The sequence below is a fragment of the Microcystis aeruginosa LEGE 91341 genome (genome assembly GCF_015206885.1).
Classification (GTDB): Bacteria; Cyanobacteriota; Cyanobacteriia; order Cyanobacteriales; family Microcystaceae; genus Microcystis; species Microcystis aeruginosa_H.
In genome coordinates this window covers 1-57,671 of the sequence record NZ_JADEXY010000007.1, presented here as the reverse complement: position 1 = coordinate 57,671, position 57,671 = coordinate 1, and the positions used below count along the sequence as shown (strand labels likewise).

The following is a 57,671-nucleotide window of genomic DNA, read 5'->3' as shown; positions in this document are numbered from 1 at the left end:
TATTCACCCGACGGAATTTCTCGGTTATACGGATTTGCAAGCAACCGCAACAGTAACGGCGGTTTTAGTCGCTGGTAAAACGGTGGAATCGGCCGCAGCAGGGACTGAGGTGCAGGTAGTTCTCGATCAAACTCCTTTTTATGCCGAATCGGGTGGACAAATCGGTGATAAGGGTTATTTAACCGGCGATAATCTGCTTATCCGCGTTGAGGATGTGCAGAAAGAATCGGGGATTTTTATCCATTTTGGTCGGATTGAGCGGGGAGTTGTCACCACCGGCGATACAATTAATGCACAGATTGACCGTTCCTGTCGTCGTCGCGCCCAAGCTAATCATACCGCGACCCATCTGCTACAATCGGCCCTGAAAAAGCTTGTCGATGCTGGGATTTCCCAAGCAGGTTCCCTCGTCAGTTTTGAGCGCCTCCGTTTTGATTTTAACTGTCCTCGTCCCCTGACTGGTGCTGAATTGCAACAGGTGGAAGAACAGATTAACACTTGGATTGCCGAAGCGCATGACACCGAGATAGCGGTGATGGGATTGGAAGAAGCGAAGCAAAAGGGAGCTATTGCTATGTTTGGCGAGAAATACGGCTCAGAAGTGCGAGTTATCGATATTCCTAGCGTTTCTATGGAATTATGCGGGGGAACTCACGTTAAAAATACCGCCGAGATCGGTTTATTTAAAATCATCTCTGAGACGGGAATCGCTGCAGGAATTCGTCGCATCGAAGCGGTGGCCGGCCCCGCCGTGTTAGCCTATTTGAATGAACGGGATCAGGTGGTACGGGATTTGTGCGATCGCTTTAAGGTCAAACCTCTGGAAATTCCCGATCGCATTACGGCCCTACAATCGGAGTTAAAGGGGACACAAAAGCAGTTAGAAGCGGTTAAACAGGAGTTAGCACTAAATAAATCGGATGCTTTGCTATCTCAAGCTGAATCTATCGGCGAATTTAAGCTTTTAGTCGCTTCTTTGGGCGATATTGATGCTAATGCTTTGATGGCTGCAGCCGAAAGACTACAGCAAAAATTAGGGGAAGGGGCGATAATTTTGGCCTCGACTCCCGCGGCTGATAAAGTGAGTTTAGTGGCCGCTTTTAGTCCCCGGGTGATTAAAGATAAGGGTTTACAAGCGGGTAAATTTATCGGTGCGATCGCTAAAATCTGCTCCGGTGGTGGTGGTGGTCGTCCCAATTTAGCTCAAGCTGGGGGACGGGATGCTAGTAAGTTAAGCGAAGCTTTAGCTAAGGCCAAAAGTCAGTTAACTAGCAGTTTACAATAGTTTTAAGGGTGGGCATTTTGTCCACCTTTAAAAAATTAGTTATCCTCTCGGTGCGATTGGTAAAAATAATATGGAACTACTGATCAAGAATTTGGGATCAATTAGAAATAATAATCAAGCTATAGATTTAACCAAAAAGTTTTATACTTTTATTGGTTACAATAATAGTGGCAAAACCCTAGTTTCTCAGCTTTTGTGGACAATTTTTAATGATGACAATATTAGAAAGTTTTCCGAAAATACCCAAATTGATTCTTTAGTAATTGACTCTAAAAAACCTATTAAGATTAATCAAGAATTAATCGATGAGATTCTCAATAAATTTAGCCGATTTATTGAAAAAGAAGTTGTTAATACTTATAATCTTGATGCCAGTATTAAAGAAACGATTATTAGTTCCAATAAATTAATTTTTCAAGCAAATATCCAAGAATTTAAAGAGACGAAATTTAAAACAACTTTTTTGGTTCGTGTTGCAGGAAATAATGATCTGGAGTATTTACAGATTAGCAAGGGCAAAGGTAGCCTAACAATAAATATAAAAGAACCTAATATACCCGAAAAAGTATTTGATCAAATACCCAGAGACTTTTTTGAGAGAGCTAAACCATACAAGGAATCAGTAATTATTCCGTCAATAATAAGAGTGCTTTTGTCTAAGACAGAAGATACTTTTTTTATCCCCGCTAGTCGTAGCTTTTTTCCTGTTTTCTACCAGTACATTTATGAGATAGAGAGAAATACAAGAAGTGAGTATAATCGTCGTTTGCAAGAATTAATAGAAAATATTGATGATGATGGTGATACTAATAAAAATATATTCAAACGTCTTCAAGAACAATTACCCAAAAGGTCTTATACAGAACCAATGAATAAAGTGATTGAGTCGCTTTATTCTCTCAATACCAAGAAAGAAATTAATTCAGTTTATAATTCTCTGATTGAAAAAATGATCGGATTAATGGGAGGAGAAATCACGATTTCTAGTCTAGAAGCGATCGCACCTATTCAATTTTCTTTTAAATTCGATGAAAGCAAAGATTTACCTATGTATCTAGCTTCATCTTCAGTTAATCAGTTGACTATCTTGTATCTTTATCTCAAATATTGGGCCAAGGAAAAAAACAATTTTTTGATGATAGATGAACCAGAAGTTAATTTGCATCCCGAAAATCAAATTCGCTTAATGGATATTTTAGTTCAATTTGTCACCGAGCATGATAATCGGGTTTTGATCACTACCCATAGCCCAATTTTAACCGATATTCTCAACAATTATGTTTATCTTCATACCTTAAAAAGTTATGATGTTGATGTCACAAAAATCATTGAAGATAATCAATTAAAAAATTTAAATCCTGAAATTTCAATTGCTAAAGAAGACTTAGGGGTTTACTTTTTCACGGGTGATAAAATTATTGATTATGGAACCAGTGAATATGGTATTTATTTTCGTAACTTTAAAGAAGTTATCAACTCCGTGCAGAAATCTGGAGAAATTTTAACCAATCATATCTATTTAGCAGAGAATGAGTAAGTCTAACTCAAAAAAAGAAATATTTTCCCTTAGACAAGAGTTTCATCAAGCTTTAGAAAAACAGGGTTTTATTGAAGAAATATCCCCTACTCAGGATGAGTATATTGAAATTCAAGAAACAAAAAAGAGCGATTTAAAGAAAGTAGTTATTAATCACTTACAGTTATCGTCTAAAAATGACAAAAATATATCTACAGAAGTAGATAAAATCTGGGTGATCGATTTAGAAAAAGAGTTACCCAGTATCTATACTTCCGGCAAAACCCCTGAAAAAGCTATAGTAGTTTTACAGAGAAAAGTCGATGATGCTGGTAAAATTCTCAATTATATTATCATCTGCAAATTTGTTTAATTGAACTTAAAGCATCCCTACAGGCAAAAAAAGACAAAGAAAGCACATTAAAGCAGATTGCTGGTAAATTTCAAAGCGGGATGAATAGAATCTATATGCTTCTAACTCTCAATAATCATGCTAATCCCCAGAAAAACTATCACAATGCACAAATACTTGTGCATTTCAGAGGAATTATTTTTTATAATCGCAACGAAATTAGTGATATTGCCAAAGAAAATGAGCCAGACTATAATTTGAGCGAGAGTACCTTATATAAAATTCTCTCTCAATCTACAGAATCAAATTTATTAACCCTAGAAACCCTATTAGAAGAACGAGATAAAATCGTTGTTAAGTTTATCAAAAATCCCAATCAAAATCATATCACCATAAAACTGGAAGATTTACTCTGAATAAATGCTGCTTATCTGCAATCTTGATACTAAATCTGGTTATTAAAAACTGATTATTTATTCACCCCTTTTGCCTTTTCCCTCTTGCTTTTTACCTGTTCTTATAAGTAGCCTATGCTCAACGGATTTAGTATTATCTTGACGAGATGGATTGACTTCAATGGGTGACAAACGTGAGATTTCGGCGTGAACTCAGCCAAACCGCCGAATGGTCTTCACCTGACATTAAAAATAAAACTCCTCACTTTTACCCCTGTTCTCTTGAACGCAGTGTGTCAACCTATTTTACCGCCCAGTCTTGATGATCGTTCAGGTCAGACATTCAGCCCGTACCTAATCATGGATGGTTGGCAGTGATCTCGCTTTCTCTTTTTAGGTTACACCTCGGAGCCTTCCGTTTCCAGCTTCAATCTCAGAGTTGTGGTTTCTGAAATTGGGGGTGGCCATCGCCGTTACTCTCACCTTTGTAATAAGTTGTTAAAATTTATTATAAAGTAGATTAACCTTGAGTCCCCTCGCCTGGTTTGGTGTCTATTTGATACAAAACGTCGGGACAAATAAACAGTTATAAGGTTAGTCATTATTTGACCTTTGCATTAGGCTCCGAGGGGCTGACAACCTGACTAGGCAGTTATTTCAGCTATTACAACCCTGTTTGATGCCTAAACATTTCGCACTGATAAGAAACGCTGTCATTGACTTGTAAAACTTTAAAATTGCCACCTTTGTAGGGAATATGACTAGACAAACCGCTAATCTCGGACAAACAGGAATTTCCGTCAGTGCCTTGGGCATCGGGACTTGGGCATGGGGAGATAAACTATTCTGGAACTATGGCAAGGAATACGGAGCTATTCAGGTAGAAGCGGCCTTTCAAGCGGCAGTAGAGGCAGGAATCACCTTTTTTGACACTGCCGAAGTCTATGGACTAGGGGAATCGGAACGACTCTTAGGAAAATTTACGCAAGAGAGCGATATTCCCATCGATATTGCCAGTAAGTTTGCCCCCGTACCGTGGCGATTTGGGGCGAATTCGGTTCATAATGCCATTACCGAGAGCTTAAACCGTCTAAAAACCGATAAAATGGCTCTTTACCAAGTACATTGGCCCTTCACCTTCCTGATTAGCCAAGAAACCCTAATGAATGCCCTAGCGGAAGAAGTAAAACGCGGCCGCATTGGTTCCGTGGGTGTAAGTAATTATTCCGCCGAGCAAATGCGTCAAGCAAGCCAGATTTTGGCGAAAAAAGAGGTTCCCTTAGCGGTCAATCAGGTGCAGTATTCGCTTTTATATCGCAAAATAGAAACTAAGGCAATTTTAGCCACGGCCAAGGAATTAGGTGTCACCATCCTCGCCTACAGCCCCCTCGCTCAAGGACTACTGACGGGTAAATATAGCCCAGAAAGCCAGAATTTGCCCGATGGAGCCAGAAAAGTTGACTCCCGGTTCAAAAAAGAAGGTTTGGAGAAAATAGCCCCAATTTTAAGGGTACTGCAAGAATTGGGCGCAAAATACCAAAAAACCCCCGCACAAGTCGCCCTCAATTGGTTAATCGCCCAAGGGGATGTAATTCCCATCCCGGGGGCCAAAACCGCAGCCCAAGTGATCGAAAATGCCGGGGCCTTAGGATGGAGTTTAGAAGCGCAAGAGGTGACGCAATTAGAACAGATGAGCCGACCTTGGCTGTAAAAATCAAAACTTTTGATTTTTGATCACCATTCTGGAAAAAGTCTCTAACTTTTTGGTGATCAAGATTAAAACAAGCTACAATCTTTAGATACTGCTGTACTACTTAAGAAAACTGGGGACAAAATTAATGGCGACAATGACAAATAATCCCGATCGAGATAAGGCATTAGGTTTAGTCTTAAATCAAATCGAGCGCAACTTTGGCAAAGGTTCGATTATGCGTTTAGGAGACGCCACCCGGATGCGGGTGGAAACCGTGCCTAGTGGTGCTTTAACCCTAGATATGGCTTTGGGTGGCGGTTTACCGAAAGGCCGCATCGTCGAAATTTACGGGCCGGAAAGTTCTGGCAAAACCACTTTAGCCCTCCATGCGATCGCAGAAGTGCAGAAAGCTGGGGGAGTGGCGGCCTTTGTCGATGCGGAACACGCTTTAGATCCCACCTATTCGGAAGTTTTAGGGGTAGATATCAATAATTTACTGGTAGCACAACCGGATACGGGGGAGGCAGCCCTAGAAATAGTTGACCAGTTAGTGCGTTCTTCGGCCGTGGATATCGTCGTCATCGACTCGGTGGCCGCTTTAGTGCCGAGGGCGGAAATTGAAGGGGAAATGGGGGATAATCAGGTGGGTTTGCAGGCCCGTTTGATGAGTAAAGCCCTGCGAAAAATTGCCGGTAATATTGGTAAATCCGGTTGTGTGGTCATTTTCCTCAATCAACTGCGGCAAAAAATCGGTGTCACCTACGGCAATCCTGAAGTGACCACCGGGGGAAACGCCTTAAAATTTTATGCCTCGGTACGTTTAGATATCCGTCGCATTCAAACTTTAAAAAAAGGCACGGAAGGAGAATACGGAATTCGGGCTAAAGTTAAGGTGGCTAAAAATAAAGTCGCACCTCCTTTCCGGATTGCTGAATTTGATATTATCTTCGGTAAAGGCATTTCCCAAGTGGGTTGTATGCTGGATATCGCCGAACAAACTAACGTGGTTACTCGTAAAGGGGCATGGTATAGCTATAATGGCGAAAATATTGCCCAAGGTCGCGATAATGCCGTTAAATATCTTGAAGAAAAGCCAGAAGTAGCGGCGGAAATTGAGAAGTTATTGCGGGATAAATTAGACATGGGTTCGGTTCCTTTCCCCACGGAACCTGCCGATGAGGACGATGAGGACGATCAGGAACCAGAAATCTAAAAGAAGACGGTTTTAAGTCTTGGTTATCCCCCAGTTTCGGGGGATTTTTTTGTTTCAGAATCGGTAGATTTAGCGGCTTCTAACCATGATTGTAACCCTTTTTTAGTCGGTGTTCCTCTAGGGGTAAAAGTCCATAGATCTCGTTTATGTTGGGGTCCGTAGCTGATATGAATCGGGCGATTAATTCCGTAAAAATAGAGAGAATCAAAGGGTAATTTTGCGGTTAAAATCCAATCTATCAGGCGATCGCTCGTTAAATTGATAATCCGAAAATCACAGGCTGCCCCCAATCGCTGACAATAATATTGACCTTTTTGATTAATTTCGTGAGCGCAATGTTGATCACGACTGGGATCGATTCTACCGTTTTTTAAGCCGGTGATTGGGTCTTTTTTTTGGAGAAATTTTCTCAGATCATTAGAACAAAATCCGTAGGTTAATTGGAATCTTTCTCGACCAAAATTATCAATAATTGGATCGATAATAAAGTGAGCGAGATTTTGCCAAGCGGTTATCGTTTCAGGATTTTTTGGATAGGGGTCGATTTGTGCTGCGTACTTTTGATAGGTTTGGGAACAGGTAGATAATTCTTCAAGGGTTAAATATTTACCAATTAACATAATCAGTTATCAGTTTTTTAGCTATATCCTATCACCCGATTTAGCTATTTTGCCAAAGCGGCTTTTTGGCGACCATAATAAACAGCGATAAAAGCGCTGACATACATCCATAAACTATAGACAACTGCGGGAATGGCTAGATCGGGATTCTTTAATAAACCGGCAGTGATGGCAATAGCTAAAGTGCCGCTTTGAATACCCACTTCAATTGCGATACAAATTCTTTGGGGAATAGTTAATTGAAATAAACGACCACTGAAAAAACCAATTAGGGAAGCAATCGTATTTAAAATAATCACTGCCAGACCAGTTTGAGCGATAAATAAAGGTAAACGTTCCCATTCTTTCAGGATTAATAAGAAGATAATAACTGCTAGAAAAATTACGGCCAAACGATTAGTTATCGGTTCCAGACTTTTGGCCAGTAAAGGGAAGTAATGGCGGATAGTCATACCGATAACCAGGGGTAAAAGTATAATCAAAAATATCTGCGCCATAGTGGAACCAATGGGTAGGGATATGGCGGCACTTTCACCCATAAAATGCTGGATAGTAAAACTGGCTAAAAAAGGTATTGTGAAAATGGTGATGATGCTGCTAAAAGCGGTTAAAGTAACAGAAAGAGCCACATCTCCCTTAGCTAAATAGGTTAAAACATTGGAGGAAGGACCGCCGGGGCAAATCGCGACAATCATTAAACCGACGGCAATTTCTGGACGGAGAGGCAAAAGAGAAGCAATAATAAAACCGACGATCGGTAGAATAATAATTTGATTGACTAAACCGATCAGGACTGCCTTGGGATAACGAGTGATACGCTGAAAATCGGCGGGAATTAATCCTAATCCCATGCCTAACATTAAAACGCCTAGGGCAACGGGTAAGAGGATATTAGTAAAAAAGTTGGCCTGCATGGGATAAAAGCCGAGAAGATGAGCTTATTTTCCCATAAATTGACTAATTTATTCTTGTCCCTGGTTCCCGATTTTGCCGACTAAAAAACCCTCAGTGTGCAGAGGGGGTTAAATTGTAGGAGAAATCCAACCCCAGGGATTTTAGTCTGGTTTCTCTTCCCCCTCTGGGATGATATCCCCGTCTCACTTCAGTTGCTTGGTGGCAACCATGGGATCACAGCTAGGGAACTGCCGATGCGACTACCACTTTTGACATCAGCAATGCCTAGGAAATGTTGTCGCAGGACTCCCATCAAGAATAACGAGGGCAAATTTTCCTCCTAAATCCCACAATCCTTGAATTCCCTACCATTGACAAATTGCTGGGGCGATCAAGGTGGTGGATTTTCGGTGAACGATAGGTGAGTTTTTGCAGAGTTTTCCCTTCTCGATCGAGGGGCAGTTTTCTGTCATCTAAGTTGTGTGTAAACATAGCAACCCTCCAGAACCCTACAGTTCTATTGTACCTTTATCCCTGGTTCGAGTGCGGGAGAATGTAATAATCTGTATTATTCGTCAGAGAAAACTCAACCGTTGTTTGTTTTAAATGTAGTCGCAAGTGTGAGCGGGTTAATATTCCTTAGCTTGTTTACCGATTCCCTCAGCAGGATTACCAGTTGACTCTTTGCTTTTCTGTACGATCTAGTTCGAGGATTTGTCTGGGGTAAAGTAATTGATAAAGTAGCTCATTTCCCCGATATCACTCTCTTTGATAATCCCGATTGATTGCCCTTAATTAAGTTAAGGAAAAAAGGGTTAAATCCTCTAGAATAATTATCCAGAGAATTACTCATTTTTGAGTGAAAGACTGGCTCCCTTGCTGCCAGTGGAGAATAGGAAATTTATCAATAGTCATTAGTCATCGATTAGCTCTTTGTCCACTGGCAGATGCCATTGTTGTTCTCGAAAACGGTAAAATTAGCGAAGTAAGAACCCATGGGGAACTGATGAGCAAACGAGGACAATATGGTTCTTCTGGTTTCTGTGTGGAAACGAGGTCTATACTGATAGTTTATTTAACAAAATAGTTCTAAAAGTCTTTCCCAGTAAACATTTCACGATTTCATAAGCAAAAATTATCACACAAAGTCGAGAAGAGCCACAATATCACCCTAATAGTTATCAATCTAAAAAACCCGGTGTGCAAGGGAGGTTAAATTGTGGGAGAAATCCAACCTTGGCGATTTTTGTCCGGTTTCCCTGGCCGCTCCGGAGTGAGAGAATAGTCAAACTTAGTTTTTTTGTCCCGATTAAGAGTATTTTCTGAGATAGATCATTGTGATCTAGGGATAAAAAACCGTAATTTTGCCCGATATAACCTTTTATTTGCCCCTATGACTGTCAAAATCGCTCTTAACCCCAATCAAATCCAAAATCTCGATCTATCATCCTTAGAGACTATTATTCAAGATTATCAGTCACGATCAGCGATCGCCGAACTGGAACAAGCTCTACAATTAGAGATAGATTATCCTCGCGCGGAGGGTGATATGCGAGAATTATCGGAGATACCGGAAGTCAGGCTGTGGTTTTTGCGTTTAGATGCGGTTTATCCCTGGTTAATCTTTATTCTTGACCCAAAACAGGGAGAAATCGCTCGTTATGCTGCTATGTTGGTTCCCCATCAATTCCATCGCGGGGAAGGAATTCAATATAATCCCGAAGCTTTGGAGATTTTTGTGATGCAAAAACTCTTTATTTTGTCTGATTGGCTGAAAAGTCAGCAAATTCCTGCTTTATCTCGCTTAAAATTTTTTGCTCAACAGTTTGGTTACGATATCGACGAGGAATTTCTCTCTAGTCTCTAAAGACTCCCTGGGCTGACTAGATAAGGTATTTTAAATATATGGCAAGCTACTGTCTCGCCCAATTTAGCGCCACCAATACCCCTATCAGAGAATCATGGATACAAAATCCTTTAAACGCACCCTACAGCAATCGGATAACTATAACCGCAAGGGATTCGGTCACAAAGAGGAAGTAATGGATGCGATGACCAATGAGTATCAAAGCGACCTGATCCAAAAAATTCGTGAAAATAATTATCGTTTAGAACGGGGTGACGTGACGATCTATCTCGCTCAAGCTTTTGGGTTTTGTTGGGGGGTAGAACGCGCTGTTGCTATGGCCTACGAAACTCGTCAACATTTTCCCCAGGAACGTCTCTGGATTACTAACGAAATTATTCACAATCCCTCGGTTAATCAGCGTCTGCGCTCCATGGCCGTGGGTTTTATTCCGGTGGAAAATGGCCAAAAAGACTTTACTGTGGTGGAATCGGGGGATGTGGTGATTTTACCCGCTTTTGGGGCCAGTGTCTCAGAAATGCAAATACTTAACGATAAGGGTTGCATGATTGTGGATACCACTTGTCCCTGGGTTTCTAAGGTGTGGAATTCTGTGGAAAAGCACAAAAAAAGCGCCCATACTTCGATTATTCACGGGAAATATAATCACGAAGAAACGATCGCCACTAGCTCTTTTGCCGGCACTTATCTAATTGTTTTAAATTTGGCTCAAGCTAATTATGTCGCTAATTATATTCTCCACGGTGGCGATAAAAACGAGTTTTTAGAGAAGTTTAAAAATGCTCATTCCCAGGGGTTCGATCCCGATCGCGATCTAGATTATATCGGTATTGCCAATCAAACCACGATGCTGAAAAGTGAAACGGAGGAAATTGGCAAACTCTTCGAGCATACTATGTTGAGAAAGTACGGACCGATCGATTTTAAAGATCATTTCATGAGTTTTAATACCATCTGTGATGCCACTCAAGAGCGTCAAGATGCCATGTTTGAACTGGTGAAAGAACCGCTTTCTTTAATGGTGGTAATTGGGGGCTATAATTCCTCTAATACCACTCACCTACAGGAAATAGCGATCGAGCGTGCCATTCCCTCCTATCATATCGATAGTGCCGAGCGCATTCTCCCCGGTAATCGCATCGAACATAAACCTTTAGGTGGCGATTTAATTATCACCGATAACTGGTTAAATGAGGGAAAAATTATCGTCGGAGTGACTTCCGGCGCTTCCACTCCCGATAAGGTGGTAGAAGAGGTAATCGAGAAAATTTTTGCGCTCAAATCTTCTTTAGTCCCTGGTTAATTAGCCTAGGTGTGTTAGCCTTTGGCAATGGCTGCATCTCATATCACAAATAGAAGATGCAGCCGATATTTTTATCAGTGGGATTGCTCAGAAACTAACAACCGCAATCTTGACATTGACGTTAGAACCGTTGGATTCTTCTCGTTGGGTGTATCTCACATTTGCAAAAATACCGACAATCAGCAATTATCAGTGACTCTTAAATTATTACAGATATATCATACTAAATCCGTTGAGTAACGCACAGAAAACGGGTTTCTCGGAGAAACCCGTTTTCTACTCATGCAAAAGGCAAAACGGAGAATAAATAATCAGTTTTTAATAACTGGATTTAGTATCAGCAGCTGTCTTGGGGGGTAGAACCCCCCAAAAGCTTGGATTGAGTGATAAAATCGAAAGTAACGCCCGACTTTAGCAGAGAGTTTCCCCCTAAAAATCGCAACTTAGTAGATTTACAAAAATGAGATGCAGCCTTCTCGTTTCTGTCTGGAAGGAAGAGCCAATATTTTCCTAAAAACGGCGGGTTTTATCGATTCCGTAGAGGATTCCCGTCACCACAGAAGACAGAATTAATAACAAAATTAATCCTCCGGGTAAAAAGGATAATATTCCCATGCCGCGTAATACATAAACTAACACAGTCACCAATAGGAAACCGAAAAAAAGAGACTTTAAATAGCTAGAATTGGAGCGCATTTACTTAGATTAACAGTTCCTCTTGAGTTAAGTTTAACTTTTCGGCAATCATTGCCAGGATTTTTTCTTCCCTTTTTCCGTTACTTATAGATTCCAGTAAACGGCTATTTAGAATGATTTTTTCACCGTTCGATAGGGTTAAAATAATCCGTCGGTAATTAGACCCTAAAAAGCCTTTGTAGTCTTCTACTTTTGCCTCAACAATTCTCTCTAGAAGATAATCACTTTCACTTCTAAAAGTTAAATGTTGTCGCTTATGGGTTAGGGTAGCGGTAACCTGATTAAAGATATAACTCTCCCAATAGCTGGCATCATAAAGTAACAATAGACCAGACAATAAGCATAACATACCCCAAAGATAATAGCGATAATTATGGTGGTGTTCTAGCAGTACTGACAAGGTATCTAGGGGACTTTTTGCAATAATTTCCTGAGTTTGATATCTATTCACAAAACTCTCAAATCGGGTTTTAAAATCACTAGCTGACTGCACATCCCGAAAATTCTCGATGTAGAGATGGTTATTTCTTCCAACCAATAAAACCGTGTTATTAACAGTTTTTTTCTGCTCAACACTGATAAAAACTTCCTGATAGACAGCCGTAGCTTTAATGTGAGTTAAAGAAAAATTTTCCCGACTAGAAACAGGAAAATTATACTCTTGGACATATTGACAATCTATCCTTTTTGTGCCTAACCGAATGCAGTCGAGATAAGCGCGCTGGAAAAAAACTACATAGGCTAAAAACAGCAAAGGAAACCCAGCCAGAAAAAAACCCAGAAAAGGACGATATTTAGGAGCCTTATTTTCTAATAAGAGTGTAGTCAGCGTTTTTTGCTTAACTCGCATGGGAAACCCTACAGGTACTTTGTTCTAATTGTACTACAGCTTTTTTCAGCATCCTTCTCAGGATCGATTTATTTAATCTGCTGATCGGGAAAATTGTAATGATTATTCACGAAAATCTGACATCGGTCTCTAGACTGCCTCTATCTTGACCTTTTTTGTCTGGGTTTGGCACGGTAAAACTCTGTTTATCGAGTTTTTGTAAAGCTTTGGCGGTTTTTTGTTTTTTGTTTGTATTTATATTAAATATATAAATAAAGCTTTTTTTATAAGTTTTTATCAATTTCAGAGACTTTATAAGCTCTAAAAAATTATTTATCTAGTTTTTAAGCTTTTATTCTCACTCTAGCTATAGTAGGTAAAAATTGAGCCTCTTGCCAAGAGGTGGGGAGATGGTCAATAATTGCGATCGAAGCACTGATAAACAAACTCACCATTCAAACGTACATTTAGGAGAACTTCCATGCCTTTAACACTCGCGGTCTACGGAAAAGGTGGCATCGGTAAATCGACAACAAGCTGTAATATTTCGGCTGCTTTAGCCAAAAGAGGCAAAAAAGTCCTACAAATAGGCTGTGACCCCAAGCATGATAGCACTTTCACCCTGACAGGCTTTCTTATTCCCACAATCATTGATACCCTACAAGAAAAAGATTTTCACTACGAAGACATCTGGCCCGAAGACGTTATCTATGAAGGTTACGGTGGTGTCAAATGCGTGGAAGCGGGGGGTCCCCCGGCCGGCGCTGGTTGTGGCGGTTACGTCGTCGGGGAAACGGTGAAATTATTAAAAGAATTGAACGCTTTTGATGAATTTGACGTGATTTTGTTTGATGTTTTGGGGGATGTGGTCTGTGGAGGATTTGCCGCACCCTTAAATTACGCCGATTACTGCATAATTGTCACAGATAACGGCTTTGATGCTCTTTTTGCCGCCAATCGCATCGCCGCTTCCGTCCGGGAAAAAGCTCGCACCCATCCCCTGCGACTAGCAGGATTAATTGGTAATCGCACCTCAAAACGCGATTTAATTAATAAATATGTGGATCATGTTCCCATGCCAGTGTTAGAAGTTTTACCCTTAATTGAAGATATTCGTGTGTCCAGAGTTAAAGGTCAAACTCTCTTTGAAATGGCCGACAAGGATCCGATGTTAAGTTACGTTTGTGACTATTATCTCAACATTGCCGATCAGATTTTAGCCAAACCAGAAGGAGTTATTCCTAAAGAATCTGCCGACCGGGAGTTATTCACTTTATTATCGGATTTCTATCTTAATGCTGATAAACCCAAAGTTAACGCCGAGGCGGAATTAGATCTAATGATGGTTTAGATTATTTTCTAGGGTGGGTTAGGGACATCGTAACCCACCAATAACCACCAATAAACTCTTTTTCTGAGTGGGTTACGGCGCATAATTAACTTATTAGTTAATAGCCTAACTCATCGTCACCTAACTCACCCTACCCACGAATTTTATCGAGGACTCGATGATGATCATTTTTCCCTCTTATTGGGAACTCTAATAGAGAGAACATCATTATTCAGCCAAGGAGACAAAATGAGCAACTTTGAGGAATTAAAAGCAGCACTTAAAGATAAATGGTTGGATTACTACCAAATTAATCAAGCTTGGATTAAGGTTTTTACGACTGCTACTAATTCTTGGATAAACACTCCTGATGGGGGAAAACGTCCTTCTTCTCATCTAATTCTGGGAGTAGCTACTGCTTTAGAAACACAATTATTTATGTGGATGAGTCCTTTTTGTGTTCTCAGCAACGATAGTAATAAACTTGTCGATGCTTTAGGTTTAAATTTTGGCCCTGAGATAGAACTCGAAAAACGAGAAGAAGAAAGAGCAAAAATCCAAGAAGCTGAAGCCATTCCTTTACTGCCTGAAACCAATCCACATACTGAATACCTAAACCAATTCCGCAATTAAGGAGAACCAAAAAACATGACCGCCACTCAAGAACCGAGCGCTTTACAATTTGATTGTGAAACCGGCAACTATCACACCTTTTGTCCGATTAGCTGTGTTGCTTGGTTATACCAAAAAGTCGAAGATAGTTTCTTCCTTGTTATCGGCACAAAAACCTGTGGTTACTTCCTGCAAAATGCTATGGGGGTGATGATTTTTGCCGAACCACGTTATGCCATGGCTGAATTAGAAGAAGGGGATATTTCCGCTCAACTAAAAGACTACGAAGAATTAAAACGCCTCTGCTTACAAATTAAACGAGATAGAAACCCTAGCGTTATCGTTTTTATTGGTACTTGTACCACCGAAATTATCAAAATGGACTTAGAAGGATTAGCACCGAAACTAGAGTCAGAAATCGGTATTCCTATCGTGACAGCACGCGCTAATGGTTTAGATTATGCTTTTACCCAAGGAGAAGATACTGTCCTCGCTTCCATGGTGCATAAATGTCCCGAAAAAGTTAAGCATGAAGATGAAAAAGAAGAACGGAATGCTATCCAGAAACTCTTAACTTTTGGACGTAAAAAAGAAGAAATTAAACAGGAAGAATCGGAATATAAAGACCATCCTCCTTTAGTTTTATTTGGTTCTGTTCCCGACCCAATTGTGACCAATTTAACCCTAGAATTGAAAAAACAAGGAGTTAAAATTGATGGTTGGTTGCCGGCCAAACGCTTTACCGAATTACCGGTAATTGAAGAAGGTTATTATGTCGCTGGTGTCAATCCTTTTCTATCACGAACTGCCACCACTTTAATGCGTCGTCGTAAGTGTAAATTAATTGGCGCACCCTTTCCCATCGGTCCGGATGGAACCCGTGCTTGGATAGAAAAAATCTGTTCAGTTTTGGGAGTACAACCCCAAGGATTAGAAGAAAGAGAGGCAAAAATTTGGGAAAGTTTAGAGGATTATCTGCAACTTGTGCGCGGTAAATCGGTCTTCTTTATGGGGGATAATTTACTAGAAATTTCTCTGGCACGTTTCCTAATTCGCTGTGGGATGACTTGTGATGAAATCGGTATTCCCTACATGGATAAACGCTACCAAGCGGCCGAATTAGCATTACTAGAAAAAACCTGTAATGATATGGGTGTTCCCATACCGAAAATTATCGAAAAACCTGATAACTATAATCAGATTCAGCGCATTTACGAGTTAAAACCCGATTTAGTGATTACAGGAATGGCCCATGCAAATCCCTTAGAAGCGCGGGGAATTAACACTAAATGGTCGGTAGAATTTACTTTTGCTCAAATTCATGGTTTTACCAATGCGCGAGATATTTTAGAGTTAGCTACTCGTCCCCTGCGTCGCAACAATAACCTCAAGGAATTGGGTTGGGACAAGTTAGTTAAAGAGTCAGCAAAAGTGTAAATTTGTTTTCAAAAGGCTACAATCATCAGGTAAGGAAAATCAATTCCTTACCTTTTTCAGTGATTGTTTGCTGATTCTGAGGACAATTCTTGTTCAAATGCTCAACAAGTGCATAAAATAAAAGTATCGTCTCCTTTATTCCTTAGAGACTGTTAGGGTTAATATGCAATGCTCATCGGATTTAGTGTCGGCAATTATCGCTCTTTTAAAGATGTAGTCACTCTCAGCATGGTAGCGGTGGAGGATGCCTGTAGTAATGATGAGCTTGATAAAAATAATGTTTTTAAGGTTAATCAACAATTTAGTTTACTGAAAAGTGCCGCTATTTATGGAGCAAATGCCAGTGGTAAGAGTAATTTAATTCTGGCATTCAATTTTATGCGACGGTTTGTCATGAATTCTGCAAAATTACAAATCACTGACAAAATAGATGTGGAAGACTTTAGATTAAGTACCGAAACTGTTGATAAACCATCCTTTTTTGAAATAGTTTTTCAGCTAAAAAACAAAACTTATAGATATGGATTTGAAGCAACTCAAAAGCGAGTAGTTTCCGAATGGTTATTTTGTACGCCCAGAAGTCGTGAAACTAAAATTTTTAATCGGCAAGGCGATAAAATAGAATATAGCAAAAATATTGAACAAGGTAATATACTAAGAGGATTGACAAAAAAAAATACTCTCTTTTTATCACTAGCGGCTCAATTTAATGATTCTCTAGCGGTGGAAATTGTCTCTTGGTTTAGTCACTTAGGTGTTGTGTCTGGGTTAAATGTGGAATTATTAAAAGCGATTACGCTTGAGTATCTTTCTGATAGACAAGATTTGATTTATGATGTGACTAAGTTAATTAAAAAATTAGATTTAAGTATTGACAATCTGAACCTAGAAACAGAAACGAGAAAAATTTCCTTAGATAGTTTCCCGCAAGATTTACAGGATGTTGTCAGAAATATCATCAGTGACTCTAGCGGTGAAATAAAGTCCGCTACCATAAAAACCTATCATCCAAAGTATGACTCAACAGGTAAAATGATTGAGTTAGAAATTTTTGATATGGACAAACATGAATCTGATGGAACTAAAAAGATTTTTGCTCTGTCAGCACCGATTTTAGACACTTTGCAAAGAGGGGAAGTTTTAGTAATTGATGAATTGGATGCCAGACTTCATCCTCTAATGACTAGAAATATAATCGAATTATTTAATTCTCAGAAAACTAATCCCAAAAATGCTCAACTTATTTTTACTACTCACGATATTAATTTACTTAGTTATAAATTTTTAAGGAGGGATCAAATTTGGTTTACCGAAAAAAATCATCAAGGAGCAACAGATTTATATTCTTTGGTGGAATTTGCTGATATTAATAATAATAATCCCTTTGAAAAAGATTATATTCAAGGTCGTTATGGAGCAATACCTTTTATTGGTGATTTAAGTACAATTATTGGTAATTAGTATGAGTAACAACAGGAATACTTCTGATTATTTGCGTCGCCAAACTAAGACTAGAAAAACAAGAAAAAGATTTTTAATTGTTTGCGAGGGAGAAAAAACTGAAGTTAACTATTTTAAGGCTTTTGATGTTCCTAAGAAAATTGAAGTTACGGTGCGAGGTGAAGGTAAAAATAGCTTGAGTTTAGTCGAAAAAGCTATTAAGATTATAGATAATCTAAAACAAGATGACTCATTCGATCAAATCTGGTGTGTTTTTGATAAAGATAACTGTTCTAAAGAGCAATTTAATCAAGCGGAAAGACTGGCTAAACAAAAAAACATCAAGATTGCCTATTCTAATGAAGCTTTTGAAATTTGGTTTATTTTACACTTTCAATATCTGGATATTGCCACATCCCGAAGTAAATACCAAAAAATTTTAAATACCCAGATGAAAAAGTATGGATTATTAAACAAGAAAGAAAAATATGCAAAAAATCGAGAGGATATGTACGAAAAATTAAAGCCATACCAGACAACAGCAATCACTAATACAGCAAAACTTATTCAAGATAGAGATGAAGCAAAAAAACATCCTTTTGATGCCAATCCCTCAACCACAGTACAGAAATTAGTGCAAGAACTTAACATCAATAGTCGTCCTTAAGCTTGATTCTCTTCTGTCAATAATTAAATATTTAATTTCAATTTAAACCTCAAGTTGTTATAATAACCAAAAGCCTATTTAACCAAAGTAACTGCTCTTAATTTAATTTAAATGTCCAATATCTTATCTCACCAAAAACCCTATCATCTCAACTTTAGCAGTGAGGATTTAGGCACAGTAAAACCGACTATCACCCTATTATCGGGGGAACCAGAACGCTCACGCTATATTGCTGAAAATTATTTACAAAATGCACGTTTACTATCGGATTATCGCGGATTAAATAGTTATCTTGGCTATCTAGATAATTCTACCCCAATCCTTCTGGCTACCAGTGGCATGGGTGCGCCATCTTTGAGTATTGTGGTTAATGAATTAATACAGGTGGGAATTAAAACTATTATTCGTATTGGTACTTGTGGCGCAATTCAAAATAGAATAAAAATTGGTGATATTATTATCTCCCAAGCGGCTTTATGTAGGCAAGGTGCAGCTAATGATATTGCTCCTCCGGAATATCCCGCAGTGGCGGATCCTTTTTTGACAGTTGCTCTAGTCAAATCGGCTCAATTTTTGGGAGTAAATTATCATTTAGGTATTACCGCTTCTGTGGATAGTTTTTATGAAGGACAGGAAAGAATTGTGTCTTCTGCTAACCCTTATCTTCAGCGCCATTTAGAGGGAATTACGGAAGAATATCGACGTTTAAATATTCTCAATTATGAAATGGAAGCGGGGACTTTATTGAAAATGGCGGGGGTTTATGGATTTACTGCCGCTTGTATTTGTGCTGTGATTGCCGAAAGAAGCAAAGAGGAAGGGATTAGTTTAGAAAGCAAACAACAGGCCATCGAAAAAGCGATTCAGGTGGCAATATTGACTGTTACTAACCTCTCCCTATCCTCAATTGATTAATGTTCAGAAATCATTTTCATTAAGACTTCCTCTTTTTCCTGACTTTGGGGATAACAGGAGATAAGTTTAGCGCGTAATTCCTGGATTGATTTAATCACATTATCGGCTAATTCTTGGTCGCCATTGCGCCAGCCAAGGGGTGCTAGATGGCCGCGATTGGCTAAGGGAACTACTGGTTTTAAGAGTTGTTGACTTAGTTCTTTAATGAACCAGGCTACCGTATCTTTAGCCTGTAGATCCTTAGCAAATGCGATAATTTCCAAGAGTCGAAATAGCTTACTATTGCTAATTAAACAACGGGTTTCCTGCACGTTTGGTTGTACGTCTAAACCCAAACTCTGCACTAATTTAGCTAGGGCAGCTATGGGAATTGCGCTATCTATGCCAGCAATTACAGGAGCCAGTAAAAGTGAGGGTTGATTTTTCAAAGATACGGTATGAATATCGGTATTATTCAGCGATTTTTGAATATCTTCGGCTTGATTTTTCCCGACACAACCACTCAAAACCTGTTCTAGTTCTGTGTTTTCCACATCACTTAAAACCTCTAAAAGGGAGATATATTTACACCCTAAACTATGGCCCATCCAAAAATAATTAGGATTACCAGCAGTGGGATCCTCTAAGTACAAATTAAGGTTATCTTCATAGCCTAAAAACTTAGCTTCTTCATAAATAGCCTTTCTCAATCCAATCAAATCTTTGACCATTTCTATGGAAACATTCCAATGGCGAAAAGTAAAACGATAGGGAATAGCAATAATAGTATAGCCCCGTTCAAAGACTTGTTTGAGTAGATAACGATAGAACAGATTGGGAAAAGTGCCGAAGAAAGCACCACCGATAAAATAGACAACCCCAATAGGTTTAGGATTGATAGCAGCCCAGTTAAATTGCAGGGGAATAAACTTAAATTCTGCTGTCATTGTTTTTCGGTATGTAATTGTTAATTTGGCAATTAGGGAAACAATCTTATAATGATTAAAAATCTCGGCGGTCAAAATAATTGATCACCTTATCTAAGTATGGTACATTAATTTGATCAAAAAAGTTTATTTTGTTGCGAATATGTAATGATTTTTGACAAAAGTAAATTCTCATCCCCAAAAATTCGCTTCTTCTTAGTCTTCTAAGCTAATCTCGACTGGATTAACTTGCGATCGGTAAAGTCAAAACCGTTAGCGACGAGACGATTATAAAGTTGTAGACAAGCTAAAGCGAGGGATTGTCCTCACGACATCCTTAACCGCTTTTTTGCTTTGCTGGGATTAGGAGCTAATAAGCTGAGATAATGGGAAAAAATTGGTTTTGGCTTTAAGGATCATATTATGTCAGATGCAACTCGTTTAACACCAGAAAAAATTGATCAGTACCGTATTGAATTTGCCGACAATGAGAACGCTTTAATTGCACTTGATATTATTGAGGAATGGGAGGTAGATTTAGCAGATGCTCCTGAATCTATTGCCCCTCGTAACAGTATTAAAGGAGTAGAAGATAATGATGATTTTCGTTAGTTTGCTATTGTTCTTAATAAATGTCGTGATTTCATTTGTCAACCGAAGTATGAAAATTTGCGAGAAAAATATTTACCCGCACTTATGCCTACTTTAACAAATATTATTGTAGGATATTTGATGTGTCTTCTGGGTTTTCTCTCAATAACGGAGGGACAGAGGTGGTTAGCTGAACGTTGGAAAAAACTGATAGTTTTATCGACGTAAGAAGCAGAAAAATCAGCTAAATTAACAGGATGTACTCTCAGACAATTTCAAGAGAGATAGGCTTTTAGTGGTTTGTTAACAAGCTGTATCAATCTCTTCATAATAAATATGAGCAGAAGATTAAAGATTAATTATTGTGACTAACTCTTTTAGTTAGAGAAAGATAAACTTGAGAATCTTCAGTCAAATTTATTGACTCAAAATCAGCTGTACTTAATTTAAATGAAACCGCCCTACGGGATCGCCGTTGAGGTTGATAGTCCCACTTTAATAAATGATGCGAAATTAATCTCACACTAGCGAGTAAGCGATCGCGCTCCCGTTTCGACAAATCCCGCACCTGTTCGACTAAATTCTCAATATCTAACTCGGAAAACCGACCGGAGGCTAATAAATCGGCCATTTGTTCGGCCCAAAGTCCAAAGTCTTACTCATAGGATGCCGTCATCGATTTATCTCCTTCTCAGCTCAATTAACATTATAGCGTTTCCTAAGCTAGTGAGGTACGCTTATTTTTCTTCCCTTTTGCCTAAAACCCATAACTTTTGTACCTCATCAGACTGAAAAACGCTATATATTAAACCTCCTGCGTAATTAATTTTTGATGGTTCAAAAACGGCAAAAATAAGGATTAAATGGCATAAACTCTGTAAATAGACCATTTAATTGATTATTACTCATTGATAGCCGAGAAATCGGTGTTTTTTCAATGATCGCCGAAAAATTAACGGGTTTTGCGTCTTCGGATGACATTATTAGAGTAACGAGAAGGTTTTGTCCGGGGTTCTTTTCCCCCTCCTAATTCTCGACTAACTTGCTGAAAAATATCCCGTCGCAGCACAGGATATTCCCCTATCCACTGGTCGAGTTGGGGAAGATGGACATCAGAAAGCTGATTGATATCCCCTAAATCGGGGTCTCGAGACATTAACAAAGCTTCGGCCACCATCCCGGGACGGATCGATTTATGGATGCGTTTGAGGGGAGCGCGAACGATCGCCGAAAAGCCAGTTTGATCACCGATTTCTAGATTAATACAGCGCTGGCGATTTTCGATAATCTCTAATTCCCCGCGTTTATTTACCCTTTCTTCTTCCCCGATTAATTCCTCGGTTACAAAAGCATCGAAAACGCGACCGCGCCAAAACCCCCCGTAGGGAAGACGACGATAGGTATTATTGCGAACACTGGCCCAATAGACCGGACCCCAGAGCCAATATAAACCGGCGATAATGTCGAAAATCAGTTTAATCGTTAAACCACCAGGGCCGAATAAATTACCGATTAACCAAGCTGCGGTGAGAGCGATGATAGAAATAAATAAACGGCGCAGAAAATCAGACCATTTACCCCAATAGTGGGCGTACTGGGGGCCTGTGGCGATAATTGGGACAATTTGCTCGATCGATTGACGGGTAAGGGGAACCAACATTATCAGTTATCGATTATCAGTTATCAGTTATAGTGTGCCTAATTGACTCGTGAATGGGTAGGCTCGAGAAGAGGACGTTTACCTTTCATTTAGGCTCGCTGTATCAGTTATGACAGCATTTCTCATAACTAGATGAAGTGTAACCTAATTTGGTATCGACTACCGACTTCCGAAAAGGAAAACTTTGTACCTCATCACTAAGATAAATGCTATAGTTTTTGGTAATTGTCTATCTGTTGGTCGCCATTCATCCCATCGCTAAAAACTCAGGAATTCTGGCGAAATTTCATTTAAAAATTAAATCCCTCAAGAAGTCCAATGAAACAATCTATAATAAAATCAATGCTGTTTTGTTCCCAAAGACTGCCACCATGACTTCTTCCCCAGTTAAATCCTTAACTTCTCAGACTGTAACCACTCAACATTTACCCCCTTTAGAAAATGGGGATCGCTTAATTTGTCCCGAATTCGAGTGCCGTTATCAAGCTATGCCAGGATTAAAAAAAGCCGAACTGATCGAAGGAGTTGTGTATATGGCATCGCCATTAAGGTTTAAATTTCATGCTGAACCCCACGGACGTTTAATCACTTGGTTGGGAGTTTATCAAGCGGCTACACCCCAAGTACAAATGGGTATTGAGCCAACAGTCCGCTTGGATATCGACAACGAACTACAGCCGGATGGGGTGTTATTAATTAGTCAAGAAAGCGGGGGGAAATCAACCCTAAGTGCAGAGGGATACCTAGAAGGATCGCCGGAATTAGTGGTAGAAATTGCCGCTAGTAGTGCCGCCATAGATTTAGGGGATAAAAAACGTGCTTATCGGCGCGGTGGCATTCAAGAATACCTTGTTTGGCAAGTATTTGATCAAAAAATTGATTGGTTTAGTTTAGAAAATGGCGATTATATTTCTTTGTTACCCAACCAAGAAGGAGTGATTTGCTCTCTAGTATTTCCGGGTTTGTGGTTAGATATTTCAGCTTGCAGTGAGCTTGTCGAATCTGCCATGCTCAACGGCAATATGTCACGGGTGTTGGACATCTTAAAGGCTGGAATTAACTCGGTAGAACATCAAGAATTTGTCCAAAAGTTAACCGCAGCGCAGTCAGGGGAAGCTAAATGAAACCTCCAGCTATTCTCATTTTAGGAGAAACCAGCATTCCCGTGGCTCGTCAAGTGCAAATGGTCCTACAGGAAGCAGTGATTTATGGGTTAATAAATCGTACCCAGTCGGCTGATTTTACCTATACTAATTTTGGCGAAACGGTGCGAGAATTTTTCCAGACGGGAACGCCAATTATTGGCATTTGTGCGGCGGGTATTTTAATTCGCACTTTAGCACCTTTATTAACTAATAAATGGCAAGAACCGCCTGTATTAGCAATCGCAGAAGATGGCAGCGCCGTAGTGCCTTTGTTGGGGGGTTTACAAGGGGTTAATGATCTCGCTCGTCAAATTGCCTCAGTTTGGCAAATTTCCCCCGCAATTACTACCACTGGTGATATTAGATTTAAAACTACTTTATTATCGCCACCACAGGGTTATCAGTTAGTTAATCCCGATGATGCTAAGAAGTTTCTGTCCGATTTATTGGCAGGTGAAAAAGTAAAATTAATCGGTGAAGCGGACTGGTTAAAAAATAGTAGTTTACCAATTTCATCAACAGCAAAATTGAGCATTGAGATTATAGATAAAAATAACTTAAACTTGGCAAAACCTAGCAATACCTGTTTAGTTTATCTCTGTGAGGAAAGCCAGCCAATTAAGGAAAAATCCAGTTTTTCATCAGGGGATTTTGCCCAGGAAAGTCAAGGTAAATTAGCCATAGTCGGAACTGGACCGGGTGCGCTAAATTGGATGTCGCCGGAAGTTCGAGAAGTGTTAGAAAAAGCCACGGATTGGGTGGGTTATAAAACCTATTTGGATTTGGTAGAATACTTGAGAAACCCAGAAATTGTCCGCCATGAATCGGATAATCGGGTGGAACTCGATCGCGCGGAAATTGCCCTAGATTTAGCGGCTAAGGGGCGATCGGTTGTCTTAGTTTCCTCCGGAGATCCTGGAATTTATGCCATGGCTGCGGCCGTGTTTGAGGTATTAGAAAAAAAAGCAAAACAGGAATGGCAGCAGGTGGCCATTCAGGTCTGTCCGGGGATTTCGGCCATGCAGGCGGCGGCTGCCAGGGTTGGCGCACCTTTAGGCCATGATTTTTGTGCGATTTCCCTATCAGACATTCTCAAATCTTGGCAGGTGATTTCTCAGCGTATTGAGTTAGCAGCCCGGGCAGATTTAGCGATCGCATTTTATAATCCTGTGTCTCAAGAGCGCACTTGGCAATTAGAGAAGGCAAAAGAGATTTTATTACAATGGCGATCGCCGCAAACTCCCGTGGTATTAGCGCGTAATTTAGGACGAAAAGGGGAAACAGTGACGGTGAAATTCCTAGAGGATATGACTATTAACGACGCGGATATGCGAACCATAATTTTGATCGGATCTAGTAAAACTCGCCTGATTGAGCAGGGTAAAACCAAGCAGTGGGTTTATACTCCACGGCACTATTAGGTAGTCGTGCAAAATTAATTTCTTGGTTGGGATAGGCAATCGGCAAGAGATATTTACAGACACCTCGTTGCCATGTCTCCCTTGTAACGCAGGGAAGGAAGGGAGACGCTCACTTTTCCCATTGCAAGATGGAACCTTGGCACGAGACAAGAGAATCCGGCAATTAATTCTCCTGTTGAGGGGGAGTCTGCCGAGAAGCGTCCCATCGAAACGACCTAGTATATAGTAAAGACTTTCAGGGTGTTTTGCTTGACGACTCAAATAGAATTGCTATCAGAACAATAAAAGCTTAACTTTCTTTGCGCGATGCTAAATAACAAACTACAACTTCTGTTAACTAGGGTAGGCCTATGGGCCGTTGCTGGTCTGCTCGGCGGTTTGATCGGTTCTCTGGCCGCGGTACTGCTGACTGAGGCAATTAAGCAAACCCTGAGGATTGCCTCTGGCCTAGGCACTGTCTGGCTACTGCTGCTGCCTCTGGTGGGCGTTACCTTAGCAGTGCTAGTCCTGTTTGGACTGGGTAGAGGCCAACCCGTACAGACCTTAGCTCCCCGCGAGGCCACTGCCTCTGGCCGCTGGGGTTCTCTCATGGCCTGGTACTCCTTCCCCCATGACATTGCTCGCGCCGATCTGACCGGTGACGTGGTGAACGCATCTGGGTCCGAAGAGCGCTTCCCCTGGAATCTAGCCCCCTTGCGCGCCCTAGCCATCCTCTCCACTGTTGGGCTGGGTGCGCCCATGGGAACAGAATCACCGGCGGCTCATATTGGCGTGGCAACGGGAACCTGGTTGGGTAGCATAAATCCAGCCCTGCGTCAACTGGTGCGGCCCCTGGCCATCGGTGGCGGTGCGGCCAGTGTTTCTGCCCTGATGGGAATCCCTCTGGTGGGCAGCCTCTTTATGTTTGAGTTGAGTCAGCGACGTCAGGTTCCGATCACCCCGGAGCGGGCAGCGGCGATGTTAGCTGGGGGACTGGTGGGATGGGGGGTCAACGTTGCCTTTAAGCTGCAACTGATCCGGCTGGTGGTGCCGCAGGTTGCCCCGACTGACTTCTGGGATGCGGTGGGTGCCACTTTATTGATCGGAGCGATCGCTGGCATGATTACAGCCCTCACCGGTGAGGCGATCTACTGGGCTAGAGGCTTGCGGGACAAGCCCGCCACTCGTCTCCTGATCGGTGGCCTGATGATGCTGTTCTTGGCGATCGTGATCGGACGGGTGGCGACTCCGGCAGCGGCTTTTGGGCCGGGGGGAGCCGCTATCCTCTGGGCCGAAAACACTGAAACAACTGCTTACCATCTGTTAGCGGTAGCTCTGCTCCGGGCTGCCTTCACCACCGCTGCGGTTTTAGCCGGGGGCTGTGGTGGCGTGTTTGTCCCTTTTCTGGCGATCGGCGACCTCAGTGGCCGGGTGTTCGCCACCACCTTTGAGATTTCGGGGGATCTGGCCGGTGCGGCGGGAGCAGCGGCCGGTATTGCGGGCGGCTATCGCCTACCGTTGACCGCCGTGGCGATGGTGCTGGGGGTGGGGGGTCCGGGGGCAGCCCAGCTAACCTGCCTTGCCACAGTGGTGGTTGCTGCCCTTTCGGGATTAGTGGCCGCACGGGTAGCCAATCAATTCTCCAGTTCTCTCCGGGCAATGTTCCGCTAGAAGCTACGGTCAGGGGAATTACCGTGATATCCAGAGGGGGCAAGTTCTTTGCGCCCCTAATGTTGGGATTGTTGTCTAACGCAATCTACCAGATCAGCGATCGCATTAAATAGGTTTTATTTACCTCAATAACTCTGTTGCTTCTGTTAAGACTTGAGTAATTTCAGGTTTGTGACAACTAATTACATCGTTTGGTAAATGCTTGTGATGGGGAAAAGTAGAGAGATTGGGAAAGTGAGGGGTACTATCATAACGAAAAACTAGGTTATTTTTTTCATCTTGGAAATGGTAACGATAATCTAGGAATTCTAAGTAATTGTCTGTGATTATTATAGCTTCGTTTATTTCTAATAAATGGGTCTGCTTGAAACGCAGCCTAATTATTAAGTTGGCTCTTTGTGATGTCAGTATTTCTTCTTGATAACGTTCTACATAGGCATTTTCACACTGCACAATTGCTTGCTCTACTTGATTGAGGTAATCAGATAAAAGTTTAAGCAGCATGATTTAATCTTTGTTCTAATTCTTGACGCAAAGCAAGGTAATGACGATAATCGTTTGCCCATTCTATAAATATTATATCATCTGACAACGTTCCCTGATTGTATTCGTTATAAAAATCTTCGGAATCCATTTTATGTTGATTTTCATAGACGCTAAGTCGCTTGGCAACAGCAATCAAAGCATCTAAAGATGATGTATATTGAATGGTCTGTTTACGCATTTTTCTTTTACTCCAAAATAATGATATTTTGATTATAAACGATCGCGCTCAAACAGAAACATAAATTGTAGGGTGCGCCATTCGATAGCGTAACGCACCAATTTAATAATGAAGTTGATGTGTTACGGCGGATTGTTAATTTGAGTTTTTTATCAGAAATTATCGCCGCCTAACGCACCCTACAAGAGCGGCGATCGCACTCAATAAGTCATTGGGCGGACAAATTTAATATTTTTCCTTGGGTTGACTCTAAAATTGAATCTCGGATAAAAGAACTAGCATTGGTAATCTCTAGGCCAATTAATTCTCCTAAATCATTAAGTTCAGCGGTAATATTTGGATTAATTTCTACACTTTTAGCTTCTGGTTCATCAGAAATAGTTAAATGAAGAATGTCTTCTTGTTCAAAGTATCTCATTTTAGGGTTACTCATGGATAGTATATCTCCCAGTTGTTAGGCGAAATCGAATTTGTTGGCGTGTTGTCGCATGAATGGTGACAGGAGTTATAAAATTATCATCGTATTCATAAGGAATAATTACTAAACGATTATCATGCTTGCCTACGGCAATAAGACGACCCGTTTCAGTATCGTAGTACCTTTCTCCAGAGTATTTGAGAATCTCTTCTATTTTAGCAAGTTCAAATCCTCTCAGTTTGGCTCGATATTGTAAGTAATCCGACCAGATAATATTCGGCATTATGAGCAGACTTTGCTAATTATCTGTTATCTATTTTAATCTAAATTCTCCTTCCCAAACCCCTAACACCCTAATCCACTGAATATTCCGTGTTTGGTGGTGCGTTCCCCATCATCAAACGAATGGAGTAACAAGGGTTGCATCAGGGAACGCACCCTACAAGATCGGCGATCACTGCTTGAAACGCAACCTAATTCTTAAGTTGGCTCTTTGTGATGTCAGTATTTCTTCTTGATAAAGTTCTACATAGGCATTTTCACACTGCACAATTGCTTGCTCTACTTGATTGAGGTAATCAGATAAAAGTTTAAGCAGCATGATTTAATTTTTGTTCTAATTCTTGACGCAAAGCAAGGTAATGACGATAATCGTTTGACCATTCTATAAATATTATATCATCTGAAAATGTTCCCCGATTGTATTCCTTATAAAAATCTTCGGAATCCATTTTATGTTGGTTTTCATAGACGCTAAGTCGCTTGGCAACAGCAATCAAAGCATCTAAAGATGATGTATATTGAATGGTCTGTTTACGCATTTTTTTTACTCCAAAATAATGATATTTTGATTATAAACGATCACGCTCAAACAGAAAAATAAATTGTAGGATGCGCCATTCGATAGCATAACGCACCAATTTAATGATGAAGCCGATTGTTGATTTTGGTTTTTTGTCAGAGATTATCGCCGCAAACAAAAACATCAATCGTCGGGTACGCCATTCGATAGCGTAACGCACCAATTTAATGATGAAGTTGATGTGTTACAGCCGATTGTTGATTTAGGTTTTTATCAGAGATAATCGCTGCCTAACGCACCCTACAAGATCAGGCTTACACAAAAAAACAAATTCATGTTATTATTAGAATAATCTTAGTCAATAAAAAATATTTATTATGAATATCAAAGTGGTTGTCTGGCAAGAAGATGATGTTTGGTGTGCAACTGTACCAGCTTTGTCTGGTTGTCATACTTGGGCAGAAAATTATGATGATTTGATGGTCATGGTTAAAGAGGCAATAGAAGGCTGGTTAGAAGTTTCTCATGAAAAAAAATTACTTGATCGAAAAGAGAATCAGCAATTAGTGGAGATTTCTGTATGAAGTCAATCTCAGGTAAAAAATTATGTAAAGTCGTTGAAAGATTTGGCTGGAAATTGGCAAGAATTAAAGGAAGTCATTATATCTATACCAAAGAAAATATTTCTGCAATTATTGTTATACCAATACATGGAAATCGAGATTTACCGATAGGAACATTAAAAGGTATTCTCAAAGATTCAGAATTAACTGAAGATGATATTTGACAACGTAACGCACCAGTTTAATGATCAAGTTGATGTGTTACAGCCGATTGTTGATTTAGGTTTTTATCAGAGATAATCGCCACAAACAAAAACATAAATCGTAGGGTGCAAAGCGCGAAAGCGTAACGCACCAATTTAATAATAAATTTGCTGCGTGGGGTGCAGATTGTTAATTTTGGTTTTTTAACAGAATTGGTAGCCGCAAACACGCACCCTACAAAATTAGCAGATTAGAGATCGCGCTGATTTAAACCTCTCTCTTTAATTTCTTTAAGGGTTTTATTAACAGCATATTTTGCATTGATACTATTAATCAATTCAGTTTGATCATGTTTTTTAGCAACTCCCAATATATCAACAATCAAGTCAAAACTTCCGTCAGTATTACGAATCCAACCTAGATCATAATCTCCCTCTAGCACAGCAACAATATCTACTCTAACTCTTTGACCGTTAGAACCACGAACATCTGCTTCACGTTTAACTATTATTCCCAAATCCTGTAAAGATTTTACTAAAATTTCAGCATCAGTTATTTTAGTTGTTAAAGTAGAAAAATGACCGCCGCCGCTTTCGTGCTGACTATATTGATCAGGGATTCTCAACTCTCTGAAATTATTACGCCCAAGAAGTTCTCGAAACTCTTCTTTAATGTCAGAATCTAGATCCTTTCTAGATAATATGGTTTCGATAATTGCTCCTATTTCTGAGTCAATTGGTATTCTACCTAATGCTCTACGAAGTTCAATAATTTCCCATTCACCCTTATTAGCTAGTTGTTGAATAATGGGTAAAGTTTGCGGATTATCTCGCCAATGGGTTACTAAAGCTTCAATTGCTTCCCATTCACCCTTGTTAGCTAGTTGTTGAATAATGGGTAAAGTTTGCGGATTATCTCGCCAATAATTGGCTAAAGCTTGACCTGCTGTACCTGCCGCTGATTCACCTTGTCTAGCAACTTCCTGTAGATAAACTAACGCCTCAGAATGAATTTTAGCAATTCTAGATAATTGATTAACAGCTTCCCTTGCGCCACTCCAGTAATTTTGCTCAATTGCTATAGCTTGAAGAACACTCCATCCTGTCGGATCATCTTGCCAAATTGCTCCAATTTTAGCAACTGGTTTTTCCTTAAAATCAGTATCAGCATACCTATAAGACGATTTAGTTAAGGATTGAAGACTATCTAACAATCGCTGACTTAGTTCAACATAAATAGACTGGTTTCGCAATTCTCCATAACAATCTGCTGCCAAAAAAAGATGAGCAAATTCCTGATCTTTTTCCTCCATATCAATGAGATAATTAATTAATTCTTCAGCAATTTCTTTGGGAAATTCTGCACTTAGCATCCCCATCAATAAACATAAAACCTCTTTCCAAACAGGATCTGAATAATGTTCTCCAAATACTTTGGTTTTCAATTCATCAAGATTAATTCCGTCTGGTAATCCTCGGTTTTTAAATCTTTCATAAAACTCGCAAGCACAAAAGTATTCTAAAAAAGTTCGATGAACAAAAGCAAAAGCATTGCCACCTAAAGAACAAAGAATAAAATTACGATAGCGCAGTTGTTTGATAATTAAATCAGTCAGATCACTAGCGTCTCGTTTGTTAATTCCTGTTCCTTGAAGATATTGAGTCAAAATGTTTTCTAATTCTTCCTTATAGATTAAATTAACAGCTAACCCTTTTTCCCCTGCTTGTATGGCACTTGCGACTAAACGAAGAATGTCCCTTTTATCTCGTAGATCAATATTATAAAGATATTTTTTCAGTTCAGGATCAATTAATCCTTCCTTGGTTTCAAAATCCCATTGATGTAATAACACCTCTGACGCTTTTTCATAAAGTTTTGAGCGATCTCTTGGTAATTCTTGAGTTCGATTCAGAATAGCCATCATCGTTAATAATAAAGGATTTCCTGCTAATTCTCGAATCGCTTTTGACTCCTTAATTGCCTTTTGTAAACGTTATTGTTTTTGGGTTTTATCATCTCGATTTTCAAAAGCCAAATCATGCCAACGTTTGATAAAACCTTCAATCTGATCTTTATCTAAATCTTGGATCATAAAATGTTCAAAACCAGCATGATTTAATTCTTCTGCTTTATATCCTAACCAGCGAGAAGTGACTATAATCTGCACTTGAGAATATTGAATACTAAAACGTTTGATATCCGTGACAATTTCTTCTCTTAATTGAGGATTAAAAACTTCATCTAATCCATCAAAAAGCACAAGAACTTGACCCTTTTTAAGCTTATCATCTAAAGTAAGTTGATTGAGATGACAAATCAGATTACCTTGATGGAAAAATTCTAGAATATTCTGACATTTTTTTTCATCTTTATCTCTGGCATAAATACGCAATTCTATCAAAAGAGGAAGGGGAAGCAAAACACGCTGACTGAGTTCTTTTTCAGCCCAATTTAAAGCTAAATACTGCAATAAACTCGATTTTCCCGCCCCCGGATCGCCTAAAATTACAGTTCGTCGGTATTCAGAAGAATTGACGATATCCAAAACAGGATCTAATTTTTCATTGACATATTCTCGCCGTTTTCGTTCTAGTTCTGCTTGTATTTGTTCTAACTCCGCTTGAGTAATTTCTCCCCTATCTACAAGTTCCTGCAGCACTTCTTTAGGTAATTCATAAAGTTGAGGAATAAATTGTTTGCATCGTCTCACATTTTGCGGCACAAACATTCGCCAGAGTTTAATTTGCTCATAAGTCGTTGTGTCTAAACATTCTAATTTAAGATGGCCATATTCCTTTTTTAAGCCTTCCGCATAGTTATCTAAATTATAATCTGTTTTAACTCCTGCTATTTCTTGAATATTTTGGCTATTTTTATCCTGTAACTGAACTAAAAAAACGGCTCTTAACTTTTCAGAATTTTGAATAATTTACTGAGTTTTTCTCAAATAAAATTTACTGAGTTTTTCCCAGTTAAATTCAGCAGGTAACGGGGGTAAATTAAGTCTTTGCCAAGATTGAGCTAACGTAAAATTATCAAGAACTTGACAATCAATATCAAAAGCATCCCCTAAAATAGGTTTAACTTGGTCATCTTTAATAAAAGTCTTGAGGGGTTTTTCAAAGTTTTTAATTTGATCATCCTCCAGATCGGCCATTTCTAACTGTTGCTGAAAGAGTTCTAAAAACTCCTTCATTGCTTTTCCATAAGCTTCTTTTTGAACATCTTTTTCGGGTAAATGTAACACTTTACCTAGACTATTTTTAAAAAATTCCTTTCCGTAATCTTTTGCACCCTCTATGGCCAACTCTTGCATTACTGAACGAACAAGCGAACCTGCGGCTTGAGTAACCCCCCAGACAATTAACCAGTCAATCATGGCGATAAACTTAAGATCCTGTGGATACTATCTAAGCTTACCAACTTTAATCGTTTTTCGCCTATCATTCCGACAAATGAAGAGAACGATTTAAAATATCCTCAATACCGTAGGGACAAACGGGGGGAAACTCTAATCCCGTCTCTCTAAAGGCATCGGAACAAGCAACAGCATAGAGTTTAAATAGGCTTTCATCGGTTAAATATCGCCTTAAACTGGGGCTATCGTCCAAATAAAGCCTAATATTAGCTCTTTCTCCTTGAATAGTTCCCAACCAACTGTGCGATCGCCGTTGAGGTTGATAGTCCCACTTTAATAAATGATGCAAAATTAATCTTAGACTAGCAAGTAAGCGATCGCGCTCCCGTTTCGACAAATCCCGCACCTCTTCGACTAAATTCTCAATATCTAACTCAGAAAACCGACCAGAGGCTAATAAATCGGCCATTTGTTCGGCCCAAAGTCCAAAGTCTTGCTCATAGGATGCCGTCATCGATTTATCTCCTTCTAAGCTCAATTAACATTATATTAATAATCCGCCAAAAGTGAGGGCTTAAAAACGGATTTACTATCATAATGTGTTGTTTTCTTGATTGTCTGAAGATTGAACACGAAAGGGAGGCGCAACATAATCGGAAGGTAAATAATTTTCGGGAATGGTTGTTGTATTTCCATCTCGTAGGGAGGTGTAACTGGGAGAGAGAATCTCAATCCCAGCTTCATTACACTTATCTTGAATATTTTGATGGAGTTCTGAATAAATTATTACCATCAAATTGGGTTGGTTAGTGTAAGCGTTTAACTGATAACTGATGTAAAAATTATCTAGGCTAGTTTGCAGGACAAAAGGGGCGGGTTCTTTGAGGATATGCTCAGTTTCTAGAGCAGCTTCAATTAAGGTTGTGTGGGCTTTTCGCCAAGGCAGATCGTACCCTAGGGTAATCGTTGTCTGAATAATTAGATTTCTGTTTAATTCCCGTGAGGAAATACTAAAGTTAATCACATTACTACTTAATAAAGACGAGTTAGGAATAGTAATGATTTTATTAGTAGGAGTACAAATGCGAATAACTAGGAAGTTTTTTTCAATTAGATCGCCAATTACATCTCCTATTTGAATGTGATCTCCTATGCGAAAGGCACGGGTATAAATAAGAATAATTCCCCCAATAACATTGGCGATCGCTGAAGTTGAACCAAGGGATAAAAGAAGACCAAGAAAAACAGAAATGCCTTGAAAAGCTGGAGAATTAAAACCGGGCAAGTAGGGAAAAGCCACTATTGCTGCTATGGCAAGAATTATGACTAATAGGATATTGTAAGTAGGTTTAGCCCAATCAGTATAAAAACCCGGAATAATCAGATTTCCTCTTTCTATTGCTGTAAAAAAGGGCTTGATAAGCCGGATTAAGTAGTAAGTAATAAAAATAATTATGGCAATAATAAAGGCATTGGGAAGATATTTGCCAATGGAGTATAAAACCAGTTCTAATGATTGAGAAAAATAACCTAAAATACTGTCGCCAAAAACTCTTGTCCAGGGAAATAAACGAAGGACAAATGTAGCATAATTAAATAATAATAAAAACAGAACAAAGAAGCGAATTATCCGAAGAACTCGCAGCCAAAAGAAGCTGATTTTAGAGGAAGATATGATCTCAACATTCCCGATTTGAATGCCTGGTGTCAAGGATTCAATCAAACGTCTAATGAAGGGAAATAGTTTTCCTGAAATTTTGATAACTGCAAAGCTAATAATCAAGAAAGCAAAGCTGGCTATAACCGTATAAATGATGTTCTTAAGTAGTTGTTCGGGTTTTCGATCTTGTCGATATTGAGTGATAGCAAACTGAATTTTTTGTAAAGCTTGTTGAGCTAAAACCTCTGGCGTTGAACGATAGGCTTTTGCATCTCGCTCCGTCACCGTTAGAATTACTTCTTGATCTACACTTAAATACAGTGAGTTATCATCAGGGAGCTGCTCAATTGTCAGGTTCTCCACAGGAATAGAATCATTTTGAGCAATTCTTTCAATTCTCCGGGTAATAGTGTTAGCTCTCTCCTCCGCCGAAAATGAAGAAACTCCCCGCCGGATAAAAAAGAGGGGTTTTCCATCTAACATAACTGGAAAGCCGTCAATTTTATTTTCCAGTTGTGTCGGATTTTGAGCTATTCCCAAAAGAGGGGAAGTTAGAGTCATTAGTAAAACTACGATAAATATTACCAAAGTATGCCCAATTTTTTTCATCCATCCTCTAGTTCTAGATGGTTTACTTGGCATTAAAGCTCTTTGATTAATATTGAAAAATGGTATAAATTGCATAGGATTAAGTCAGATTTTTCTGTGTGTAGTAGGGTAAGGTTTAGGCATTACTGTCCTCAACTAAAGTACATAAATACTAAATTAAGACAGGAGGAAAATTTTCACATCTGAAAGCTATTCTTGCAACATTTCGGGAATCATTAAATAACTACCTCCTAAAAACAAAAGTGAACCCGATAAAAAGGAGAAATTTGTTCCCCATTCCTGACAGCAAATAATTGTTCCCTGTCCGAAAAAGCCGAAAATACTGCCACTCAAAAAGCCAAGAGAACCGCCTAAATTTAACACCACTATCCACCATTCTATATCTTTAAAATGCCAAGACCAATAACTATGAGAAACTTCGACAACAGCTAAATAACTAGCGGTGCAGAAATGAAGGGAAGCCAGGGTACTAGGAATCCAAATTAACAGATCATCACTCTGCCAACTTAAACCTTGCACCATGGCAAAAAAACAATTAATATTGAATAGACAAGCTCCGATAAATTGAATGAAAGTTCCCCAATATTCAAGGCGATCAGGTTGCCAAGCAAACCATTTAATTTTAATCAGTTTGGGGACGGGATGGGAAACAGTGCCGATTTTTTCCTCCAGTATTTCTACATCCCGAATCAGAGTAACATCTAGATTTAAATTAATAGCTTCTAAAAAGGCAGCATAGGAACCAAAAGTAAAACAAACTGAACCAATAAAATTAATGACAGAAATCCTCTCTAAGGGGGGATGGGGAAACATCATCGGAATTGAGCCGACAATGAATAAAATTGAACCAAGGGTAAAAATAAAACCGATCCACCAGGTTAAATTATCTAATTGCCAAGTCCAATATTTAAACGGCTTTAACTTAGAGGAAATTAAGTCAGAAGTGCTAGATTTAATTTCACTGCTATGGCGTTTACGAAAGCGCCGAGATGACCAAATATGAAAATTTCCTTGAGCAGTTTTGTGAATAATTCGTGTGGAAAAATTGGCAACACCAAAACTTTGTAAGGGTTGCCAATATTTAGGAAATTTAAGCGAGTTTTTCCTCAACATCTGTTAGTGATGAAAATGGGAACCAGATAATTTTGACTGATAATTAGACTGAGATTTAAAGAAGGCGATCGCTGAATTAATATCCCGCAACAACAGATCCGCCATATCGCGACTAAATCCCTCCTTGATCACCACCCTCTGCACAGTTAAATCTTGGCGATTTTTGGGCATTGTATAGGCAGGAACTAACCAACCCCGCTCGCGCAATTTATCGGCTAAATCGAATAAACTATAATTAGTTTGATCGCTAATTGTCTCCTTTAATTTCCAAGCAAAAACTGGAATAGTGCTACCATCGGTAATCAATTCAAACGGCCCCATCTTAGCGATTTCCCCCGATAAATACAAGGCCGTATCTCGACAGGCTTGATGAATTTGTCGATAACCCTCTTTACCCAAGCGTAAAAAATTATAATATTGGGCGACTACTTGATTGCCGGGACGAGAAAAATTCAGAGCAAAATTAGGCAGATCACCGCCTAAATAATTACAATGAAAAATTAATTCTTCTGGCAATTCTTGCCGATCTCGCCAGATAATCCAACCGACACCGGGATAGACTAAACCGTATTTATGCCCAGAAGCATTAATCGATTTAACCCATTTGAGGCGAAAATCCCAGACTAAATCGGGATCAAGAAAAGGAGCAATAAAACCACCACTAGCACCATCGACGTGCAGGGGAACTTCCCAGCCAGTTTCTCTGTTCAATTTTTCTAGGGCATCATTAATTTCTTGGACGGGTTCGTAACTACCATCAAAGGTACTACCCATAATGGCAATTACCCCGATCGTATTCTCATCAATTAGTTTAATTGCTTCCGTCGCATCGAGATGAAAACGATTCCCTTCCATCGGCACAAAACGCGGTTCTACCTCCCAATAACGACAGAATTTTTCCCAACAAACCTGCACATTAATGCCCATAACTAAATTAGGTTTATCGGTGGGTTTACCCTCTTTTTGTCGGCGTTTGCGCCACTGCCATTTTAAAGCCATGCCTCCCAACATCGCCGCTTCACTGGAACCAATGGTAGAACAACCGGTTGCCGCTGCGCCTTTGGGAGCATTCCAGAGTCTAGCGATCATATTCACACAACGCAATTCAATTTCGGCGGTTTGTGGGTATTCATCCTTGTCGATCATGTTTTTATCGAAGGTTTCCGCCATTAATTGTTTGGCTTCTGGTTCCATCCAAGTGGTGACAAAAGTAGCCAGATTCAGACGAGAATTACCATCAAGGGCAAGTTCATCGCGAATTAAATTGTAGGCCACCGCCGGCGGCATTTCTCCCTCGGGAATCTCGTATTTAGGTACAGAGGAAGTCAGGGCGCGGGAAGCATAGGTGGGGGTAATTAGTGCCTCTTCCGGACTGAGGCGATCGAGATTAATTTTCTGATGAACCATGACTTCCTTAATAAAATATCTTTTTTGCTGAGAGTAAATTACCGATCATGCCAAAAATAATAGCAATAATCGAGACGGATAAAAAATAGGAAAGCATCCCGTAGGTTGCTACCAGTCGCCGCATCGCCGTACTATTAACACTTGTATCGGAGGTTTGATAACAAGCCGCCATACCAAAACCTTGATCGAGAAATTCCCTCCAATTAGGTTGATCGCAATCGGTAAAAACTAGGCCCTTACCATCATGATAACGGTATCTACCTTAAGATATTCTCCCGTTTGCACGAACATTAACTGCACTTTTTCTTGAGCAGAAGTAGTCTGGGCTACAGAAATATTGGGCATCCCCCAGCTATTGATTGCCATGGCCGCTACTCCCAGAAAAAGTGTATAACGAAAATGCTTCAGGGATTTGGTCAATTGCTCAGAATTTCTCATGATTGCTCCCCTTAATACCCATTGTAAGTACCTAAGCAAAATTAATTACACATATCTAACCCCCTCTTGCCTTTTGCCTCTTGCCTTTTGCCTATCTTTACTAGGAAATTAATTTTGCACGACTACTTAAATAGACAACAGCTTATTTGATATTTCCAGTAATTTTCTTGGCTAACATTTAGACTAATTAGCAATTGGCTATGATGGTAGTTTCGGAACGATCTGATCGACAAAAATATTAATCAAACCTGTCACCATAAATTGTACTCCGATCGCCGCTACAAATAGGCCCATAACTCGCTGAGTAATACTCAAGCCAATATCTCCTAAAAGTCTTTGTAACCATTTGCCAGCAGCGAGGATGAGAAAGACTAAAAAACTGACTAAAATTGTCATCAAAATCAGTTCAATGCTCGTACCACTACCTAGCTTTGATTCGGCTTCACTGGCATAAAGGATAACGTTAGCAATCACCCCAGGCCCCACTAATAAAGGCATAGCCATAGGAATAACAATCTGCCGATAAACTGACTTAGCTTCGCTGAGATAATCCCCTCCTTGCTCATTAATTAAAAGCTCTTTTGTCCCTGCCCCAGAACCGTTAACAATGTTGATACCGATAATCAACAAAAGCACGCCACCAGCTAGGCGAAAAGAGTCTAAGGTGACACCAAAGAATTTTAGCATTGCCGTTCCGATAAACATAAAAATTAACAACAAACACAAGACAGTTAACGAGACAAATAGAGCCACGAGTCGTTGTACTTCTTTACGTTCGCGAGCGGTGTAACTAATAAAAATCGGCAGCATCCCCAGAGGATTTAAGAGGGCGAATAAAGTGATGGCAAAGTTTCTCAAAAAAGACCATTCCATAGGACAAAGTTGCTAATTTAAGCTCAATTTTTTTGCTTTTAACCGAGGGATAGTCTAGATAAAACTACCAGTATCACAAGTCCCCTTTTCTACTGCCGGGCCATGATAATTTTCAGACGTTCCTCCGGGTCGATCAGGTGGTCATGATCGTCCGTACCCAGATCGAGTTGAACCCAACCGATCTTACCAGTGAAACGACTGGTTTTCGAGGTATATTCCGCCGCCACGGGGGTACCAGATTCGTAGCCGATATCCGTGGTTTCGTCGGCGGAGAAAATAAAAGCCTGAGTTCGTTCTACCCGACCCGTACCCACTGGTTGACCGTCGTAGTAGAGGGTGACATTTCCCCCCCGTCCTAAACCACCACCATCGTAGGCAAACTCCATCCGTACCTGATGCTTGCCAGCAGGGATCGTCTCCGTCGCCTCGGTGACAAAACTTTCAATCCCCAGCACGTTATAGACGAACTTGGCTTTTCCATCGTGGCTATAGACACTCCAACCACCGAAGCGGCCGCCTTGGGCGATAATCACCCCATCCGCGCCTTCTGGGGGAATTTCCAGTTCCGCCGTCACCGAGAAGGACTTATTTTTGATGTTGATGACGCTATTTTCGGACAAACGCCCCATTCCGGCGAAAAATAATTGCGAGTTCCCCCCGGCGAGGGTGGGTCGGCCGGCGGTGGCGGGATCGATCCGTTCCACTTGGCGATCGTCTAGGGGCAGTACATTATATTTAACCGCCTCGATCAGAAATTGTCGCTGTAGTTCGTGCAGTTTCTCTGGCATTTCCTGGCAGAGATCCCGAGCCTGCGTCCAATCCGTACTGCCGTCGTATAGTTCCCAGATATCATCGTCGAAAGGAACCATCGTCTGTCCAGTCATCACCCACGGGGTGCGGTGCTTGGTAATCGCGCTCCAACCCTTGTAATAGATGCCCCGATTGCCAAACATCTCGAAATACTGCACATCATGACGTTCGGGGGCAGCCGCGTCGTTAAAGGTATAAACCATACTCGTACCCTCGTAGGGACTTTGTAGGACACCGTTAACCATCGTCGGTTCGGGAATGCCTACCACTTCCAACACCGTCGGAGCCACATCAATGACGTGACAGAATTGGTGACGAATCCCACCTTTTTCCTGGATGAGTTTGGGGTAACGAACAATCGTACCGTTGCGGGTGCCGCCCCAGTGGGAAGCGACCTGTTTCGTCCACTTGTAGGGGCTACTCATCGCCCAGGCCCAACCGACCGCGTAGTGATTATAGGAATCGGGCGCACCGAAGTCATCTAGTTTCGAGAGAAGAAATTCCGGGGTTTCTAGACTCGCTAACCCGTTAAAGTTGGCCATCTCGTTAAACGCACCCTGCAGCGTTCCCTCGGCGGAGGCACCGTTATCACCGACGATGACGTAAATTAGCGTATCGTCGATGATTTCTAGCTTTTCTAAGGCTTGAATCACTCGTCCCACCTGATCATCGGTATGTTCCAGAAAGGCGGCGTACACCTCCATCTGGCGCTCTAATACCGGCTTCAGGCGCTCGTCCATGTCATCCCATGGGGGAATTTCGGCGTGACGGGGGGTGAGTTCGGCATTTTGGGGAATTACGCCCAGTTCTTTCTGTCGGGCAAAGGTGATCTCACGCTGGCGATCCCAACCGTGAGCGAATTGGCCTTGATACTTGTCGATCCACTCCTTCGGGACGTGGTGGGGGGCGTGGGTTGCGCCGGGGGCGAAGTAGGCAAAGAAAGGCTTATTGGGGGCGAGGGCTTTTTGTTGACTAATCCAAGCGATCGCTCGATCGGCCAGATCCTCGGTCAGGTGATAGCCTTCCTCCGGGGTTTTCGGCGGTTCGATCGGGGTTGTTCCCTCGTACAGTGCCGGCTCCCACTGGTTATTTTCGCCACCGATAAAGCCGTAGAAATACTCGAATCCACCCCCGCCAGAGGGCCAAGCGTCAAAGGGACCGATCGGGCTGGTTTGCCAAACCGGTACTTCGTGGCATTTACCGAATTGCGCCGTGGAATAGCCGTTCAGCTTCAGGGTTAAGGCAAGGGGGGCTTTGGTGTTGGGACGGACGGAACTCTGTCCAGGGGCGGAGGTGGCGGTTTCGGTGATGTTGCCCATGCCGACCGAGTGATGATTCCTTCCAGAGAGCAAAGCCGCACGACTGGGAGAACAGAGGGCAGTGGTATGAAAACGGGTGTATTTTAACCCAGCCGCCGCTAATCGCTCGAAAGTGGGCGTATTGCAGGGACCACCGAAGGCACTGGCGGCTCCAAAACCCACGTCATCGAGCAGCACGATCAGCACGTTGGGTGCGCCGGCTGGCGGTCGGATATCTCGAATCGGGGGATAGTGGGCGTCGGGATTCTTGGCATCGTAGGTGGTTAGACCGAAGGGGGTCAAGTCGGGAATCGGTAGAATTTGGCGTTGGATCGGTTTGTCTTGGGTCATCTTGAGGGTTCCTTTTAACCTTTTAAATTGTGCGATCGAGAGGTGAAAATCGGAAAAATCGGCTATTTCGTTGACAACGGCAATACATGATCGCATTTTTAAAGTTTAATCAATAAGATGACGGCGTTGCCGAAGGCACTACGTTCTCGAAGAGCGGCGAAGCCTAGCAGACCACACTAATTTGATTGTCTTAGCCAATTGATTAAAAGATTTTTAATGCGTATTAGTCTTTCTGGTGAGATATTTCCTAAACGTGCATTGATTACAGATGATTCGACACTTGTTAATCGTCCTAGCCGAATTAAAGAAGCCACTTTAAGTCCAGTAGTAATATAGTCTATTATGATATATGATTAAATATTAAATTATTAAATTATTAAATTATAGCAGTTTTCCTCAGAATGAGGTATGGGCAAGGAGCTTAAACCCTTTGTTGGCAAAACTTGTCGATACCTCAGTAACGTGAAAAGCGCTATATTAAATGTTAAATATGGCCTAGCATACAGTTTTTCTCAGGTGATCCCAGAAAGATTAAGGATAAACCACAGAGGCAGAAAGAACACAGAGAGGAAGACAGATTCGAGCGGTAAAATTTATCACTTACATTCCAGCAGAGGATGTCAGCTTGTCCCAAATTCAGGCGTTGAGAAGTTTATGCCACTTTTCTAATCGGCTTCTGGCAAAAGTCAAAAAGTAATCAATAATAATATGCAGGTAGGCGTTAAAAGTTGTCAGATCCCCCCGCCTATCGGCACCCCCCTTATCAAGGGGGGCAGGGGGGATCGAACCTAAAATCCATTTTTAATTTAATTATAACCAGCTACTTATGCAAACCCTAATTATTGCTACTATGGCAAGAGTACCTCTCGTCTGGCTTCCAGCAGAAGTCTGTTGGTAGCTTCGGGAATTGTCAAAACCGAGATGTAGTTACTCATTGAACGCCACAAAGACCAAAATATGGAGTATCGTTTATGAGCCATTTATCCCTATCCGAACAGATTACCGAGGAACTTCTGGCAATCCTGATCGAAGAAGAAGTCACCTATCCCTGGGATGTAACCGCTGTTGAGAGTCATGATCCCTTAGACGTGGCAGAAACGCCTTTTTCTCTGTGTGAAGGACTAGAAGCGACGGCGATCGAGGCACAAGCTCATAGATTCTTTAGCAGTTTACACCAAAAATTCCCGACAGTTTCCGTTTCGTCCCGGTCTAATATCTTTGATAAATTTGCCTCTTTACTGCCAGCCGAACATTTAAATCGTCTAGTAGAAAGTGCTGAAAATCTAGTTAATAGTCAATTAGATAACTTTGATCGCCTTGTTGTTTGTCTTAGCGAGCTTTTTCCCCAATGGTCTCCAGAAGATTTACAGGTTTTTGCCCGTCCCTACGCCTATACTATGCGTAATGGCCAGAGTAAAACCACTATAGACACCGAAGATTGGCAAAGTCTTTCCGAAATTGAACAAATTCGCCGGAGTGCAGCCATCGCCAGCCAGATTTTCCGCCACTTGTCTTCCCCTGAATAGTCATCTCGTTATCAGCTGCACTGCATTGAAACTGCCTATTAGACCTCCACCTAATATTACCTTAAGACTAAAAGTTTTTCTAGTTAAGGAATCTAACCAAATAAAAATGATTTTAATTGTCTCATATTTTTTCAGTAAAATTGAATTAGCAACGATATAGCGTTTTTCAGTCTGCTGAGGTACAAAAGTTATGGGTTTTAGGCAAAAGGCAAAAGGCAAAAGGGAAGAAAATAGGTGTACCTCACTAGCTTAGGAAACGCTATAGATACACATTTCAGCCCAGAACTACTCAGTTAGTACAAAAGCTAAAAGTAAGCTGTGATTGGGTTATAATTTTTGGAGATGTCTATTAGATATTTTAGTACAAATGCTCGAACTCTCTCTTCCCGATCCATCTCCCCCTTCTCCCGTCTCCCCTTACCGATTACTGTTTACCGATCACTAAAAAAACCCCTACTCCCAATTCGGAGATATTGCTAGGGAAAAACGAAAAGTGCTGCCTTTACCTAATTCACTTTCTACCTCCATTTTACTTTGGTGTAATTCCACTAAACGACGGGTAATCGCTAAACCAATACCACTACCCCCAGAATAACGGGAACGAGAACGATCGGCCCGCCAAAAGCGCTCGAAAATAAAGGGTAAATCCTCTGCTGCGATGCCGATTCCCGTATCGATAACGGCAATTTGTAGGCGATTTTTGTCCCTTGTCACTTGCAGGGTAATTGCACCATGATCGGTGTAACGAATGGCATTACCGAGCAGATTAACTAAAATTTGTTCAAGGCGATCGGGATCGGCCATGACAGATGGTAAATTGGGGGGACAATCTAACTGTAAAGTCGGTCCATCTTCTAATAATTGATCGGCGAATTTTTCGATAAGAGAATTTAACAAAGTTAATAAATTAACAGGTTGCAGTTTAATCGAGAGATAACCAGATTCCGCTCGCGATAGCTCCTGTAGATCGTGGGTTAAACGTTCTAACCGTCGGGTTTCTTTCACTAATTTCTGATAAAGTTCTGGATTAGGTTCGATCGCACCATCGGCTAATTCTTCCAGATATCCCCGTACCACAGTTAAAGGGGTGCGTAATTCGTGGGTAAGATCACCGATTAATTCCTGGCGACGTTTTTCCACATCGGCTAAACTAATCGCCATCTGATTAAAACTGATGGCTAATTGATTTAATTCTGGGATTTCGCTTTCTGGAACTCGCGCCGATAAATCCCCTTCCGCAAAATTTTTAGTGATTTGTTTGATTTGTTTTACTGGTTTCATAATACGTTGGGAAACCAAAAAACTCAGATAACCAGCTGCACTTCCTCCCGCAATAAATGACCAAATAGCACTACTATCCCAAGCCGTCTCAAAACCCCTAACCAAGAAAGTTCTCGCTGAACGCACGGTAAAAAATCCCTGCCTTTCTAACTGTTCCAAACGTAAAACAAACATTCGCGGAGAAGATAATTTAGCAATGATAATAAAGCTACTCAATCCCACCACCATAACGAGGAGATGGGATAAAAATAATCTGGTTCCTAAGCTTAATTTTGGTGTCCGCATATTTGTTAAAAAACTCTAAGTACCTAAGCAAAATTAATTACACATTTCGATAAAGCTTTTGCCTCTTGCCTCTTGTCTATCTTTACTAGGAAATTTATTTTGCATGACTACTTATTGGTTGTCAATATTATTGACCTTGTTTCTCATAAAGATGAAGTATAACAGGATTTGGCATCGACGACCGACAACCGAATCCAAAAAACGAAAACTTTCTACCTGACCATTAAGATAACTGCTACATAGCAGTTATCACACCTGTGCGGCACAGTTTAACCTTTGCTGATTAAGCTTTTCAACATCGATAATGTACCTCTTGCGAATAGGAAACGCTATATATTCGGCCACAGCATCTTGAATAAACTGACGAGAGAAAAAATCCTCATAGATATCTTCAGGGATGGCTCAATAAAAGAACTCTATCGGGTTCTTCCTGTGGAAGAATCTCCCCTTAAGCCATGCTGTGAGGGGAGAATAGGTCAAAACCTAACTTTTTGCCGCTCTATGCTATCCTATCAAGATGCGCTACTCTGTTAGGAGATGATTTTGCTTGAGTCATCTGCTCAAAGTAGCGTCTGTTTTTTAACCCTTACCCCAAAAGAGAATCTTTTCTGTATGCTAGAGGCTAATAATCAGGGAGAGAATCAAATATTTCTCTATGAAGTTGTTTTTTCCGGTTCTTCTGGGTCTTTGCCTCAACGCTTCTCCCGGACAGTCCTGCGAATACCTAAAAGCCGCATGAGTCAAGAAACACAGCGCCTCCTGCGCCAAGGTGCCAAGATTCTCAGTATTAGGCCTCTTGACCCAGAAACTGTCTCGATCAAGCCTACTTCACCCCCTCAACCCTGGTGGGTAGAGATCACCACCAGTCAGCCGAAATGTCTCTACTATTTCGGCCCGTTTGAGAGTTTTTCGGAAGCTTTGTCCCATCAATCCGGTTATATCGAAGACCTACAATCAGAATCCGCCGTCGGGATTAACAGCGAAATTAAACAATGTCAGCCCGAGGTTTTAACTCAAGAAGATTTTTGATTTATGTATCCAATTATACAGATTTTTAGGGATAGTTAGTCTCCTCCTGTTTTCGTTTAATAATGCCTTGACCTTCACAGAATTTACAGGGGACGGATTCATTCTCTGTTTCTAGATAGATTCTTCCTTTGCCCTGGCAGTGGGGACAAATAACTTTTTCTTCCCACCAATAATTCTCTAAAAAAGCCTCATCAGTAATATAGGTAAAATCTTCAAACATTGGCTTGTCCTCGTATCGTTCAGATGGCTTAATCTGGGTTCACCTTTCAACCTGAGAAATGGAAAATCAGTTTTACCACCATCCTAAAAAAGATCAGGTTCATTCTCTGTGAAACTTAAATTACTTCATATTTATTTATATTTATTAATATATAATGAGTGTTCACTATCAATCCTTGCTAAGTAGCCGAAGATAAAGCGTTTACTAAGCTAGTGAGGTACACCTATTTTTCTTCCCTTTTGCCTTTTGCCTAAAACCCATAACTTTTGTACCTCAGCAGACTGAAAAACGCTATAAATTTTCTTTCCCTTGCCCAGGGCCTGTTGGCCCTTGCCTAAAAAAAATAGCCTGTCTGTTAGCCACGGTGAGAAAATGGGCATAATAGAGTAGTGGGCTGTACAATATTAACTGGCTCTATTCCATGTCATCAGCAAACGAGACCCCCCAGACCAAGCTGCCTTCCTTTGCTCAAAAGTTAGTGCAATCGGGTTATATCACTATCGGGCAACTAGAAAAGGCAATAATCCAGAAACAGAAAGGTCATCTATCTCTACTGGCAATTTTACCCCTGATCACCGGTCGTCCTTTACCCAAAGATGCACTGGCATACTACCGACTCGAACAACTATCAAAACTAAAAGCCAAGTATGGGTTAGAATATCTTGACCCTGAGAGTGAGACGATCGACTGGACAGAAATCGAAAATCTGTTTCGCACAGTCCTTCCCTTTGAAATTTGCCGTCGTTATCAGATCCTGCCCCTACAAAAACAAGAATCCGATCGCAAGGTTCTTCACCTAGCCATGGTCGATCCCGCTAATCAGGAAATTCTCGATGATTTACGTCGTATCCTCCGGGATAAAGAATTGCAGTTTGAGCGTCGTGTCATCGCTCGGGCAGATTACCAGAAATTGGTCGAAATCTATCGTTCTCGTCAAGAAGAAGCCCTATCTGGCCATCGTCTTTCCCAAGAACAGGATCTAAAGACCATAGTTGACATAACCGATATTTTTGAAGATGGCCAATCTCTCCCCCATCTCAACCGTGAATTAGCCGACGAGGATCTGGGGCTGATTCAAGAGGCGAATCAAGGGACGATCATCAGTGTCGTTAATAATATCCTTGTTCAAGCCATTGAAAGCAAAGCGACGGAAATTCACCTAGAACCCCAAGAAAATCAATTAACTATCCGTTTTCGCCAAGATGGTCTCCTTCGTTCTGCCGGGGAACCGATTTCTCGGGAAGCGACCCCGGCGATTATCTCACGGTTAAAAATTCTGGCTAACCTCGATGTCAGCGAGAAATCGCGACCCCAACAGGGAAAAATGACCAAAACTTTTTCCGGTCGCAAAATAGATTTTCGTCTCCACACCCTACCCAGTCAACACGGGGAAAAAATTCTCTTGCGGGTTTTTGATTCTCGATCCCCACTTTGGCCCCTCGATGAGTTGATTACTAGCCAAGAAACCTGTAAACTGGTACGCACCATGATCGAGCGCCAGGCGGGGTTAATTCTGCTCACCGCACCGGCCGGAGGCGGTTGTTCCACCAGTTTTTATTCTCTACTAGCCCATCGAAACCAGGGCGATGTTAATATCGCCACCGTGGAAACCTCGATCGAACGCGGCCTTAACGGTATTACCCAAGTAGAAATCGCTGATGGTCAAGGTCAAGATTATGCCTCGATTTTGCCCTCTTTCCGGAATCAAGATGTGGATATCATCGGCATCGATCGCCTGGTGGATTCTTCCACCCTTGCCCATGCCCTAGAAGCGGCTTTGACAGGACATTTAGTTATTTCTAGTTTACCCCTCAATAATGCCTTTGCCGCGATCGCTCGCCTCAATCAATTAGCGGAGCCGGCCCTAGTCGCCGATACCCTAGTGGGAGTGATCAATCAAAGACTGGTGCGACGGGTTTGTCAGGTTTGTCGGCTGAAACATCAACCAAAAAGGGAGGAATTAGCTAAATTTGGTCTTTCTCCCGCCCAAGCTGCTCAATACAGCTTTTATAAAGCTAATTCCCTCACTGCCGAAGAAATCATCCAAGCGCGGGGAAAAGGGAGATTATGCCGTCATTGTCACGGCATCGGTTATCAGTCCCAGATTGGGGTCTTTGAAGTAATCACGATTACCCCTGACCTCAAAAATTGCATCGCTGAGAATAAACCCGCCGATATGCTCAAAAAAGCGGCAACACGAGCAGGATTCAAGTCTCTCCTCGCCTACGGTTTGGAATTAGTCCGCCAAGGTTATACTACCCTAGAGGAAATCGACCGCGTCATGGCCGATAAATTAACTTTACCCTCCCTCTCTGCTGCCAATAATCCTGAGATTCCCCCGGATGTTTTCGGAAGAATCGAGGCGATCGAGCAGTTATTAAAAGCTCTCAATGGTGAATTACAGTCATTAAAGCAAGAAATTAACCTAAATTCGCCCAAAAATTCTCCTAAGAGCGCAAATACAACTATTATCGACCAGAAGCTACCTGATTTGACTAATTCAGTTCTTCCTTCCCGCAACCGGTCATCGGATAAGGAAATGATCGTTTCCGCTGCCCCTGTTTATGAGGAGTTAACCGACCCCGGCGATTGGGAACAGTTAAAACGGCAACTAGAGACGAATCAGGATCTGATTGTCTCCTCGGATTCAGACGATACTTTCCCGATCGAAGTCAATACTTCTTTTCCTTCCGCCCTCGATCCTTGGTTCTAGTCGGGGAAAAGAATTAAAATTTAACCTGGGCAATATTTGAGGACTAAAAAGTAATGACCACAGAATTAGAAACCAAAAAAGTTACTCCTACTCGCTGTTTAGTTGGTGCGGCAATTTCGGCAGCACTGGGGACAATTCTCTATTATCTTACAGCAGCGATCGGTCATTCTTTTTACTCAAAACCGATGGTTGCTCACAGTCCGATCGCCTTGAGAATTGGCAGTGCTGTCCGGACTTTAGTTTTTGGTTTAGCTTCTCTAGGAACCTTTATTTTTATTTTTGTCACCATTGGTTTAATTCTTTTGGCTATCCAATTACTACTTAAACGCCCTCAACAAACATAAATTATGAATTATGAATTATGAATTGGGACTAGGAGGTAGTAATTTTTTCAGTTATCAGTTAACTGATAACTGATAACTGATAACTGATGACTGAACACTGAACACTGATTAACGGACATTTTGAGCGATAAAATCTTCGATTAGCTGTTCTAAAGCGGCCGAGGAGACCCGGGTAATCAGAAAACATCTAAACTCCTGGCCTTGACTGAGATATTGGGAATAGGCCGCCTGTAAAAAAGGTTTATAGCTGGGGTTTTTGCGAATATACACCTCAAAAAAGGCCAAAGATAGGGAATGGGCGTAACTATCGATCACATAGGGTGCTGGCAGGGTAAGATCGGCTACGGATTCGATCGCTTCGTTAATTCCCGCATCTAGTACCGAAAAATCGACGTGAGCTTGACCTTCAATCAGAGCTAAATATTTATTTTCGGTGTTGAGCAGGGGAAAAGAGCGCACCTGTTCAAAAATAGCGGGGGTAGCGGGATCGTAGGTTCCTGCCGCTACAAAAGTGGGAATTTCGATCTTAGCCAGTCCTTTAGCCCCAAAAATACTCCAATTAAACGGATTAACCGCAAAAATCGCTTTTATTCTTGGATCGCGAAAATTGTATTCTTCTCGGGGTAAATCCAAAGCACGACACTGCAGCAAGAGGGAGACATTGAGAAAAGCTAATCTTCTTTGGCAGTCCCGTTGTAAATTCTCGAAATCGATCGTCGCTCCACCCACCGCTAAGGCTGTATAACCGCCGAAGGAATGTCCACCGACTCCCACATTATCTAAATCTAATTGCCCCTGAAATTCCCCCGCGTTGCGTCTTTGCAATTCATCGATCACAAAAGATATATCCAATGGACGATCGACAAATTCGTTGGTATAAAAAACCGTCCGCGATAAACCGGCCAGCAGATTCTGCACCTGTAGGGTATCGCTGCCGGGGTGTTGGGGCATAGCGACGAGATAACCGTAACTAGCAAAGTGTTCCGCGTGTCGGACAAAATCTTCGGGACGGGAAGCTAAACCGTGGGAAAAGACGATAACGGGGGTTTTCTGGGTTAATTGCCCCTTGGGTTTGACAATAATTAGATAAAGTTCCCTCTGACGACGGCTATCGGTTAAATCCAGCCGCATCTGTTCCACTTGTTGGGGTCCGGGTTGTCGGGGGTCGGTCATGACGGTAAAATTAATTTCACCGGCTTTTTTAGCTTCTTCTAAGGATAATTGCGCCACCTTTTCCGTGAATACTGTGGTGGCTTTCAGGACGATATCGATCGCCCGGGCTAATCTTTGCACTTTTGTCACATCAATCTGCATATTAGTGGGCAGATTACGCAGCAGGCTAAGAATAGTTACCCCTTCCGGTTCAAAAGCTGATTTAACTAGGGCAGAACGCAGGGCAAATTTACCATTAATACCCCCTTGAATGGTGATCAGTTCGCCTAAAAGGTTGAGAATATCTTCCCCCATTCTGGTGTTAAAAAAGCGCGAGATCAGGACGGGATTAATTTCTTTACTTGTGGTTAAAGCTTGGCGAAATTCTTTTTGTTGTTCGGCGGTTGTATTACCTAAATATTGTCTTAGATTAGCATCAATTCTGCCAGTTTTGGCAAACTTTTCTAGGGAACTAATTTCTAGGGTACGACTAAAGGGTGCTAAGATAAAAGTAATTCTCTCGGCCGAGAGGACAGGAAAGCTAGTCAGTATCGTTCCTAAGCAACCAAGAGCGATCGAGCGGCTAATTTTAGCTAATTGCAACAAGTTTTTCTGCTCCTTTTCTTTCTGCGTTCCTATTGCCTCTGGATTATAACAGTAACTTCGCAGTTTTTAACGTTTTTTTTTCTTGACTATCAACAAAAATTAAGTAGCTGGTTATAATTAAATTTAAAATGGATTTTAGCTTCGATCCCCCCTGCCCCCCTTAATAAGGGGGGTGCCGATCCCCCCTTAATCCCCCCTTGATAAGGGGGGTATCTGACAACTTTTAACACCTACCTACTTATCAATTTACCTCGATCGATAATCTTGGACTAGAATAATAGGTAACAAGTCTCGAAAATTTCCATCTTGCCGATTTCAAGCGACTCACCGCTCATGATTTCAGGGCAAAAATGCCAAAGTTGCCACTACTTTCACCCCAAACTCTTCCTCAAAAACAGGTTTTTTATAGTCTAAACTCCATAATTCTAAAGCACAATCATCTTCAGCATTATTGGGAAAAAGATGCAGATGTAGGGTTCTATATTCGGGATCGTACTTACATTCAATCTTTTTAATTGCTCCTATTTGTCGCCGATCTAAAGCCACAGCCAAGCGCAGTATAGCACTTAAATGTTTGACCATATACTGATAATATTCCGTTAATTTCATAAAATCATCGTGTCTTTTCTTCGGTTTACTTTTGCGATGATAACGAGCGATATTAGCGATAACTTCTAACTCTATTTCTGTATAGCCCAACAGTTCACCATTGCGAATTAAATAATAGGAATGTTTATGATGGGCAGCATGACTAACATATAAACCACTATTATGTAAAATTGCCGCCGCCCATAATAAATCCTTAGCTTCCTGATTCCAAGAATGTAATTGTGCTTGGGTTTGCTCGAACAAAGACAGAGAAAATGTCGCTATTCTCTCGGCCGATTCTAAATTAACTTGATACTTTTTCGCTATTTTCAAGACACTGCGCTGACGGATTTCACTCTGATAAAGTAACCGATTATCAATTAACCCGTGCGTCAGCATCCAATCTACGATTACTCCTTCTCGCAGGGCCCTTTCACAGAGAACTAACCTATCAACATCTAACATGGTCATCGCTTCCAAAAGCACGATCGAACCAGCTAGAATTATCTCGGCCCGTTTATCGGACATCCCCAGAATTGCCAGTCTTTGGTGATAGTCCAAAGTAGCGAAACGTTTGACCAATTCTTTGACATCTTTGCGGGTTAATTGATAGCCATTTAAAGGATTGGGAATTAACCCCAATTTCTCCAAAGCATGGATAGTCATCAAAGTTTCAATCGTCCCAGAAGTTCCCACTAAACGCGGCACTTCTCCCACCTGTAAATGATGTTTAATTTCCTCTACTGCCCGCTCCAACATTCCCCTGGTGTAGGCTCTTAAATAGGCTAATTCTGTGGTACTAATGGGATCGGTGGTGATGAAATCTTGGCTCAAACGCACCGCGCCGATTTTGGTACTACTAAGAAAGCGAATTTCTTGACTATCGGCTAAGATTAATTCCGTGGAACCGCCACCAATATCGATAATAATATGGGCTTGATTTTGGAAATCCATCCCCGAGACGACACCGAGATAAATCCGGCGCGCTTCCTCCTGTCCCGAGATGAGATTTACGGAAATACCGACTTCTTTCTCGATTAAAGCCAAAAATTCGTCACCATTGGCCGCTTCCCGGGTGGCGCTGGTGGCCACGGCAATAATCTGATCCGCATGGAGACTAATAGCCAGATCGTGACAGCGTTTTAAAGCAGCGATCGCTCTTTCCATGGCCGCTAGGGTTAATTTACCAGTTTTTCTATCTCGATCGCCCAGACGGACTGTATCCTTTTCTCGGGCAATAATCGTAAAAGCGGGTAAAGACGGTTCAATTTTCACCACTACCATGTGAACCGAATTCGTACCAATATCGATCGCCGCTAGGATTTGGACTTCGGGGACTTTTGCCAGGGGCGCTAGTCCCCAATTGGGTGTAACTTGATTAGAAATATTCACCATCGCTTATCAGTGATCAGTTACCAGTCGGGGGATAGGTGTTAAGGCTGGTCTTATTATCCCTCTAATTGTCCGCCTCGGCGCGGCAATTTTAGCTTTTTATCGCAGTTATCCTATTCGTCAATATACAATTTTCGCTGCTCCAGAGCCAATTGCCGGAATTCCCCTTCCCCAAATTCTCCCTCCCTAGGACGGCGCTCTTGGTCGGACTCGACTAAATAGATATAATCACAATCAACCCCTTCTAAATTGGTATTTTCGGCGATTTTCCAAGCTTCGATACAAGCACCCGTCAGGGTAGCTGCCTGTAAATTGGCTCTCATCACGTTACTATGGGCTAAATTTGCCCCTTCTAGATTAGCGTAGGCTAAATTTGCCTCACTCAAATTTGCCCTAGTCAGGTTGGCATTTTTGAAGTTAAACCCGGAAAGATTTACTCCACGAAAATTATAGCCAATATAAGCTTTATTTTCCCCTTGACCAGTAACCAGAAGATTTCTCATCGCCACTTCGGCTAAAATTGTCTTTTCCCAACGCGCTCGCTCGATGCCCGATACCAGATAAAATCGAGTTCTAGTTAAATCTTTTGCCCTTAAATCAGTGGCTTTTAACTGCGCTCCCGTGAAATCCGCTTCTTTAAGATTTGCGCCGCAAAAATTCGTACCTTGACTGGCTAAAAAAGCAATTGCTATCGATTTTGTGATTGTTTCTCTCGATTCTTCTAGGGATAACCAGGCCAGATAAGCGGTGAATAAAGTACCACAAACCCCAACAATTAAAGCTATAGAAAAAGTTCCATTCATCACGGCTATTCCTGCTAATGCTCCCTGAAAAGCCAAGATAATTACTGTCAATAAAGTTAAAATTAAGCTGATGGAAATTGCTAGAATAAAACTTGTTGATTGACCAGAAATCAAGGATAAAACTAAGGGTAATCCCCCAACTCGCTGACGATAAAATCTTCCATAAATTAGGGATAAAATCGTGATTATCACCGCAGCAATGATTTTAAATTGGGTTACATCCGTCACCAGCATTAAAGCTAGATAATAACTGGCTAATCCCCACACAAAGCCGCAGATAGCCGCTATTAACCAAGAAATTAAAATTAATTGTAGCCGACCGCGCTTTAGTAATCCTGCCCTAGCCTCGGTAAATTTAGTTTTCTCTAAAATAGCTCCTTGAAAATTAGTACCACGCAGATCTGCTTTACTAAAATTAGCCCCTGATAAATTCTGTCCTTGAAAACACTGTCCTTTTAATTTTACTCCTGTAAAATTGCGTTTCCCTTTGGCATATAAATCCAGTACCTCACTTGCTTTCATAAGACCTCTTACAGAAATCAAAAATCGTTTTTAGGGTTAGGCTTCGGCCGTGAGCTCAGCGTTCGACCGAGCGTTCGACTGAGCTCACGCCGAAGTCTCACGCCGAGGTCCGAACGGAGTCAGTAGCCAGTAGTCAGTAGTCAGGAGAATTAAGAATGAATAATAATCAATTAAATGGTCTATTTAAAGATTTTGTGTTATTTAATCCTTACTATTGCTGTTTTTGAACCATCAAAAATTAATTATGTAAGAGGTTTATAGAAATTACGGAGATATGTTTTTTGCTTGATTAATTAATTTAATTGATAAGTACCTAAGCAAAATTAATTACACATATCTAACCCCGCTCTTGCCTCTTGCCTATCTTCACTAGGAAATTAATTTTGCACGACTACTTAACACCTTTTATCTTTTTAAAATTGGCTTTGGTTATTTGTTGGCAATTTATACTAATACTAAATCCAGTTATTAAAAACTGATTATTTATTCCCTTTTGCCTTTTGCCTTTTGCCTCTCCTCATAACTAGCCTGTACTCAACAGATTTAGTATAAATCGGTTTTTAATAGTGCGATGAACTCCCAAGTTATGGATTGTTTCTCCCCGCTCTCCCATACCTTGTAAACAGGATTTAGTATAATACAGATTTAACTTAACAGACCCCCGGGGATGAGGGACTTTTTTTAGGGGTAATCCACGGCAAAAACAGCCTGTAAAACTGATTATTGACCCGGACTTGGTGTTTCTATCGGGGACTCTGGGGAAGGGGGAGTCGATTCAACTATTGGTGGTGGGGCCGGAGGTTGGAGAATATTGCGCCAGCCTTGCATTTGGGAGCGAGCCGAACTGTAGGCGGTACTTTCCCGGGATACGGATTCAGCAAGGCGAATAGCTTCCAGATAACGGCCGTTATTAGCTTGGTCCGTGGCTAAAGACAAAAGCTGATAACTCCAACGTTCCAGCAATTCAGTCCGTTGCACACCCGCGTCGGTTTTAGTGGAAATATTGGTAACTAAAGCAATCGCTCGGGTTAAACCTTCTGCGCTTCCCGTCGCCGCTAATTGATTAGCCTGTTGGAGATTTTGACGGGCCCGCAACTCTCGGCGCCAACGACGGATATTTTGGGAAACTTCCGAGGAAAGAGCGCGACCGGGGGGAATTTGATTGGCAGTTTCGATCGCTGTGCTATAGTCTTTGAGATTGGCCAAAGCTTGAGCCTGATCTAAAATAGGTTGATCCTCCATGCGTTCAATCCGCACTTGCCAGCCGCGAATTTCCCGTTGAGCATCCCTGTATAAGGCCCGATTTTTACCAATGGCCCGGGCCTGAATAATAGCGCTACTGAGGGAATTAATATCGCCGGGGAGAGCAATTTCTTGGGCCCGTTCTAAAATCGGCCGGTCTTCTATGACTTGTATTTGACGATTCCAAGAGCCAATTTCCTGCTGTGCTTGCGACCAGAGGGGATTATTACGGGGAACCTCGCCCGCTTTCGCGATAGCGGCGCTATACTGCTCGATCGTCCCTGCTTGTGCTAAATCTCTAGCCTCGGACAGTATTTTTACATCCTGTATCTGTAACTGCCAGCGCTCCTTCATAGCTAGGGCCGTTTGATGGAGGGGTCGAGAAGCGTCAATTTGTTCTAGTCCCAGTATGCCGGCTTCTAATCCGTCCACCGTGCCGGTTTCCGCATCTAAGGCCGCTTCCGACAAGAGAGACCAATCGGTGATATCTGCTTTAATTTTGAGGTCTTTGGGGGTTTCGTTAGCCAAATCCCGGAGAGCTTGCCATTGCTTCTGCTCAATTAATCTTTCGGCGTATTCTTTTAGTTTATCCTCGGTTTTCCCGATTAATTTTTGTGCCTCCTGATAGGCATAACTGCTGGCTTGAATTTTTCTAGCTTCTTCGATGACTTTGAACCAATTGTTGAGACCGCCCCGGGCAAAGAGATTAAAGGCATTATCTAATTTACTGCTATCTTCCCGGGCAACGGTAATTTTAGCGATCGCTTCATTATACTTAATCGTTGCCCAATATTCGTTATTTAAGTTCAATAAATCCACTGCTAGACGGAAAGATTGATTCCAGTTGGAAGCGCGGAGATTTTCCTCTAGTTTGCTTAAGATCTCGTTGCCTTCCGTCCAAGTTCCTTGCCACTTGGCGATTCTTTCTTCAATAATTGCCGCTACTGCCATATTATTGGGGATTTGACGAGCTTTAGCGATCGCTTGCTCTAAATTTCCCGCTTGATAGTCTTTTTCCGCTAAATTCAGGATATCTCGCGCCCATTCTTCCACCTGTTGATTAACTTGCGATCGCAAGGGATGGTCTTCGGGTAAAGCTTCCACCAGGGCAATGGCTTCGAGTAAACCTGGCACGGTGCGACTATCGGCGGAAAGTTGAGCGCAGTAGAGACGTAGGGAGGCAGAAGCGATGGGCCAGAAGATTTTGGGGCAATTAGGCGACTTCTGCATATTTAATAACTGCCAAGTGGCGAGAAAGCCAACACCGCCAAAAACGACCACAAATAAAGCCGCCCAAACTTTCCAAGTGAAACGATGCTGGTATCGGTACCAAAAGAGAAAAAGAAAAGATTTAGTTTTCTCTGGCCAACGAGTCAGGGGGTCAATCGATTCTCGTTTGACTAGATTTTTGGTTAATTCTTTTCCTTTAAACATTCACGACTCCCTAGCAGATATTTTAGATAGATTTTACCCTAATGGCGCTCATTACCCAACTTCTCAGCAAGATTCAGCCTGTAGAGACTCGACTAATTCGATTAATTGCGTCTCGTTGGCACTATACACTTCCCGACAAAACTCACAGACGGCTTCCGCTTGTTTATCCTTTTCGATGATGTCTTTTAATTCATCGACCCCGAGGAATTTTAAAGCTCCTAGGGCCCGTTCAAAAGAACAATCACAATCAAAACGCAGCAGCTGCACAGCTGGAAAAATTTCTAGACCCATATCTCCGAGAAGTTCCTGAAAAATATCTTCTAGACCTTTTCCTGCGCGTAAAAGGGGCGTAAATCCCGTTAATTTTCGCAATCTCGACTCTAAACGAGCCACTAAGACCTCATCCCGGGCTGCTTCTTTAGAGAGAACTTGTAATAAAATTCCCCCAGCAGCCGTTACTCCTGTGGTTGTACCGACAAAAACCCCCACTTGCAAAGCGGAGGGAATTTGTTCGGACTGGTCTAGATAGTAGGCGATATCTTCCCCCACTTCCCCGGAAACTATCTCGACGATGCTTTCTTGAAGTTCATTTCTCTCCTCGCCTTTTTCTTCCCGTAAGACTCGCACATAACCCTTGTTACCGACGGCGCGACCCACATCTAATTTACCCTTAGCATTGGGGAGTAATTCCACTTGGGGATAGTCCACATAACCCCGCACCGTGCCGTCGAGTCCAGCATCAACCAAGACCCCACCCAGAGGACCATCGCCTTTAATGCGAATATTGATCCTAGAACCGGGTTTTTTTAAACTGGAAGCTAAGAGTAAAGCCGATGCCATCGTGCGACCGAGAGCGGCACTGGCTACGTTAGATAATTGATGTCTTTGGCGAGCTTCTTCGGTTAAACGGGTGGTAATCACTCCTACTACTCTAATTCCCCCATCGGCGGCCGTGGCGCGGATTAATTTATCTGCCATACTACTTACTGTTATCCTTGGAAAACGCTGTCCCGATTTTTAGTTATTCTTTAACTAACTTAACAAAAATTATCAGACAATAATATGTTCGGCAATTTTCAACAAAGTCAGCTGCGTATCGAAATCTCGGCCAGTGAACAGGCTATCCGGGATAGTTTGCTCAAAACTGCTCATCTCCGTCAATGGCTGTGGCCGCAAATGCTCTCACCCAATCTACCCGATAAATTAGAGGAAGGTTTGACTTTTACCTCTTGGTTAGGTTTAATTCCCGTACAACATCAGGTTTTATTGGCCAATGACCAGTGTTTACGCTTGCTTTTGAGTCAAGGTATCGATGGCTATCACGAATGGTATTGGGGCGATGGTTGGTTACAATCGCGGTTAGAAGGCATTTCTCTCCTTCCCCTCAATCTCGGTCAAACTCTCAGTTTATTGAAATTACGACTATTTCTGAGCAATCAAAAGTCAGGATTTGGGGGTTAGGGGTTGGGG

At 41.4% G+C, this 57,671-nt stretch carries 54 protein-coding genes and 4 pseudogenes (1 of these 58 running past the window's edge); 25 read left to right on the top strand and 33 right to left on the bottom strand.

Translation table 11 applies throughout. The annotated features are described in order from the left end of the window. The 6 genes from alaS to recA all read left to right on the top strand — a co-directional run. Positions 1–1,285, top strand: the 3' portion of a protein-coding gene (alaS, locus tag IQ234_RS02545; RefSeq protein WP_193955913.1) for an alanine--tRNA ligase. It extends 1,340 nt beyond the left edge of the window; the window shows 1,285 of its 2,625 coding nt (coding positions 1,341–2,625); the start codon falls outside the window, past its left edge; it ends in the stop codon at positions 1,283–1,285. 70 nt (positions 1,286–1,355) lie between these two features. Beyond that, positions 1,356–2,822 carry an AAA family ATPase gene (locus IQ234_RS02540; protein ID WP_193955912.1) on the top strand — a complete coding sequence of 489 codons (1,467 nt, stop codon included), beginning with the start codon at positions 1,356–1,358 and terminating at the stop codon, positions 2,820–2,822. Beyond that, entirely contained in the window at positions 2,815–3,174 is a 360-nt protein-coding gene (locus IQ234_RS20925; protein WP_228008340.1) for a hypothetical protein, read from the top strand. The genes IQ234_RS02540 and IQ234_RS20925 overlap by 8 nt, the downstream gene beginning before the upstream one ends. Before the next feature lie 80 nt (positions 3,175–3,254). Further along, on the top strand, positions 3,255–3,569 hold the full coding sequence (locus IQ234_RS20920) for a hypothetical protein (protein WP_228008339.1): 315 nt from the start codon (positions 3,255–3,257) through the stop codon (positions 3,567–3,569). 736 nt (positions 3,570–4,305) lie between these two features. Then, complete coding sequence (locus tag IQ234_RS02530) at positions 4,306–5,259, top strand: aldo/keto reductase (RefSeq protein ID WP_193955911.1); 954 nt, start codon at positions 4,306–4,308, stop codon at positions 5,257–5,259. 127 nt (positions 5,260–5,386) lie between these two features. After that, a complete protein-coding gene (gene recA, locus IQ234_RS02525) occupies positions 5,387–6,454 on the top strand; it encodes a recombinase RecA (protein ID WP_193955910.1) in 1,068 nt (355 codons plus the stop codon). Between the two features lie 23 nt (positions 6,455–6,477). Here recA and IQ234_RS02520 read toward each other — a convergent pair whose 3' ends face one another. The 3 genes from IQ234_RS02520 to IQ234_RS21515 form a co-directional block, all read right to left on the bottom strand. Further along, entirely contained in the window at positions 6,478–7,074 is a 597-nt protein-coding gene (locus IQ234_RS02520; RefSeq protein WP_193955909.1) for a hypothetical protein, read from the bottom strand. A gap of 44 nt (positions 7,075–7,118) precedes the next feature. Further along, positions 7,119–7,988: a bile acid:sodium symporter family protein gene (locus tag IQ234_RS02515; RefSeq protein ID WP_193955908.1), complete on the bottom strand. Its 870-nt coding sequence runs from the start codon at positions 7,986–7,988 to the stop codon at positions 7,119–7,121. A gap of 188 nt (positions 7,989–8,176) precedes the next feature. Continuing rightward, on the bottom strand, positions 8,177–8,299 hold the full coding sequence (locus tag IQ234_RS21515) for a hypothetical protein (RefSeq protein WP_265578462.1): 123 nt from the start codon (positions 8,297–8,299) through the stop codon (positions 8,177–8,179). A gap of 1,062 nt (positions 8,300–9,361) precedes the next feature. On the opposite strand from IQ234_RS21515, the gene IQ234_RS02510 reads away from it, so the two are divergent. Both IQ234_RS02510 and IQ234_RS02505 read left to right on the top strand, forming a co-directional pair. Continuing rightward, the gene (locus tag IQ234_RS02510) at positions 9,362–9,835 is read left to right on the top strand and encodes a CRR6 family NdhI maturation factor (RefSeq protein WP_193955907.1); all 474 of its coding nucleotides are present in this window, start codon (positions 9,362–9,364) and stop codon (positions 9,833–9,835) included. 94 nt (positions 9,836–9,929) lie between these two features. Then, on the top strand, positions 9,930–11,138 hold the full coding sequence (locus IQ234_RS02505; protein WP_193955906.1) for a 4-hydroxy-3-methylbut-2-enyl diphosphate reductase: 1,209 nt from the start codon (positions 9,930–9,932) through the stop codon (positions 11,136–11,138). 510 nt (positions 11,139–11,648) lie between these two features. On the opposite strand, the gene IQ234_RS02500 is transcribed toward IQ234_RS02505, so the two are convergent. Both IQ234_RS02500 and IQ234_RS02495 read right to left on the bottom strand, forming a co-directional pair. After that, positions 11,649–11,834, bottom strand: coding sequence for a hypothetical protein (locus IQ234_RS02500; RefSeq protein WP_002766362.1), 186 nt, complete (start codon positions 11,832–11,834; stop codon positions 11,649–11,651). 4 nt (positions 11,835–11,838) lie between these two features. Then, on the bottom strand, positions 11,839–12,684 hold the full coding sequence (locus tag IQ234_RS02495; RefSeq protein WP_193955905.1) for a hypothetical protein: 846 nt from the start codon (positions 12,682–12,684) through the stop codon (positions 11,839–11,841). A gap of 460 nt (positions 12,685–13,144) precedes the next feature. Here IQ234_RS02495 and bchL point away from each other — a divergent pair, with 460 nt between their 5' ends. The 6 genes from bchL to IQ234_RS02465 all read left to right on the top strand — a co-directional run bounded on the left by bchL (position 13,145) and on the right by IQ234_RS02465 (position 19,064). Then, positions 13,145–14,014, top strand: coding sequence for a ferredoxin:protochlorophyllide reductase (ATP-dependent) iron-sulfur ATP-binding protein (bchL, locus tag IQ234_RS02490; RefSeq protein ID WP_002735653.1), 870 nt, complete (start codon positions 13,145–13,147; stop codon positions 14,012–14,014). Positions 14,015–14,242: 228 nt separating this feature from the next. Continuing rightward, positions 14,243–14,626, top strand: a complete 384-nt coding sequence (locus IQ234_RS02485) for a DUF5331 domain-containing protein (RefSeq protein ID WP_002790982.1) — start codon at positions 14,243–14,245, stop codon at positions 14,624–14,626. Positions 14,627–14,641: 15 nt separating this feature from the next. Continuing rightward, positions 14,642–16,042, top strand: a complete 1,401-nt coding sequence (locus tag IQ234_RS02480; RefSeq protein WP_193955904.1) for a ferredoxin:protochlorophyllide reductase (ATP-dependent) subunit N — start codon at positions 14,642–14,644, stop codon at positions 16,040–16,042. A gap of 168 nt (positions 16,043–16,210) precedes the next feature. Further along, a complete protein-coding gene (locus IQ234_RS02475) occupies positions 16,211–17,503 on the top strand; it encodes an AAA family ATPase (protein WP_193955903.1) in 1,293 nt (430 codons plus the stop codon). Between the two features lies 1 nt (position 17,504). Then, the gene (locus IQ234_RS02470) at positions 17,505–18,149 is read left to right on the top strand and encodes an RloB family protein (RefSeq protein ID WP_193955902.1); all 645 of its coding nucleotides are present in this window, start codon (positions 17,505–17,507) and stop codon (positions 18,147–18,149) included. A 111-nt stretch (positions 18,150–18,260) separates the two neighbouring features. Further along, a complete protein-coding gene (locus IQ234_RS02465) occupies positions 18,261–19,064 on the top strand; it encodes a nucleoside phosphorylase (RefSeq protein ID WP_193955901.1) in 804 nt (267 codons plus the stop codon). Here IQ234_RS02465 and IQ234_RS02460 read toward each other — a convergent pair. Then, the gene (locus IQ234_RS02460; RefSeq protein WP_193955900.1) at positions 19,061–19,990 is read right to left on the bottom strand and encodes a DUF1350 family protein; all 930 of its coding nucleotides are present in this window, start codon (positions 19,988–19,990) and stop codon (positions 19,061–19,063) included. The genes IQ234_RS02465 and IQ234_RS02460 overlap by 4 nt on opposite strands. A gap of 402 nt (positions 19,991–20,392) precedes the next feature. Here IQ234_RS02460 and IQ234_RS02455 point away from each other — a divergent pair. Then, positions 20,393–20,707, top strand: a pseudogene (locus IQ234_RS02455) (hypothetical protein); the annotation flags it as partial. Positions 20,708–21,026: 319 nt separating this feature from the next. Here IQ234_RS02455 and IQ234_RS02450 read toward each other — a convergent pair. The 3 genes and pseudogenes from IQ234_RS02450 to IQ234_RS02440 form a co-directional block, all read right to left on the bottom strand. After that, positions 21,027–21,236: pseudogene (locus IQ234_RS02450) on the bottom strand (DUF29 domain-containing protein); the annotation flags it as partial. A gap of 61 nt (positions 21,237–21,297) precedes the next feature. After that, complete coding sequence (locus IQ234_RS02445) at positions 21,298–21,450, bottom strand: hypothetical protein (RefSeq protein ID WP_193955918.1); 153 nt, start codon at positions 21,448–21,450, stop codon at positions 21,298–21,300. Positions 21,451–21,512: 62 nt separating this feature from the next. Next, complete coding sequence (locus IQ234_RS02440) at positions 21,513–22,220, bottom strand: phosphate ABC transporter permease (protein WP_110577595.1); 708 nt, start codon at positions 22,218–22,220, stop codon at positions 21,513–21,515. Between the two features lie 371 nt (positions 22,221–22,591). Here IQ234_RS02440 and IQ234_RS02435 point away from each other — a divergent pair, with 371 nt between their 5' ends. From IQ234_RS02435 to IQ234_RS02425, 3 genes are all read left to right on the top strand, one after another. Beyond that, positions 22,592–23,344 carry a Uma2 family endonuclease gene (locus IQ234_RS02435; protein ID WP_228008338.1) on the top strand — a complete coding sequence of 251 codons (753 nt, stop codon included), beginning with the start codon at positions 22,592–22,594 and terminating at the stop codon, positions 23,342–23,344. Further along, positions 23,341–24,786 (top strand): precorrin-3B C(17)-methyltransferase, encoded by a 1,446-nt coding sequence (gene cobJ / locus IQ234_RS02430; protein WP_193955899.1) that lies wholly within the window; start codon positions 23,341–23,343, stop codon positions 24,784–24,786. Before IQ234_RS02435 ends, cobJ begins: the two co-directional genes overlap by 4 nt. 306 nt (positions 24,787–25,092) lie before the next feature. Then, positions 25,093–26,436 (top strand): chloride channel protein, encoded by a 1,344-nt coding sequence (locus tag IQ234_RS02425; protein ID WP_193955898.1) that lies wholly within the window; start codon positions 25,093–25,095, stop codon positions 26,434–26,436. A gap of 120 nt (positions 26,437–26,556) precedes the next feature. Here the strand turns inward: IQ234_RS02425 and tumE are convergent, their stop codons facing one another. The 6 genes from tumE to IQ234_RS02395 form a co-directional block, all read right to left on the bottom strand. Continuing rightward, positions 26,557–26,940, bottom strand: coding sequence for a toxin TumE (tumE, locus tag IQ234_RS02420; protein WP_193955897.1), 384 nt, complete (start codon positions 26,938–26,940; stop codon positions 26,557–26,559). Continuing rightward, complete coding sequence (gene tumA, locus IQ234_RS02415) at positions 26,930–27,160, bottom strand: antitoxin TumA (protein WP_193955896.1); 231 nt, start codon at positions 27,158–27,160, stop codon at positions 26,930–26,932. The genes tumE and tumA (IQ234_RS02415) overlap by 11 nt, the downstream gene beginning before the upstream one ends. 208 nt (positions 27,161–27,368) lie before the next feature. Then, on the bottom strand, positions 27,369–27,578 hold the full coding sequence (locus IQ234_RS02410; protein WP_228008337.1) for a DUF2283 domain-containing protein: 210 nt from the start codon (positions 27,576–27,578) through the stop codon (positions 27,369–27,371). A gap of 7 nt (positions 27,579–27,585) precedes the next feature. Then, positions 27,586–27,861, bottom strand: a complete 276-nt coding sequence (locus tag IQ234_RS02405) for a hypothetical protein (RefSeq protein ID WP_193955894.1) — start codon at positions 27,859–27,861, stop codon at positions 27,586–27,588. Between the two features lie 307 nt (positions 27,862–28,168). Beyond that, positions 28,169–28,399 carry an antitoxin TumA gene (tumA, locus tag IQ234_RS02400; protein ID WP_193955893.1) on the bottom strand — a complete coding sequence of 77 codons (231 nt, stop codon included), beginning with the start codon at positions 28,397–28,399 and terminating at the stop codon, positions 28,169–28,171. 30 nt (positions 28,400–28,429) lie between these two features. After that, positions 28,430–28,600: a hypothetical protein gene (locus IQ234_RS02395; RefSeq protein WP_193955892.1), complete on the bottom strand. Its 171-nt coding sequence runs from the start codon at positions 28,598–28,600 to the stop codon at positions 28,430–28,432. Positions 28,601–28,757: 157 nt separating this feature from the next. Between IQ234_RS02395 and IQ234_RS02390 the strand changes: the two genes are divergently transcribed. Together IQ234_RS02390 and IQ234_RS02385 are read left to right on the top strand one after the other, a co-directional pair. After that, positions 28,758–28,964, top strand: coding sequence for a type II toxin-antitoxin system HicB family antitoxin (locus tag IQ234_RS02390; RefSeq protein ID WP_046662329.1), 207 nt, complete (start codon positions 28,758–28,760; stop codon positions 28,962–28,964). Then, complete coding sequence (locus tag IQ234_RS02385) at positions 28,961–29,167, top strand: type II toxin-antitoxin system HicA family toxin (protein ID WP_193955891.1); 207 nt, start codon at positions 28,961–28,963, stop codon at positions 29,165–29,167. The genes IQ234_RS02390 and IQ234_RS02385 overlap by 4 nt, the downstream gene beginning before the upstream one ends. Before the next feature lie 230 nt (positions 29,168–29,397). Here IQ234_RS02385 and IQ234_RS02380 read toward each other — a convergent pair whose 3' ends face one another. The 11 genes and pseudogenes from IQ234_RS02380 to IQ234_RS02335 form a co-directional block, all read right to left on the bottom strand. After that, entirely contained in the window at positions 29,398–29,766 is a 369-nt protein-coding gene (locus IQ234_RS02380) for a DUF1257 domain-containing protein (protein ID WP_193955916.1), read from the bottom strand. A 1,374-nt stretch (positions 29,767–31,140) separates the two neighbouring features. Further along, the gene (locus IQ234_RS20915) at positions 31,141–31,869 is read right to left on the bottom strand and encodes an NACHT domain-containing protein (RefSeq protein ID WP_322743422.1); all 729 of its coding nucleotides are present in this window, start codon (positions 31,867–31,869) and stop codon (positions 31,141–31,143) included. Positions 31,870–31,917: 48 nt separating this feature from the next. Continuing rightward, positions 31,918–32,463: pseudogene (locus IQ234_RS20910) on the bottom strand (signal transduction protein); the annotation flags it as partial. Positions 32,464–32,590: 127 nt separating this feature from the next. Continuing rightward, positions 32,591–33,019, bottom strand: a complete 429-nt coding sequence (locus tag IQ234_RS02370) for a DUF29 domain-containing protein (protein WP_193955890.1) — start codon at positions 33,017–33,019, stop codon at positions 32,591–32,593. 78 nt (positions 33,020–33,097) lie between these two features. Next, the gene (locus IQ234_RS02365) at positions 33,098–34,849 is read right to left on the bottom strand and encodes a mechanosensitive ion channel family protein (protein WP_193955889.1); all 1,752 of its coding nucleotides are present in this window, start codon (positions 34,847–34,849) and stop codon (positions 33,098–33,100) included. A gap of 114 nt (positions 34,850–34,963) precedes the next feature. After that, positions 34,964–35,887, bottom strand: a complete 924-nt coding sequence (locus IQ234_RS02360; protein WP_193955888.1) for a hypothetical protein — start codon at positions 35,885–35,887, stop codon at positions 34,964–34,966. 3 nt (positions 35,888–35,890) lie between these two features. Further along, a complete protein-coding gene (locus IQ234_RS02355; RefSeq protein ID WP_193955887.1) occupies positions 35,891–37,294 on the bottom strand; it encodes a glutamate decarboxylase in 1,404 nt (467 codons plus the stop codon). Positions 37,295–37,301: 7 nt separating this feature from the next. Then, a pseudogene (locus tag IQ234_RS02350) lies at positions 37,302–37,484 on the bottom strand (DUF1345 domain-containing protein); the annotation flags it as partial. Between the two features lie 38 nt (positions 37,485–37,522). Further along, a complete protein-coding gene (locus tag IQ234_RS02345) occupies positions 37,523–37,732 on the bottom strand; it encodes a hypothetical protein (RefSeq protein ID WP_228008334.1) in 210 nt (69 codons plus the stop codon). A 198-nt stretch (positions 37,733–37,930) separates the two neighbouring features. Continuing rightward, positions 37,931–38,605 (bottom strand): MarC family protein, encoded by a 675-nt coding sequence (locus tag IQ234_RS02340; RefSeq protein WP_193955886.1) that lies wholly within the window; start codon positions 38,603–38,605, stop codon positions 37,931–37,933. 89 nt (positions 38,606–38,694) lie between these two features. Beyond that, the gene (locus IQ234_RS02335) at positions 38,695–41,160 is read right to left on the bottom strand and encodes an arylsulfatase (protein WP_322743421.1); all 2,466 of its coding nucleotides are present in this window, start codon (positions 41,158–41,160) and stop codon (positions 38,695–38,697) included. Between the two features lie 875 nt (positions 41,161–42,035). Between IQ234_RS02335 and IQ234_RS02330 the strand changes: the two genes are divergently transcribed. Continuing rightward, positions 42,036–42,590, top strand: a complete 555-nt coding sequence (locus tag IQ234_RS02330) for a hypothetical protein (protein WP_193955885.1) — start codon at positions 42,036–42,038, stop codon at positions 42,588–42,590. A 453-nt stretch (positions 42,591–43,043) separates the two neighbouring features. On the opposite strand, the gene IQ234_RS02325 is transcribed toward IQ234_RS02330, so the two are convergent. Continuing rightward, entirely contained in the window at positions 43,044–44,156 is a 1,113-nt protein-coding gene (locus IQ234_RS02325) for a sensor histidine kinase (RefSeq protein ID WP_193955884.1), read from the bottom strand. Between the two features lie 612 nt (positions 44,157–44,768). Here IQ234_RS02325 and IQ234_RS02320 point away from each other — a divergent pair. Then, the gene (locus IQ234_RS02320) at positions 44,769–45,185 is read left to right on the top strand and encodes a DUF1816 domain-containing protein (protein WP_193955914.1); all 417 of its coding nucleotides are present in this window, start codon (positions 44,769–44,771) and stop codon (positions 45,183–45,185) included. Positions 45,186–45,210: 25 nt separating this feature from the next. Here the strand turns inward: IQ234_RS02320 and IQ234_RS02315 are convergent, their stop codons facing one another. Beyond that, positions 45,211–45,405, bottom strand: coding sequence for a transposase (locus IQ234_RS02315; RefSeq protein ID WP_193955883.1), 195 nt, complete (start codon positions 45,403–45,405; stop codon positions 45,211–45,213). 421 nt (positions 45,406–45,826) lie between these two features. Between IQ234_RS02315 and IQ234_RS02310 the strand changes: the two genes are divergently transcribed. Further along, entirely contained in the window at positions 45,827–48,118 is a 2,292-nt protein-coding gene (locus IQ234_RS02310; protein ID WP_193955882.1) for a GspE/PulE family protein, read from the top strand. A 53-nt stretch (positions 48,119–48,171) separates the two neighbouring features. Then, entirely contained in the window at positions 48,172–48,462 is a 291-nt protein-coding gene (locus tag IQ234_RS02305) for a DUF3082 domain-containing protein (protein WP_110577609.1), read from the top strand. Positions 48,463–48,570: 108 nt separating this feature from the next. Here IQ234_RS02305 and IQ234_RS02300 read toward each other — a convergent pair whose 3' ends face one another. The 5 genes from IQ234_RS02300 to hslO all read right to left on the bottom strand — a co-directional run bounded on the left by IQ234_RS02300 (position 48,571) and on the right by hslO (position 57,179). Further along, positions 48,571–50,220: an alpha/beta hydrolase gene (locus IQ234_RS02300; RefSeq protein ID WP_193955881.1), complete on the bottom strand. Its 1,650-nt coding sequence runs from the start codon at positions 50,218–50,220 to the stop codon at positions 48,571–48,573. A 339-nt stretch (positions 50,221–50,559) separates the two neighbouring features. Further along, complete coding sequence (locus IQ234_RS02295; protein WP_193955880.1) at positions 50,560–52,203, bottom strand: Ppx/GppA phosphatase family protein; 1,644 nt, start codon at positions 52,201–52,203, stop codon at positions 50,560–50,562. Positions 52,204–52,313: 110 nt separating this feature from the next. Beyond that, positions 52,314–53,525: a pentapeptide repeat-containing protein gene (locus IQ234_RS02290; protein ID WP_193955879.1), complete on the bottom strand. Its 1,212-nt coding sequence runs from the start codon at positions 53,523–53,525 to the stop codon at positions 52,314–52,316. A gap of 720 nt (positions 53,526–54,245) precedes the next feature. Beyond that, positions 54,246–56,201 carry a chromosome segregation ATPase gene (locus tag IQ234_RS02285; protein WP_193955878.1) on the bottom strand — a complete coding sequence of 652 codons (1,956 nt, stop codon included), beginning with the start codon at positions 56,199–56,201 and terminating at the stop codon, positions 54,246–54,248. A 63-nt stretch (positions 56,202–56,264) separates the two neighbouring features. Next, positions 56,265–57,179: an Hsp33 family molecular chaperone HslO gene (gene hslO / locus IQ234_RS02280; protein WP_193955877.1), complete on the bottom strand. Its 915-nt coding sequence runs from the start codon at positions 57,177–57,179 to the stop codon at positions 56,265–56,267. An 84-nt stretch (positions 57,180–57,263) separates the two neighbouring features. On the opposite strand from hslO, the gene IQ234_RS02275 reads away from it, so the two are divergent. Beyond that, positions 57,264–57,662, top strand: a complete 399-nt coding sequence (locus tag IQ234_RS02275; protein ID WP_193955876.1) for a hypothetical protein — start codon at positions 57,264–57,266, stop codon at positions 57,660–57,662. The last annotated feature ends 9 nt before the right edge of the window (positions 57,663–57,671 follow it).

Excerpts from the sequence above, each read along its gene's own strand:
- IQ234_RS02470 (WP_193955902.1), top strand. The coding sequence starts at position 17,505 with ATGAGTAACAACAGGAATACTTCTGATTATTTGCGTCGCCAAACTAAG.
- IQ234_RS02340 (WP_193955886.1), bottom strand. The coding sequence starts at position 38,605 with ATGGAATGGTCTTTTTTGAGAAACTTTGCCATCACTTTATTCGCCCTC.
- IQ234_RS20925 (WP_228008340.1), top strand. The coding sequence starts at position 2,815 with ATGAGTAAGTCTAACTCAAAAAAAGAAATATTTTCCCTTAGACAAGAG.
- IQ234_RS02500 (WP_002766362.1), bottom strand. The coding sequence starts at position 11,834 with ATGCGCTCCAATTCTAGCTATTTAAAGTCTCTTTTTTTCGGTTTCCTA.
- IQ234_RS02410 (WP_228008337.1), bottom strand. The coding sequence starts at position 27,578 with ATGAGATACTTTGAACAAGAAGACATTCTTCATTTAACTATTTCTGAT.
- tumA (WP_193955893.1), bottom strand. The coding sequence starts at position 28,399 with ATGCGTAAACAGACCATTCAATATACATCATCTTTAGATGCTTTGATT.
- IQ234_RS02485 (WP_002790982.1), top strand. The coding sequence starts at position 14,243 with ATGAGCAACTTTGAGGAATTAAAAGCAGCACTTAAAGATAAATGGTTG.
- IQ234_RS02475 (WP_193955903.1), top strand. The coding sequence starts at position 16,211 with ATGCTCATCGGATTTAGTGTCGGCAATTATCGCTCTTTTAAAGATGTA.
- hslO (WP_193955877.1), bottom strand. The coding sequence starts at position 57,179 with ATGGCAGATAAATTAATCCGCGCCACGGCCGCCGATGGGGGAATTAGA.
- IQ234_RS02360 (WP_193955888.1), bottom strand. The coding sequence starts at position 35,887 with ATGTTGAGGAAAAACTCGCTTAAATTTCCTAAATATTGGCAACCCTTA.
- IQ234_RS02440 (WP_110577595.1), bottom strand. The coding sequence starts at position 22,220 with ATGTTGGTTCCCCTTACCCGTCAATCGATCGAGCAAATTGTCCCAATT.
- IQ234_RS02335 (WP_322743421.1), bottom strand. The coding sequence starts at position 41,160 with ATGCGATCATGTATTGCCGTTGTCAACGAAATAGCCGATTTTTCCGAT.
- IQ234_RS02275 (WP_193955876.1), top strand. The coding sequence starts at position 57,264 with ATGTTCGGCAATTTTCAACAAAGTCAGCTGCGTATCGAAATCTCGGCC.
- IQ234_RS02345 (WP_228008334.1), bottom strand. The coding sequence starts at position 37,732 with ATGAGAAATTCTGAGCAATTGACCAAATCCCTGAAGCATTTTCGTTAT.
- IQ234_RS02495 (WP_193955905.1), bottom strand. The coding sequence starts at position 12,684 with ATGCGAGTTAAGCAAAAAACGCTGACTACACTCTTATTAGAAAATAAG.
- tumA (WP_193955896.1), bottom strand. The coding sequence starts at position 27,160 with ATGCGTAAACAGACCATTCAATATACATCATCTTTAGATGCTTTGATT.
- IQ234_RS02510 (WP_193955907.1), top strand. The coding sequence starts at position 9,362 with ATGACTGTCAAAATCGCTCTTAACCCCAATCAAATCCAAAATCTCGAT.
- IQ234_RS02465 (WP_193955901.1), top strand. The coding sequence starts at position 18,261 with ATGTCCAATATCTTATCTCACCAAAAACCCTATCATCTCAACTTTAGC.
- IQ234_RS02520 (WP_193955909.1), bottom strand. The coding sequence starts at position 7,074 with ATGTTAATTGGTAAATATTTAACCCTTGAAGAATTATCTACCTGTTCC.
- IQ234_RS02325 (WP_193955884.1), bottom strand. The coding sequence starts at position 44,156 with ATGCGGACACCAAAATTAAGCTTAGGAACCAGATTATTTTTATCCCAT.
- IQ234_RS02320 (WP_193955914.1), top strand. The coding sequence starts at position 44,769 with ATGCTAGAGGCTAATAATCAGGGAGAGAATCAAATATTTCTCTATGAA.
- IQ234_RS02540 (WP_193955912.1), top strand. The coding sequence starts at position 1,356 with ATGGAACTACTGATCAAGAATTTGGGATCAATTAGAAATAATAATCAA.
- IQ234_RS02285 (WP_193955878.1), bottom strand. The coding sequence starts at position 56,201 with ATGTTTAAAGGAAAAGAATTAACCAAAAATCTAGTCAAACGAGAATCG.
- IQ234_RS02445 (WP_193955918.1), bottom strand. The coding sequence starts at position 21,450 with ATGGTCTATTTACAGAGTTTATGCCATTTAATCCTTATTTTTGCCGTT.
- recA (WP_193955910.1), top strand. The coding sequence starts at position 5,387 with ATGGCGACAATGACAAATAATCCCGATCGAGATAAGGCATTAGGTTTA.
- IQ234_RS20920 (WP_228008339.1), top strand. The coding sequence starts at position 3,255 with ATGAATAGAATCTATATGCTTCTAACTCTCAATAATCATGCTAATCCC.
- IQ234_RS02480 (WP_193955904.1), top strand. The coding sequence starts at position 14,642 with ATGACCGCCACTCAAGAACCGAGCGCTTTACAATTTGATTGTGAAACC.
- bchL (WP_002735653.1), top strand. The coding sequence starts at position 13,145 with ATGCCTTTAACACTCGCGGTCTACGGAAAAGGTGGCATCGGTAAATCG.
- tumE (WP_193955897.1), bottom strand. The coding sequence starts at position 26,940 with ATGCTGCTTAAACTTTTATCTGATTACCTCAATCAAGTAGAGCAAGCA.
- IQ234_RS02315 (WP_193955883.1), bottom strand. The coding sequence starts at position 45,405 with ATGTTTGAAGATTTTACCTATATTACTGATGAGGCTTTTTTAGAGAAT.
- IQ234_RS02330 (WP_193955885.1), top strand. The coding sequence starts at position 42,036 with ATGAGCCATTTATCCCTATCCGAACAGATTACCGAGGAACTTCTGGCA.
- IQ234_RS02310 (WP_193955882.1), top strand. The coding sequence starts at position 45,827 with ATGTCATCAGCAAACGAGACCCCCCAGACCAAGCTGCCTTCCTTTGCT.
- IQ234_RS02385 (WP_193955891.1), top strand. The coding sequence starts at position 28,961 with ATGAAGTCAATCTCAGGTAAAAAATTATGTAAAGTCGTTGAAAGATTT.
- IQ234_RS02305 (WP_110577609.1), top strand. The coding sequence starts at position 48,172 with ATGACCACAGAATTAGAAACCAAAAAAGTTACTCCTACTCGCTGTTTA.
- IQ234_RS02290 (WP_193955879.1), bottom strand. The coding sequence starts at position 53,525 with ATGAAAGCAAGTGAGGTACTGGATTTATATGCCAAAGGGAAACGCAAT.
- IQ234_RS02405 (WP_193955894.1), bottom strand. The coding sequence starts at position 27,861 with ATGCCGAATATTATCTGGTCGGATTACTTACAATATCGAGCCAAACTG.
- IQ234_RS02515 (WP_193955908.1), bottom strand. The coding sequence starts at position 7,988 with ATGCAGGCCAACTTTTTTACTAATATCCTCTTACCCGTTGCCCTAGGC.
- IQ234_RS02425 (WP_193955898.1), top strand. The coding sequence starts at position 25,093 with ATGCTAAATAACAAACTACAACTTCTGTTAACTAGGGTAGGCCTATGG.
- IQ234_RS02370 (WP_193955890.1), bottom strand. The coding sequence starts at position 33,019 with ATGACGGCATCCTATGAGCAAGACTTTGGACTTTGGGCCGAACAAATG.
- cobJ (WP_193955899.1), top strand. The coding sequence starts at position 23,341 with ATGAAACCTCCAGCTATTCTCATTTTAGGAGAAACCAGCATTCCCGTG.
- IQ234_RS02355 (WP_193955887.1), bottom strand. The coding sequence starts at position 37,294 with ATGGTTCATCAGAAAATTAATCTCGATCGCCTCAGTCCGGAAGAGGCA.
- IQ234_RS02365 (WP_193955889.1), bottom strand. The coding sequence starts at position 34,849 with ATGCAATTTATACCATTTTTCAATATTAATCAAAGAGCTTTAATGCCA.
- IQ234_RS02435 (WP_228008338.1), top strand. The coding sequence starts at position 22,592 with ATGACTTCTTCCCCAGTTAAATCCTTAACTTCTCAGACTGTAACCACT.
- IQ234_RS02505 (WP_193955906.1), top strand. The coding sequence starts at position 9,930 with ATGGATACAAAATCCTTTAAACGCACCCTACAGCAATCGGATAACTAT.
- IQ234_RS02295 (WP_193955880.1), bottom strand. The coding sequence starts at position 52,203 with ATGGTGAATATTTCTAATCAAGTTACACCCAATTGGGGACTAGCGCCC.
- IQ234_RS02390 (WP_046662329.1), top strand. The coding sequence starts at position 28,758 with ATGAATATCAAAGTGGTTGTCTGGCAAGAAGATGATGTTTGGTGTGCA.
- IQ234_RS02460 (WP_193955900.1), bottom strand. The coding sequence starts at position 19,990 with ATGACAGCAGAATTTAAGTTTATTCCCCTGCAATTTAACTGGGCTGCT.
- IQ234_RS02530 (WP_193955911.1), top strand. The coding sequence starts at position 4,306 with ATGACTAGACAAACCGCTAATCTCGGACAAACAGGAATTTCCGTCAGT.